Below are 57671 nucleotides of genomic sequence, written 5' to 3' on the forward strand. Positions count from 1 at the left end.
TTGTGGGAATGGCAGGACGCCGCGCCGCCGCAACCCACCGTCAAGGCATTGGGTGAGCGCCTGGCACTGGATTCGGGCACGCTGACGCCGTTGCTCAAGCGCCTGGAGCAGTTGCAGTGGGTGCAGCGCCAGCGTTCGACGCGCGATGAGCGGGAAGTGCACCTGAGCCTGACACCGGCAGGTCAGGCCTTGCGCGAGCAGGTCGGGCCGCTCAAGGCCCGTCTGCTGTGCGACAGCGGTGTGGATCTGGACCGCCTCAATGACTTGCGTAGCGGCCTCGATCACTTGTTGGGCCAGATCAAGGCGCTGGTGTAGTCGGGATCCACTGATCGAGCAATGCCGCCAGTTCTTCGCGGCGGAACGGCTTGGCCAGATAATCGCTCATGCCGGCCGCGCGGCAGCGTTCGCGCTCCTCGGACATCGCGTTGGCGGTCAGGGCGACAATAGGCAGATTCGGCCAGCGCCCACTCTGACGGATCTGCCGGCTGGCTTCGTAGCCGTCCATGACGGGCATGTTGCAGTCCATCAGCACCAGATCGAATTCGTGATACTCCAACTGATCCAGCGCTTCGGCACCGTGGGCGGCGACGATGACCTCGCAGCCCAGTTTGCCCAGCATGCCCTTGGCCACCAGTTGATTGACCGGGTTGTCCTCGACCAGCAACACTCGCCCGCGTCGTATGGCGGGAGATGTTTCGAGCTGCGCATCATTAATGGCGACGACGTCCGGTTGCAGGGTGCGTCGCAGGTTCTGATAGAGCGCATTACGCGCCAACGGTCGCGCCTGTTGCTGCAGAGGCGCGAGCGCGGCGGCTTCTTCGCTGGGCAGGAAACTGCCGTAGGCGGTCACCAGCAAAATCGGCGCAGCGAGCGTCGGGCGCAAGCCGAACAAACACTCCGGACAATCAGTGATCACCACGTCCGGTGTCAGGCCCAGCAGCGAGTCATCGATGGTGCGCTGCTCATACGTCAGTCCCCACACCGGCAGCAGGCTCTGCAACAGTTCCGCCAGACCACTGCTGGCGGCGGTGATGGCGAGGATTTTCCCCTGCAGCGGGGCCGGAGCCAGTGCCCGGGTATGACAGGGCAGAGGCAGCTCGGCACAGAACTGACTGCCGAACCCGGTCTCGGAACTGATGGTCAGGCGCCCCTGCATCGCTTCGCAGAGATTGTAGGTCAGCGCCAGTCCCAGTCCGGTGCCACCGTACTGACGGGTGATCCCGGCGCCCGCCTGAGTGAACGGCTGGAAGATTTTCAGCTGCGCATCCTGGGCGATACCGATGCCGGTGTCGCAGACCTCGATGCGCACACCATCCTTGTGGGTCGACAAGCGCACATCAACGCGGCCGAAGCGGGTAAATTTCAGGGCGTTGGACAGCAGGTTGCTGACGATTTGCCGGACGCGGGTCGGATCGCCCAGCACCAGAGCCGGGAAGTGCGGATCGATCAGGCAGGTCAGCTCGACGCTCGGCGCGGCGTTCTGCGACAGCAGATTGGCGGTGTCTTCGATCAAGGCGCCGAGGTCGAACGGGATGTGCTCAAGCTCCAGTTGCCCGGCGTCGAATTTAGACAGGTCGAGAATATCGTTGAGCAACTCGACCAATACCTTGCCCGAATCGTGGGCGATCGACAGCTGTTGCTGCTGCTCGGCATTCAACGGGCCGTCGAGTGACAGCGCGATCATCCCCAGCAGGCCGTTGAGCGGAGTGCGGATCTCATGGCTCATGTTGGCAAGGAATGCCGAGCGGGCCTCGGCCATTTCCAGCGCGGTGCTGCGGGCGACTTCGAGTTCCTCGTTGGACTGGCTGAGCCGCGCGTTGATCGCCTTGAGTTCGGCGGTGCGTGCCGAAACGATGTTTTCCAGTTGCCCGAGGTAGTCGGTCAGGCGATTTTCGGCATTGCGCCGCTGCTGGATCTCGGTGGCAATGTTCTCGAATTGCTGATTGGCGACTTTGACCAGCACGCCGATTTCATCGTTGCCGTGGCCGGACGGGCACTCCAGCGTGGTCGGCTCGGCGCTGCGCGGGTCGCGCCCGCTGAGTTCGCGGATCACCCGCACCAGCGGTTTGGTCAGCATCACGTAGAACAGCGCCAGGAGGATGCCGGTAAGAATCAGGCTGCGCGCGAAGCCATTGAGCAGGGTCACTTCGGCCCGGCGCAGGAAGCGGCTGCCGTAGGCATAAGTGTCGACCTCAAGGCTCAACACGCCCAGCGATTCATTGGGCAGATGATCCAGATACAGACGGTCTTCGAACTGGCGCTTGGCGCCAAACAGGAAGTCGCTGATCACCCGATAACCGCTTTGCAGTTCCGGACGTTTGACGTTGGCCAGCACCGTATTGTTGTTGTCGACCAGTTGCGCAGAAATGATCGCCGGCGAGCGCAGCAGGCCCAGGGCCAGTTCCTGCGCCAGTTCGGCGTCGATGTTGTAGGCGATCCGTGAAGCCGGGTTATGGCTGATTTCCAGCAAAGACAGGATTTCACGGTTGATGGAGGCGTCTTCGCTGGCATAATCGATGCCGATTTGCAGCAGGCTGAGCAGCGTGCCCAGAATGAACCCGACCAGCACGGTAAGCCTGGCTTGCTTGTAAGACAGCCGGTGGGTGAATTTGATATCCATGGGGTGTTGAACCACTTCCGTTTCCCTTCGCTGCTCAAGCATAGTCGATCATGTATGGATACCGAGGTTCCCGAATCGCCTTGTAACAAGGCTTGGTAGGGTGATTTTTATCTGTGTGTCGTCACAGGATCGCCATCATCACTGTGAATGTGCCCGAGGAGAAGACGTGGATTCCCGATTGAATGCTTTTCTTGAACGCGCCGAGTCGGTTCTGGCGCGGATCGAACCGTTGTTGCCGGCACCACGGCCGGTGATCGACTGGGGCACTTGCCTGGCTGCGCGCTGGCAGCGCGACGGGCGCAGCGGCTATCTGCTGCCGCTGGAAGTCAGCCTCGACATGCGCCTGTCCGACCTGATCGGTGTTGACCGTCAACTCGAACAACTGGGGCGCAACACCCAACAGTTTCTCGATGGCATGCCGGCCAACCATGCGTTGCTCTGGGGCTCGCGCGGTACCGGCAAATCTTCGCTGGTGCGGGCCTTGCTGGCGGAACACGCCGCCGCCGGTCTGCGCCTGATCGAGATCGAGCGCGATCATCTGGCGGATCTGCCACGGGTGGTCGAACAGATCGCTAAGCTGCCGCAACGTTTCGTGCTGTTTTGCGATGACTTGTCCTTCGAATCCGGTGAAGGCGATTATCGCGTCCTCAAAAGCGTCCTCGACGGCTCGCTGGAGCAGGCCCCCGACAACGTCTTGCTGTACGCCACCTCCAACCGCCGCCACCTGGTGCCGGAGAAGGAGAGCGACAACGAGAACTGGAAACGCGTCGACGGCGAACTGCATCCCAGCGAAGCCGTTGAAGACAAGATCGCGCTGTCGGACCGTTTCGGACTGTGGCTGTCGTTCTATCCGTTTACCCAGGAACACTTCCTCAACGTCGTCGAGCACTGGATCGGCCAACTGGCAGCCAAGGCCGGCCTGAGCTGGCAGCGCGACGAAGAGCTGGACATCCTTGCCGTGCGTTGGGCCACCGGCCGCGGTAATCGCAACGGACGTTGCGCGTACCAATTCGCCCGTTATTGGGTGGGACTGAAATTGTTGGAGCACAAGGCATGATTGATTTGCAACAAAGCGGCCAGGGCCTCGAGGGCTATGGCCTGTTGGCCGCACAACTGGAATCGCTGCTGGCGGACGAGCGCGACTTCATCGCCAACGCCGCGCAATTTTCGGCGTTCCTGTTCAACCAGCTCGATGACTTGAACTGGGCAGGTTTTTACCTCAATCGCAACGAAGAGCTGGTGCTCGGCCCGTTCCAGGGGCAAATCGCCTGCGTGCGCATTCCGTTTGGTCGAGGTGTGTGTGGCGCGGCAGCGGCCTCTCTGCAAACCCAGCGCGTTGAAGACGTGCACGCGTTCCCGGGACATATCGCCTGCGACAGCGCTTCGAACAGCGAGCTGGTGGTGCCGTTGGTCAAGGACGGTCGTTTGATCGGTGTACTCGACCTCGACAGCCCGAAACTGGCGCGTTTTAGCGCACAAGATCAGGCCGGTATCGAGCAACTGGCGGCGATCTTCCTGCGTCTGACCGACTGCTGATCACGCGGTCAGGCCAGCCTTGCGCAGCAGGCTGGCCGGATCCACGCTGTCGATCTGCGCAGGATCGAGAAAGCGCTCGGCATACTGCAGGTAAACGCCTTCGTTGATGAACAAGCCAAACAGCGGGGCATCAATGTGTGCTTCGCGGCACATAGTGGCCATGATTCCCAAGGCCTCGCTCAGGGTTTTGGCTTTTTTGTAAGGGCGATCGGCCGCGGTCAGCGCCTCAAAGATATCGGCGATCGCCATCATCCGCGCCGGCAGGCTCATGTCCTCACGCTTCAGGCGTTTCGGGTAACCGGTGCCGTCCATTTTTTCATGATGGCCGCCGGCGATTTCGGCAATGCTGTCGAGGTGGCCGGGGAAGGGCAGGTGACTGAGCATCATGATCGTCTGCACCATGTGGTGATTGATCACGTAACGCTCTTCGCGGGTCAGGGTGCCGCGGCTGATGCTCAGGTTGTAAAGCTCGCCGCGATTGTATTTGTAGCGCGGTACATCCAGCTTGAAGCCCCATGGATTGTCTTCGGGAATCAACTCGTTCGGGTCACGTTCGAGCAAGTGCTCGGGCTTGTCTGCCAGCAGTTTTTCGCTGACCGGCAAACTCGGTGCCGGCGTGCGCGCCTGGCGCCGGTTCTCTTCCCAGGACACACCCAAGCGGTCATCAAGGGTGCGCAACCAGGTGCGTCGGGCCAGATGATCAAGGCGTTGCAGATCCGCTTCGGCCATCGTTTCACTGCCCAGATTGCAGCGCGCCACAAAGGCAAAATCATCGTCCAGCGCGGTCAGCGTGGCGTCGCGCAGTTCGGCCAGTGCTGTCTCGTCGCCGCCCAGGGCGCGCGCCTGCCAATAGCTGATCCAGGCGTCACGCTTGAGCACTTCGAAACGGGTGCGAATTTCATGAATACGGTCGTTGATGGTTTCCAGTTTGGTGGCCTTGTCGACCACGTATTCCGGCGTCGTGACCTTGCCGCAGTCGTGCAGCCACGCCGCGATATGCAAGGCCTCCCATTCATCCTCGCTCGGTTGGTAGGCACTGAACGCCGGCGCCTGACTGGCCGCTGCCGCCTGGGCGAGCATCAGCGTCAGCTCTGGCACGCGCTGACAATGCCCGCCGGTGTACGGACTCTTGGCGTCGATGGCGCCAGCGAGCAATTGAATGAAAGCATCGAGCAACTGTTTCTGCCGGGCTTGCAGGCGCTGGCTCTCGATGCTCACCGCCGCTGCGCCGGAGACGGCCTGCAGGAATGCGATACGATCAGGGCGCAGTTTTTCCAGATCGGCTGCCGTGCCGCTGTCGCTCACCAGCAGAATCAGCAGGCCGATGGTTTCGTCGTGACGGTTGTGCAGGCGGATGCCGATCAGATGGATACGAGGTGATTGCATCGCCAACAGGACTTTCTGCAGATCGCCGGCCTGATCGACGCCGAAGTTGCTCACCACGTTGTTGGCGCTGACCAATTGTTCGAACCAGGCCGGGCCTGCGCTCTGTTGCAGGTCGTGGCCCTGAATATCGAACGCTTCCAACGCCTGAGGCGTGTCATCGATCACCAGTCCGTAAGGCTCCAGGCGGCTGCTGTCGCTTTCGCGCAGATAGATCAGCCCTGCCTGCGCCTGAGCAATCTGCACCGTTTCGAACAGCACCCGTTGCAACAGCGGGGCGAAACGGGTTTCGGCGCCAAGGGTGTCGGTGATCCGGAAAAAGCTCGCCAGTGTGTCTTTCATCCGCGCCATCGACACACTCAACTGGTCGACTTCCAGCACTGGCGAGCGGCGTGCCAGCGGAAAATTGAAATCGAAACTGCGGATCGCGTCGGCTTCCTTGACCAGGGCATGCAGCGGCTTGACCAGCACCCGCGAAATCACCCAGCCCAGCGGCAGGCACAGCAGCAGGGTCGCGAGGGTGATCAGCGCGCCTTGCCAGCGCAAACGGTAGGCATCGACCAATAATTCGTCTTCCGGCACCAGCAGCGCCAACTGCAAGCCTGTTGGGCCGCCTTCCTGAATGCTGCTGCGGGCGACAATCCACTGCCGACCCTCTGCTTCCAGGCGATTACCGGTGTGTGGGCCGGACAGCAGCGCGTGCAAGCCCGGACTCAGGTCCGCCGCTTTGGCCAGGTGCGCGGTGCTGCCGTCGACGATCAGGCGCTGGCTGTCGGGGTAGGCCACGGCATTGCCCTCGGCATCGAACAGGGCAATGTCGGTGGACGGTGTGACGACATGCTTGCTCAACGCCGCCGACAGGGCGACCAGCGTCAAGTCAGCGCCGATCACAGCGTTCTCACCGCTGCGGCGGGCCAGTGTCGTGCCGACATTGTGCGTGGAGAAAAACACGTAGGGCTCGGTGGTGATCTGTTCGTCCTGTTGACGGGCATCGTTGAACCACGCACGGCTGCGCGGATCGTAGTGGTCGTCGGGGATGTCCTGACGGCTGATGAGCGTCAGGGCCTGATCGAAAAACAGTGACTGCGAGTGCACCGCGCCTTGTGCGTCATGCTCGATATTCCAGACCTGGTACGCCGCCGCTTCCGGGGCCTTGAGCAGTGTTTTCAGGGCTGTGCTGCGCAGTGGACGCACCATGAAGAAGTCGCCATTGGCGTACCCGAGGTACAACGAGGCGAGATTGGGATTGTCGCTGAGCGACTGGCTGAACGGTCGGAGCAAGGGCAAGCGTTGTTCAAGGTGTGCGCCCTGAGTGGCGGGGTTGTCCGCCAGCAAACTCAGCAGGTGGCGGATCGGCTGATAGGTCGCGGACATGTCCAGGCGCACGTCCTGTTCGATCCGCTCGAACAGCTTTGCGCTGCTCGAGAGAATGATCTGCGTGGTCTGGTGGTAATTGAACAGCCCGAGCACGATACCGGTGAGCAGCAACAGGAACGTGAACATGACGCTGATATGCACATGCAGCGGAAACCGGCGTTGCTCCGGGCGCAGTGGGCTGGGCATTTCGGGCTCTCCATGATGGTTAACTCACTGCTCAGCGCCAAGCATAGTTAAGGCAAGCTCATTGTGCTTTGATCCGATGCCGCCAATTGATGCTGTAGTGCGTGCTCCAGTTCGAGCATTGCCCGGTTGCTCGCCTCGCAACGGCGGGCGACTTCGTCTGTCGACATGGCCTCGGCGCAAGCCTGCTCGAGGGCTTCGCAACACTCGATCACGCGGGTAGCCTGAGCGATCCGCGCCGCGCCCTTGATCTTGTGCGCGACCACTGCCAATGCGCCGCGATCCTGTTCAGGCGAAAGCGCGAGCAGTTCCTCGCGGTCGAGACGGCTGCTTTTGAGCAATTCAGCCAGCAGGCGGCGAGCCTGTGCCGGGTTGCCGCCGGTCAGCATGTTCATGTTTTGCAGGTTGAAGGCCGGCGCTGCTGCCGTCGGCGTGATGCCATCGACCCACTGGCTGAGCAGGCTCAGGCTCAGGGGCTTGAACAGACAGTCGTTCATGCCGGCCTGCTTGCAGCGCTGGATTTCCTCGGGTTGCGCATTGGCAGTGAAGCCCAGCACGACGCACGGCGGGCAGCGCGACTGCAGTTCCTGCTGACGAATGGCGCGGGTCAGTTCATAGCCATTCATCAACGGCATGTTGCAGTCGACAATCACCAGATCGAAGTGGCCGGCCTTCCACAGTTCCAGGCCGCTGCAGCCGTTCTCGGCAATGCTGAATTGATGGCCGAGAAATTCCAGCTGCTGACACATCAACAAGCGATTGGCCGGATGGTCATCCACCACCAGCACCCGCAAGGGCGTTTGTGATGTCTTGATCGCGGGTTCACTTTTGACCGTGCTGACCTGTATCGGCAGGGTTTCCAGGGCCAGCGAGACGCAGACCTGGGTGCCTATGCCCGGCTGACTGCTCAATTGCAGTTGCCCGCCCATCATTTCGCACAGGTTGCGACTGATCACCAGTCCCAGCCCGGCGCCGCCTCTGCCTTGCTGATTGCTGTTTTCCGCCTGGGCAAACGGCTCGAACAAGCGTTGCTGGTCCTCGGCACTGATGCCGACGCCGCTGTCCTGTACGGTCAGTTGCATCAGGGCGCGGGCGGGCACTTCGGTGTTCATGAGATCGAGGGTGATCCGCACATGCCCTTGCTCGGTGAATTTGATCGCGTTGCTGACCAGATTCGACAACACCTGCTTGAAACGCAGTGGGTCCAGATGCACATCGACCGCCAGATCCGGCGGATTGAAGATGACTTGCAGGGTGAGATTTTTTTGCCGGGCAAGACCGTCGAAGATCCGTGCTACAGACGCCACCGTGTCAACCAGATTGACCCGTTCCGGGCACAGGCTCAGTCGCCCGGACTCGATCCGTGCGATGTCGAGAATGTCGCCGATCAGACCCAGCAAGTCCTTGGCCGAATGGTAGGCGGTGTCAATGGATGGGCGATCCGGATGCTGCAAATCCATGCGTTTGAGTGTCAGTTCGAGCATGCCGATCACGGCGTTCATCGGCGTGCGGATTTCGTGACTCATGGTTGCCAGAAACGTGCTTTTCGCCCGGTTGGCCTCATCCGCCCGTTCTTTGGCAGTACGCAATTCGTCGAACAGCTGACGGCGCTCGCTGATGTCGATCCAGCCGCCGATGATGCCTTGCACATCACCGCTGGAGTCGCGGTACGGCAGTATCCAGTGATAGATCGTCAGGCGTCGGTTGCCGATGTGCAGGGGGCGGTCGACGACCATTGGCGTGCCTTCGGCCACGACGCGCTGGTAATCGGCCTGAAAGGCTTGAGCCTCGAAGGCGTTGCTCAGGGTGCCCTCAATGACGCTTTTGCCGATGACGTCCTCGCGCCGGGCATTGAAAGCTTCGAGATAGCTTTCATTGCAACTTTGCAAAAGGCCCTGGCGGTCGCGGACATAGATTGGATGCGGCGTGCCGTCGACCAGCGAACGCATGAACTCGAACTGATCGTTCAGCGCGCGCTCGGCCGCCTGGCGTTGTTTGATCTGATGGCGCATGTAGGCGTTCCAGGCCAACAGCAGGAGCAATAACAGGCAAGCGCCGATGATCACTTGATAGAACAGGCGTTGGTAGTTGTGCCAGATGTTTTGCGAAACCGTGGAATAGCCGCGCCAGCGCCCATTGATCACCCCCAGTTCGTCGGGGGCGATGCTTAACAACGCCTTGTTGATGATCGACGTCAGTTCGCTGTTGTCCCGAGCGGTAGCCAGTGAAAATGCCGCCTGGCCGGTGCCGATGGTGGTAGTGATCTGCAGCGCCTGGCTGAAGATCCGCGACGAAATGAAGTAGTTGGCAATCACCAGCGAGTTCACCGCCCCGTCGACATGGCCCTCAGCGAGCAGCGACACCGCGCTGAACGTATCCGCCGTTTCGATCAAGTGGATGCGTGGGTAATCTCGACGCAGGTACTCGACCATCGGATTGCCCTGGGCTATCGCCAGTCGCTTGTCTTTGAGCTGGCCCAGGTTGGTCGGGCCATCGGCGCTTTTGCGAGTCAACAGAACGTAGGAGTTTTCCAGGTAAGGACGACTGAAGCTGAGGGTTTTTTCGCGCTCCTCCGTCGGCAGCAACGCGGCGATCAGATCGGCTTGATGGCGGTCGATCTGCTGGATCATTTCCGCGTCGTTGCGACTGCGCCGAATCTCGAAACGCAGGCCGGTGCGCAGGCGGATCAGCTCAAGCAGATCGGCACTGATGCCGCGAAAATTGCCGTCGTTGTCAAAGAATGTCAGGGGCGCGAACGCTTCATTGACCACCACGCTGACGATCGGATGCTGTTTGAGCCACGCTTCTTCGCGCTCGGTCAGTTGCAGTTTCTGGTCGGTGAGCAGCAGATCGCTGCCAGCACTCCAGCGCTTGGCAATATTGTCGCGTTCGCTGGCGGGCACAGCGTTGAGCACGCTGTCGATGATGGTCAGCAGTTGCGGATTGTTGCGGCGCACGGCGAAGCTGAATCCCTGGGCTTCCTGCTTGCCGAAATTGGCCATGCGCACATTGTTCAGGTAACCCTTGTTGATCATGTAGTGGGTTGAAAGAGTGTCGCCGAGGAACACATCGGCCTGATCGAACGCCACGGCGTTGATCGCGTTCTGGTAGGAGGGGTAACAGGTGATGAGCGCTTTGGGGTACAGCGCCTTGACTTCGGGCAACGGCAAATAATGATAAACCATGCTTAGTCGCAGCCCGGCCAGGCCCTCGGTGAGTGACCGGGTTTCGTCTTCGCGGGTGACCAGCACCGGCAGGTCAATGGCATAGGGTGTCGACAAAGCAAGATTGGCGTTGCCCGCCTCGTAGCCGTTCGCCGTACCGAGCAGGTCGATTTGGCCATCGACCAGGGCGCGAACGGCCGCATCCCGAGAGGGGAAGCGCTGCACCCGGATCGGCAGACCGGTCGCCTGGCCGAGGAGTCCGGCGTAGTCGGCGGTGAGACCTTCGTAATCCTTGCCACTGGCCGTCATGTCGAAAGGCGGGTAGTCGGGCGCCGAGGTGCCCAGAACCAGTTCGTCGTGTTCAAGCAGCCACTGCCGCTGGGAGTGGTCGAGCGTGACTGGCACCGGTTCGTTCACCGACCGGCTGAGCAAGGCATAGTCCGGTGAAGTGCCAGGCATGGCGAACACGTTGGCGCTCAGGTAAAGACCCGCACTCAAAGTAATCAGATAGTCCTTTAAACGACTGGGCATGCGGGCTCTCACACGAGTGCGTTTCGTTTGGCCATCTCGATAAGTTCTACAAGGGATCTGGCCTTGAGTTTTTGCATCAGGCGTTTTTTGTAGGTGCTGACGGTTTTATTACTGAGAAACATGCCCTTGGCGATTTCCTTGTTAGTACGACCCTGGGCGAACAATTGCAAGACCATCAACTCGCGATCATTGACGGATTTGAACAGTTCCAGTTCGGCAAAACGAACATCATCACTGCGAACCGGGTTTAATGCCTGGCTGGGGAAATAGTTGTAACCGGAAAGTACCGCTTTAATTGCACTGACCAGCTCACTCAAGTCTTCCTGTTTACAGACATAACCCGATGCGCCGGATTGCATGCAGCGAATGCCGAACAGTGTCGGGCACTGTGCCGTCAGAATCAGGATCTTCAGCGGCGAACCCATGGCATTGAAGCGGGCCAGAACTTCCAGGCCATCCAGCTTGGGGATGCTCACATCGAGAATGACCAGATCGGGCATGCATTCGCGCACCATCTGCATGGCATCGACCCCGTTATCGGTCTCACCGACGACCTTGTAACCTTCATGCTCCAGCAGCATTCGAACGGCGAGACGGATGACGGGGTGATCGTCGACAATAAAAACGGAGTTCATAATCAAGTCCCATGCAAGCACGAATAAAGCGCGCACCTTAGCTCAGATGAATGAGCACTCGCATGAAGTGACATGGCTCCAGCCACCTTATCGGATTATTCCTACAACTAATAAGGAAGTGGACTACGATCAAACTAGGTTTGACGTAAGGAAGTTCAGGATTTGAACGGGCTTATAGTTTGACTTGATTGAATTGCAAGTGCTGGCTGTAAATGGCTTTTTATAAGTGTTTAAAGTTGCCGGTCCGTCAATTGCCATCAGTGGCTTTGCTTGCGCTATCCGACGTTCGCCAAAATCCATGGGTAGACAGTGACCGGATACGGGCGACCCTCGCTGGCCGCCCGCATTCGATGGGCTCAGTGACTCGAGCGGCCGGTCATCTCCAGTGCCATGTCGCTGGCATAGCTATCGGTCATGCCGGCGATGAAATCGATCATGCGCAGAAACGACGAGTGCAGGGAACCTTGCGGATCCGGTGCGTTATTACCCAGCAGATCGAGGATACGTCGGCTCTTGAACGACGGGGTGCGACCGTTGTGTTGTTCCAGCGCCGCACCGCAAAACGAGTTGAGCAGAATTTCGAGCGTCGTATAGGCGCCGATCTCATGCAGGGTTTTGCGTTTGTCCTGAAAAATTTTTTTGCGCGCGATGTCCTTGGCGTTCAGCACGCAACGCTTGGCCGGGCCGTGCATGTGCTCGACCAGGTCGCCGTGCAGGGTGCCGGCAAGCAGCGCGTCCTGTTGCTCGACAAAGGCGCGTGCGGCGGCATTGGTCAAATGCTCGATGGCCTTGCCGCGCAAGATCGCCAGTTTGCGTCGGCGCGAATCCTGCGGGCCGAGCTGACGATAGGTTTCCGGCAGATCATCGCCCACCAGCCCGAGCAGCAGCGATTCGACTTCGGCGTACTCCAGCAGCTCCATTTCCAGGCCGTCTTCGAGATCGATCAGCGCGTAGCAGATGTCGTCTGCCGCTTCCATCAGGTACACCAACGGGTGACGAGCCCAGCGTTGATCTTCGATTTGCGGCAGGCCCAGTTTGTGGGCGATCTGCTCAAGCAGCGGCAACTCGCTCTGATAACAGCCGAATTTGTGCTTCTTGTAGCCCAGGGAATCGGCGTGGCGCGCGGTCCACGGGTATTTCAGGTAGGTGCCGAGGGTGGCGTAGGTCAGCCGTGTGCCGCCGTCGAACTGGTGGTACTCCAGTTGCGTCAATACGCGAAAGCCTTGGGCATTGCCTTCGAAGTTGAGGAAGTCAGCGCGTTCGGCTTCGCTCATGCCGTCGAGCCAGCCACGCCCGGCGGCCTGCTGGAACCAGTGGCGAATGGCATCTTCGCCGGAATGGCCGAACGGCGGATTGCCGATGTCGTGGGCCAGACACGCCGACTGCACCACCATGCCGAGGTCGGCCGGGTCGCACCATTCGGGCAAGGCACTGCGCAGGGTTTCGCCCACTCGCATGCCCAGCGAACGGCCGACGCAACTGACCTCCAGCGAGTGGGTCAGGCGCGTGTGAATATGGTCGTTACTGGTGACCGGGTGCACTTGGGTCTTGCGCCCGAGACGGCGGAAAGCGCCGGAGAAAATGATGCGGTCATGGTCTTTGTGAAAAGGACTGCGGCCAAGTTCTTGCGGGCTGTGCAGCGGCTTGCCGAGGCGTTCGCGGTTGAGCAGGGTGTGCCAATCCAAGGCTGATTCTCTCCGTCAGGTGACTGGGGGCGTTGGCCCCTAGCTTCCCGGTTCGCGCCTGCGCCTGCAAGCGGAACTACAGCCCAGCGGCGTCAATGTCGATCAGCAGCAAACGTTCACCGTGGTCGAAAAACTGCCCGGCGGTCAGGCAGTACTGATTACTGGTGGCATCGCGGTAGGTTGTGGAGAGCGTCAGACGCCGCTCCTCCCAGCCTTCGGCGAGCAAATGGTAGAAGTACGGACGCCATGACCAGTTGTGCCCCAGATAGCGATTGTCGGCGACCCAGCCGTGCTGCCGCCATTCCAGGTTGGGCGTCAGCTGCGTGCCGTGGCGATCGCATTGATAAAACCGCAGCAGCCAGGGGAAGGCATCCAGTTGTGGCAGTGCGCTCAACGGCGCATGGGCCTGAGCCCAGGCTTGCAGGATCGACATCAGTTCAGCGAGTTGCTGGCGCATCTGCATCAGTCGTCCGCGCTCCGCGAGTTTCTGCTGGACATAGCGTTGGCGTAGTTCGGCGAAGCGTTGCACGAACGCGTCGGTGGCAAAGAACGTTTCCTGCGCCCGCGCGAACAGGAATCCCTGCACATAGCGCGATCCGCACTCCAGGGCGAAATTCAGCTGCGCTTCGGTCTCGACACCTTCGGCAATGATCCAGCAGCCGGTCTTCTCGGCCATCTGCGCGAGGGCCTTGACTACATCACTGCTTGGACCGCCCAGTGCGGCGGCCTGAAACAGGCGCATATCGAGTTTGAGAATGTCCGGTTGCAGCGCCAGCACCCGGTCGAGTTGCGAGTAACCGGCGCCAAAATCGTCGATGGCGATTCTCGCGCCGGCCTCGCGATAACGCGCGACCACTTCCGCCAGGCGTTGGCCATTGCCGCCCAGTTCGGTGATCTCGAAGACGATGCGTTGCGGATCGATACCGTAGCGCGCCAATTGTTTGAGGCTGGGCAGGGCTTGATCGGCACGCAGGCGACTGATCCAGCGCGGCGACATATTCAGGCTGAGGAACCAGTCTGCCGGCGCTTCATGCAAGCGGCTCAAAGCGTTATCACGGATCTGCCGGTCGAGGCGGCGCAGGGCAATGGCAGGTGTACGCGGGTCGGCGAATAAAGGCCCGACCGAGTTCAGATGACCGTCGGTCTGGCGCAGGCGCCCCAATGCTTCGACGCCGGCAATGCGTCCCGTGGCGGTATCGATGAAAGGCTGAAAGCAGGCAAGCGGTTGCCCGTCAATCACGGGGCCTCCTTAGTCGTTCTTGTTCTGGTTGAACCCCGCCGACCGGATAGGCGCGCAGGATTGAACCTCCGGATAAAGAGGTTCATCCCGCCGATAGTGCAAGAATGTAGCCAGATGTGGCTGTTTAGCGTTTGGCCGAACTCTGCATGACCAGTTTGATCAGTGGCCCCAGGCTGGTTCCCAGCCGGATCAAGCGGGTCAGCCCACCGACGCCACCGCTTTTCGTGCCCTTGCCGGTGATGAAGCCCAATAGCGTAACGGCGGCCACGCCCCACAATGGCGCGTGTTTGATGCCAAACCCACCTTGCAGGTTTTGCGTCATGCCGCGCACCCGATGCAGGGGCTGCAGCACTTGCCCGGCTTCATGGCGAATTTCCTGGCGATGCATTTCCATGCGCAGGCGGATCAACGCTTTGCGCATTTCCCGACGCGAGCTGTTGTGTGGCAGTTCAGGCAAGCTCATGGCAGCAGGCGCTCCCGGTCGTTGGCCAGCTCTTCGAGCGTGCCGTGGAAAGGCGAGGATTCATCGAAGATCGCAGCCTTGAGACGCAACCCGCAGAAGATCGAGGCCAAGGTATAGAACACACACAGGCCGATGATCGCAGCAAGGCGATAAGTGTCCCAGAATATGATCATCACCAGAGTCGATAAACCCACCAGCAGCAACAGGGCAAAGACCAGTGCCAGTCCGGCGAACAGCAACAGGCTGACGGTACGTGATTTCTGCTCCTGCAGTTCGATGCCGAACAATTCGACATGGCTGTGCAGCAGACCCAGAACAGCGGCGCCCAAGCGTCGCGTGGAAGAGGCGGTGCCCGCAGTCGGGCCGGATTCACCGATCGACATAATCAGCGCCGAGTGGCCAGCAGGCCGATCAGGAAGCCGACACCGGCGGCGATGCCGACGGATTGCCAAGGGTTGGCTGACACGTAATCTTCAGTGGCGGTCACCGCCGCCTGACCGCGATCGCGCAGGGTTTCTTCGGTCAGTTTCAGGGTTTCGCGGGCGCGCAACAGGCTGGAGTGAATCTGCTCGCGCAACTCATCGGCCTGATCGCCGGCCAGGGTGGCGGTGTGCTCGAGCAAGCGCTCGGTGTCGGCGACCAAAGTCTGGAAGTCGTTCATCAGGATGTCTTGAGCAGTTTTTGCCTTGATGCTGGCCATGGTTGGATCTCCGTAAGTGACGTCTGAAGCGTTCGAGTATGAGCCTTGCGCGAAGGTTCAGTACAAATGACTGGTACAACTTTTGCTGTCTTGTGGTGCGTCTTCCGGCGGTTATGCGCTGTTGCCGGGCGTGCGCTGTGAGAAACCTTATCCCAAACAAGCCCGGTTCGTGTCAGGACATCGACCTCGTGCGCCAAAGCAGTTCGCCGGACCTTCGGATCCGTGACGGCGCGGTCGCAACTTGGTGCATGAAATGTGCGCATGAACCGCTTTGGTGCCTTTTTCGCTTTTAGGTCTGCCTGCTCATGGAAAATCTGCAAAGCGCTGTGGACACACTGGTTCACAGCTCCAATACCTTGTTCATTCTGATCGGCGCGGTGATGGTGCTGGCGATGCATGCCGGTTTCGCCTTTCTGGAAGTCGGTACGGTCCGTCAGAAAAACCAGGTCAATGCGCTGTCGAAGATTCTCAGTGACTTCGCCGTCTCGACCCTCGCCTATTTCTTTATAGGCTATTGGATCTCCTACGGCGTGACGTTTATGCAGCCGGCGGCGGTGCTGAGTGCCGATCACGGTTATGGACTGGTGAAGTTTTTCTTCCTGCTGACCTTTGCCGCCGCGATCCCGGCGATCATTTCCGGCGGCATCGCCGAGCGCGCGCGTTTCGTGCCGCAGTTGTGCGCCACGGCATTGATCGTCGCGTTCATCTATCCGTTTTTCGAGGGCATGATCTGGAACGGCAACTACGGTTTGCAAGCGTGGCTGACGGTGAAGTTCGGTGCCGCTTTCCATGATTTTGCCGGCTCGGTAGTGGTGCATGCCATGGGCGGTTGGCTGGCGCTGGCCGCGGTGCTGTTGCTGGGGCCACGTAATGGGCGTTACCGCGACGGTCGTCTGGTGGCGTTCGCACCGTCGAGCATTCCCTTTCTGGCGCTGGGGTCGTGGATTCTGATTGTCGGCTGGTTCGGCTTCAACGTGATGAGCGCGCAGACGTTGCAAGGCGTCAGTGGTCTGGTGGCGGTCAATTCGTTGATGGCGATGGTCGGCGGCACCATGGCGGCGCTGCTCGTGGGGCGCAATGACCCGGGCTTTCTGCATAACGGCCCGTTGGCCGGGTTGGTGGCGATCTGTGCCGGCTCCGATCTGATGCATCCGGTCGGCGCGCTGGTGACTGGCGCGGTCGCCGGTGCACTGTTTGTCTGGTGCTTTACCGCCGCGCAGGTGAAATGGCGTATCGATGATGTGTTGGGTGTCTGGCCATTGCACGGTTTGTGCGGCGTGTGGGGCGGGATTGCCTGCGGGATCTTCGGCCAGACTGCGCTCGGCGGGATCGGCGGCGTCAGCCTGATCAGCCAGTTGATCGGCACCGCGCTGGGGGTTGCGGTAGCGCTGATCGGTGGCTTCGCGGTTTACGGCGTGATCAAGGCGCTGCACGGGCTGCGCCTGAGTCAGGAACAAGAGTATTACGGCGCCGATCTGTCGCTGCACAAGATCGGCGCGGTGAGCCAGGATTAAGTTTCGGCATCGTCGCTGCCCGGATAAAAACCGTGGAGCAGGCGATAGCGGTCGATGCGCACCTGATCGACTTTTTCCTGCACCTGATGCGCCGGCAAGCCGAGCATGATCAAGGCGTGAGAGGCGAGCATCAGGCTCGATTCCAATAGCTCCGGCACCACTTCGGTGGCGCCGGCCGCCTTCAGTTCGGCCCATTGGCTGTCGTCGCGGGTTCGTACCAGGATCGGCACGTGAGCGTTGAGCCGACGCGCTTCCTTGAGGATGTGCAGGGCAATATCACTCTGATCCACGGCCACCACCAACAGCCTGGCGCGCAGCAGGCCAACGGCGGTCAACAGGTCGCCGCGCGACGAGTCGCCGTAATGCACGTCGCTTTCTCCACTGGCGGCTTCCTGTACCCGGACCGGGTCATTGTCCAGCGCGATAAAAGGCTGTTTCGCATTGCGCATGAAACGACCAATGGATTGGCCGACGCGGCCATAGCCACAAATCACCACGTGCTGGTTGAGGTCGGCGTTGAGTGCGCTGATCTCTTCGATCTGCGCTTCTTGATTGGGTTTGCGGTGCAGCACTGCAGCGATGCGTGGTGCGCCGCGCAATAGCAGGGGCGTCAGCAGCATTGAGCAGAACGTCGCCGCGAGCAACAGGTCACCGAGCGCTTCGGGCATCATGCTGTGTTGCTGCATCTGCGCCATCAGCGCAAAGCAGAACTCACCCCCCTGAGCCAGCGCCAGACCGCTGCGCCATGCCGTTTCGCTGTCACTGCCGCGCCATTTCACCAGCAACGCCACGACAACGCCCTTGATCACCATCAATCCGACGGTGAGCCCGACGATCAGCAGGCTGTGACTGACGAACAGTTGCAGGTCGATGAGCATGCCGATGCTGACGAAAAATACCCCGAGCAGGATGTCGCGGAAGGGCCGGATATCCGCCTCGATCTGGTGCCGATAGTGGCTTTCGCCGAGCAACATGCCAGCCAGAAAGGCACCGAGGGCAGGGGACAGACCCAGCAGGTGAGTCAGCCAGGCGGTCAACAGCACAATCACCAGCGCCAGCAGCACGAACAATTCTGCCGAGCGGGATGCGGCCACTTCATGAAACAGCCGCGGCAGTAACCAGCGACTGGCCAGCAGCAGACCGACAAACAGCACCACGGTTTTTGCCAGGGTCAGTGGCAACGCCCAGTACCAGGCCTGCTCGCTGCTCCCGGCAAACACCGGTACCAACGTCAGCAGCAGTACTGCGACGACGTCCTGAAACAGCAAAACGCCGACGGCATTCTGACCATGAGTGCTGAACACCTCGCCGAGGCTGCCCAACTCTTTGGTCACAATCGCTGTTGATGACAGCGACAGACCGGCGCCGAGCAATAGCGCCGGTATCATCGGCATGCCCAACAGCATCAGCAGCAGACCGAGCAGTGCGGTGCTGATCAGCACTTGCTGACTGCCGAGACGGAACACCACCTGGCGCAGGGCGATCATCTTCGACAGGGAGAACTCCAGGCCCAGTGAAAACAACAGAAACACCACGCCCAGCTCGGCGACATCTGGCAAGTGTTCGCTTTCGTTGACCCAGTCGAATGCGCTCGGCCCGACCAGCAGTCCCACGCACAGATAACCCAGAACCGGCGGCAACCGCAGACGACGGAACAGGGCAATCACCACGAGGGACGACGCGAGGATGATCAACAGATTGGCAAACACTGGACACTCCGATGGCAAATTCAGGCTTTTCAAGCGTAGAGGCAAAAAGACCGGGAGGATCGCGTAATCGGTTTTTCTGCGGACTGATTTGCGTCAGGGTTTTGCCTGTGAACCTTTGTTGGGGCGCTGGAACCTTTGGGCGGCGCTGGCTCGACGGGTTTTCAGGGGCGGCCTAGAATAGGCCCACTCATTTTCTGGTTGAGCAATCATGCCTCCTGAATGTCAGCTGTTCGGCACCCTCGGGTGTCATCTTTGTGAAGTCGCCGAGGCCGAGCTGATGCCTCTTGTCGAGCATGGCCTGCTGGTTGAACTGGTCGATATTGCTGAGGATGAGTCTTGGTATGCGGCTTACAGCCTGCGAATTCCGGTCTTGCGCCGCATCGACACCGGGGCTGAGCTGGGCTGGCCGTTCAGCGCTGATGAAGTCGTCGCGTTTCTGCGTTAATCGGCATTTTCCGGTTTATCCCGCCGGTCGCCGCTGCCATCCATTCCTTGGCATTTTGCGCTTTGTTCGGTTACTGTATGTTCATACAGTAAATGCGTCAGAGGGATGAACCGTGGTCAATGTCGAACAGTTGAAGAACAGCGTGAACCGGATGTCGGTTGACGTGGTGCGCGAGGCGGTTATCGAATTGCGCCTGGACGGGCTGGTCACGGAAGGCAAGACACCCTTCAACAAACTGCATTTCAACACCTGCTTCGCCGAGATCGAGGCCTTGTTTCAGCGGGCCGGTTACCACAAGCAATTGGACGTGGTCGGTTATCAGGGGCTGCTCTACGCCTTGTACGATCCGGGCCGCTGGGAGGCCGTCGATGTATTGCGCTGGCTCAAGGAATTCACCGACGCCGCAGCACTGAAAACAATCCCGGCCTGAACATTCTGCGCTAGGTTGGTTTCCTTCAGTGCTGGATAATGCCGCCCTGCATTGAGGGTTCGTTTTCGTATGTCCACATCTACATTTTCTGCTGCTCAGAATCAGGCGAGTACGCTTTACCTGCCGCCCGGTAAATGGGTGACCGTACTCGATTGTCTGTGCGAGCATTTCAGCGCCATTGACCGCGAGCAGTGGCTGGACCGGATTGCGCGGGGGCGGGTGCTGGATGGCCATGGTCAGCCGATCTCGTTGGATCTGGCTTACAAAGAAGGTCTGCGCATTCATTATTTTCGCGAAGTGCCGGACGAGAAGCCGATCCCGGTGGTCGAGTCGATCCTGTACGCAGACGAGCATCTGGTGGTCGCTGACAAACCGCATTTTCTGCCGGTGACGCCCGCCGGCGAATACGTTGAGCAAACCTTGTTGCGCAGGCTGATCCGTCGTCTGGACAACCCCCACCTGGTGCCGCTGCACCGCATCGACCGGCATACGGCCGGACTGGTGATTTTCTCGGCCAATCCGCAAACCCGGTCGGCCTATCAGTCACTGTTCCCCACGCGGCAGATCGACAAGCGATATGAGGCCATCGCCCCGGCACTGCCAAATCTGAATTTCCCTCTGGTGCACAAAAGCCGTCTGGTGGATGGCGAACCGTTTTTCCGCATGCAGGAAGGCGCCGGTGCCAGCAATACCGAAACGGCGGTGGAGGTTCGGGAAAAACATGGCGATCTGTGGCGTTATGGATTGTTTCCGGTGACGGGCAAGAAACATCAATTGCGCGTCCACATGACGGCGCTGGGGGCGAGCATCTGCAACGACCCGTTTTATCCAGATGTACTGAAAGACGTCGAGGACGACTACGCCAATCCGCTGAAGCTGTTGGCCCAAGGGTTACGGTTTATCGACCCGGTCACCGGTGAAGAACGCGAATTCGAGAGCCGGATCACGCTACAGTGGTGACATCGACGTCACTTTTCCAGCGCCCATGAAAAAGCCCGCAATCAATGCGGGCTTTTTTGTATCCGGTGTCGAGCCAGAGCTTACAGCTCTTTAACGGTACGAACCTGATCCTTGTTGATGCGAGTCTCTTTGCCGTCCAGCTGTTGGAACTCGTAGAAACCCGAATCGTCATCGTATTTCGGGGTGTCGACGGCCTGGATTTCGCGACCGTCATTCAAGGTGATCACTGTAGGCGACGAGCAACCGGCGAGGGTGGCAAGGCCCAGTGCGAGCATGAAAGTGGCGAGGGTCCGTTGAGTCATGGTGTGTCTCCGAATGTAAATTCTTTTGGTTACTGAGCTTGAGACGTATGCAAGGCGTGAGAGTTCCTTGATTGGTATCAGTCTGACACAGTGTTGTGCGAATTTAACAGTTCGGGAGTGTTGAGGTTGGCCAGTCGCGGGTCGTTGTCCGGGCATTGCAGGGCAGTGGCACCGAGCTCGCGCATGACCCGCCCGGGGCTGCGCTCACCGGCGTTCCAGGCGTCTTCGAAGGCCGCTAGAAGGACCACCGGAATCACACACAGCAGCGGTTCCCAATGACCGTCATGGCGCAACATTAAAGGTTTTTCAGGATTCAAATTGGCGGTTTCGCGCATGTCTTGCAGCAGCGCTGCGTCAATTCGCGGCACGTCGCAGGGTAAAACCAGCAGATGGCGATGGCGTGCAGCTTTCAGGCCTGCACGAATGCCGGCCAATGGCCCCGGAAAATCGTCTTCGTCATCGACCACCAATTGATCGGCGAACGGCGCGTAACGCTCGCGATTGCGGTTGCAGGAGATGATCAGGTCGTCAGTCAGTGTACGAACCTTGCGCTGCAGATGCGCAATCAACGGCTCGCCCAGCCACTCGACCAAGCCTTTGTCCTGACCGCCCATGCGTTGGCCGCGTCCGCCTGCCAGGAGCAGAATGGAGCAGGGGGGCAATTGCGTATCGAGGCTCATGGCAGCTCTCCAGAGGGGCGGCGAAAAAATGGGGCGCTGTGATATAACACCGGGCTGTTTCTCCTACAACTGGACGAGCCTATGAAAGCCAAGGCTGATGTACCTTTCGTGCCGCTCAATATCGCGGTACTGACAGTCAGTGACACCCGTACGCTGGAAACCGACACCTCAGGCCAGGTCTTCGTCGACCGCTTGACGGCGGCGGGCCACCATCTGGCGGAGCGGATTTTGCTCAAAGATGACCTCTACAAAATTCGCGCGCAAGTCGCCACCTGGATTGCTGACGATGTCGTGCAGGTCGTGCTGATCACCGGCGGTACCGGGTTCACCGGTCGCGACAGCACACCCGAAGCAGTTGCCTGCCTGCTGGACAAGCAGGTCGACGGGTTTGGTGAGTTGTTCCGACAGATTTCTGTAGCCGATATCGGGACCTCAACCGTTCAGTCCCGTGCGCTGGCCGGTCTGGCCAATGGCACGCTGGTGTGCTGCTTGCCGGGCTCGACCAATGCCGTACGCACCGGTTGGGATGGCATTCTCGGCGAGCAGTTGGACGCGCGTCATCGCCCGTGTAACTTCGTGACGCATTTGAAGCAGGCTGCGCCTTGTGAATCCCGTGGGTAAGCCAGGCAAGACCGGGACACTGATGCCGGTCGAGGTGGCGCTGGCACGCCTGCTCGACATGGCCGAGGCTTCGCCGATTGTCGAGCATGAGTATTTGCCGTTGGCTCAGGTTCAGGGCCGTGTACTGAGCGAAGACCTGGTTTCGACCCTGGATCTGCCACCGTGGCCGAACAGCGCCATGGATGGTTATGCGCTTAATCTGGCCGACTGGTCGGGCGATCCGATGCCGGTCAGTCAGAAGATATTTGCCGGGCAATCCCCCGAACCGCTGAAGCCAGGCACCTGTGCGCGGATTTTCACCGGGGCGCCAGTACCTGCGGGCGCTGATTGCGTGGAAATGCAGGAAAACGCCGAGGTTCAAGCCGATGAAAGGGTGCGATTCCTGGCGCCGATGAAAGCCGGGCAGAACATCCGCCCGCAAGGTCAGGAAACCACGGTCGGTGAGCTGATCCTGCCCGCCGGAACCCGGCTGGGTCCGATAGAGCAAGGGCTGGCTGCATCGTTGGGCTGTGCCGGGCTGAAGGTGGTGCGCAAGGTTCGCGTTGCGGTGATTTCCACCGGCGACGAGTTGGTCGAACCGGGCCAGGCACTGGGGCCTGGGCAGATATACAACAGTAACCGGGTGCTGCTGTGCAGTTGGTTGCAACGTCTGGGCTGTGAGGTGATCGACGCCGGTATTCTCCCGGACGATCTGATCACAACCCGTGCGCGTTTGGGCGAATTGCAGAATGTTGATCTGATTCTTTCCACCGGCGGCGTGTCGGTGGGTGAGGCAGATTTTCTCGGTGTCGCCTTGCGCGAAGAAGGCGAGCTTGCCCTCTGGAAACTTGCAATCAAACCCGGAAAACCTCTGACGTTTGGCCATTTTCGCAGCGTGCCGGTCATCGGCTTGCCTGGGAATCCGGCGTCGACATTGGTGACCTTTGCGCTGCTTACTCGACCTTACCTGTTACGCCGTCAGGGCGTGCGGGACGTCGAGCCGCTGAAATTTACCGTGCCGGCGGGTTTTGACTGGCCGGTAGCAGGCAATCGGCGTGAGTACCTGCGCGGACGTCTGGAGCAAGGGCGGGCGGCTGTTTACCGCAATCAGAGCTCAGGCGTGCTGCGTAGCGCCGCTTGGGCAGATGGGTTGGTCGAAGTGCTGGAAGGTCGCACATTGACCGCGGGAGAGTCAGTGGCCTTCATACCGCTAAGTGACCTGCTGGACTGATCGCAGTCCCGCAGATGCAGGCGTCGGCGCACTGGTCGGCGCCTGCAATGACTCATTCAGTTAATTACTGACCAGTGTCACAAGCTGGTCGAACCGGCTGTTGGCCACCCAGCCCAGCAGACCGAGCAGTACTGCTGTTGCACCCGCCGAGTAGGCAAGCCGGTGCTTGATTGTTCTGACATCACAGCGGACTTCGTCCATGTCCCGTCGAAGGTATTTGAGATGGGTTTCCAGCTCGGTAACACGAGGTTCCATATCAACTTCTCCAGTGGTTCTGGCGCTGTTTTTGAAGTCGGCCTTTTGATTCGCGCGACTCTCGACAAGGGGGCCAACCGGGCTCACGGGTATTCTGGCTTCATGACTTGGCATGGAAGCATCCACCGGTTGTTTCAACTGTTCGCTTGCGACCTTTTCCGGCTCTCGAACTGACAAGAGCCCATGGGGTGTATCCACTCATTGCATGCACGTCCTTGTGTGTTGGATTGAAAATTGATAACGCCAGCACACGGTGACCCAATGCTCGAACCGGGTCAATTGAGCCGATTCCGCATGTTTTGTAAGAAAAAATACCGCCGTGTAGGACGTCGAGGTCGCAACGCTGAATTAATTACGGGTCTGACGGCTTTTTTACGTGCGCCAGTGGTCAAGATGTCTCAACCGAACGATTTGGGAGTGATGTGATGAGCGAACGCCGCGCGCTGTTGATTCTGCATGGCAAGCAGGCACTCAACGAGGCGGTACGCACCGCCGTCGAGGACAAGCGCAAGCAAGGCTGGGACCTGGCCGTGCGTCTCACCTGGGAGGCGGGGGATGCGCAGCGCTGGGTGAAGCAAGCCTTGGCGGACGGCTACACGAAAATCATTGCCGGCGGCGGCGATGGTACCTTGCGTGACATCGCCGAAGCGCTCGCCGCGGATCCTGGCAAAGCCAGCCTTGTGCTTTTGCCCTTGGGCACTGCCAACGATTTTTCCCGCGCCGCCGGCGTACCTCTGGAGCCCGCCGAAGCCCTTGAACTGCTCGATGTGCCGCCGCGGGCCATCGATCTGGGCGAAGTGGGCGGACAGATTTTCCTCAATATGGCCACCGGTGGTTTCGGCAGTCAGGTCACGGCCAATACCTCCGAGGACCTGAAGAAAGTCCTTGGGGGCGCCGCCTATCTGTTCACCGGTCTGTCGCGATTCAGCGAGCTGCATGCCGCGTATGGCGAACTTCAGGGACCGGATTTTCACTGGCGTGGCGAGCTGTTGGCGCTGGGCATCGGCAATGGCCGTCAGGCCGGCGGCGGACATGTTTTGTGCCCGGAGGCGCTGGCCGATGATGGGTTGCTGGATATCAGCATTCTGCCTGCACCACAGGAGTTGGTGGGTACCTTGAAGACGCTGCTCAGCGACGGATTCGGGATTGATAACATGTTTGTTCGAACCCGTTTGCCGTGGGTCGAAATCAAAGTGGCCGAAGGGCTGTGTATCAATCTTGATGGCGAACCGCTGGAAGGCGACAGTATGCGATTCGAGGCACGCCCGGCGGCATTGCGTGTGCATTTGCCGGAACATTCTCCACTGTTGAGCAGCGCCGGCCTGGTCAATCGTCCAGACTGATGATCTGCTCGCGCACGGCGAACAGCACCAGGCCCGCCACGTCGTAGATTTGCAGGCGTTTCATGATCTGCGAGCGGTGGGTCTCGACAGTCTTGATGCTCAGGCCCAGGCCATTGGCTATTTCCCGAGTGGATTTTCCGCGCACGATCAAGCGCAGGATTTCCAGTTGGCGCGCAGTCAGATTGTGCGAGTCGGCGGGCTCCGGCGGCTGTTTCTGATTACGCGTCAGGGCCTGATTGATCACGGTATGGGCGATCGCCGGACTCAGGTAGCGCTCGTTGTTGCGCAAGGCCTCCAGTGCATGTTCGAGTTCGGTGGCCGTGGTGTCCTTGAGCAGATAGCCGTGGGCGCCGGATTCCAGTGCCTGCATGATCAGCGCCGGATCGGTGTGCATCGACAGGATCAGCACCTTGCTCTGCGGACGCACGCGTTTGAGCCGTTGCAGGGCTTCCAGGCCACCGGTCTCTTTCATGGAGATATCCAGCAACACGATATCCGGACTCAGTTGCTCGACCATTTCGAGCAACTGCGAACCGTCATTGGCTTCGCCAATCACCGCGTAACCGGGAATATCCAGCACCAGAGCGCGCACGCCGGCCCTGATCAGCGAGTGGTCATCCACCAGAAGTAAGTTGCAAGTCAACGCATAACCTTATTCGTACTGGCCCGCTCGAGTGCGCGTGGCGCCCAGGGGAAGAGTGCTTCGATTTGGGTGCCTTTGCCCGGTTCGCTGATGACGTTCAGGGTGCCACCCAGTTGCTCGATTCGTTCGGCCATCCCGGCCATGCCACGTTGTCCTTCGAGACCCGGATTGGCCGCCGGGGCGAATCCCAGACCGTCATCGCTGATCAGTAACGTCAGGCCTTTGGGCAGACGTTGCACACGTATTACCAGATTTTTCGCCTGTGCGTGACGCAGGATATTGGTAACCGCCTCTTGGGTAATACGAAAGGCGGCGACCGCCATTTCTTCCGGAATACCATTGAGGCGCTGCTGGCAATCGAGGCTCCAGTGCACGTTGGTGTTGGCCAATGTCTTGAGCAAATGCGCGCGCAGACTGGCTTCAAGCCCCAGGCTGGTCAGCTGACGGGGATTGAGAATGGCCGAAACGTCGCGCACCTTGTTGAGGGTTTCTTCGAGGGTGTCGCACAGCGCTGTGCATTGCTCCTGCAAGTCATCCGGCAGGCGTCGCTTGAGCCATTCGCTCTGCAGTTTGGCGGCCGTCAACAGCTGGCCGATATCGTCATGCAGTTCGCGGCTGAGACGATGACGCTCGTTTTCCTGGACTTCCAGCAAACGGTCAGCGAGTTCCTGCGGCTGGAATTTGATCGATTTACGTGACAGCCGATATTGCACCCAGACACACGCAGTGGCGGCAATATCGAGCAGCAGTAATCCCAGGCAAAGTGGTGTTGAAAGAACGTAGGTCAGCAGGCTCCCGAGTGTTGCCGCGACACACAGTATGAGTGTGAACCGGCGAGCATTTTCCCGGGAGGGTGGCCATGTAGTGATTGACTTGAGACTGGCGTACATAACGGATGGAGCCAATGGATGTTCGCTGCGGGCAGACCGGCCGGGGGCTGGCGGGTCTCTGTCTGAAAATGCTGTCAATTATGTTATTGATTTCAACGCGGTTCGGTAAACCTGTTGACCGCCAACTTCAGTGGATAGCTATCTCTGAAATCACTGTGCCATTAATTTGAAAGCAATTAGTGGTCGGCATAATACCACTTAAGATACCGTTGGTCGCGCTTGCTATATATGTCCATCCAGTCAGGAAATACATGACATTGGACGCAAGTTCCATAATGGAAAAAACTCGGTTTATTGCGTTTGTCAGGTTATCGGTGTTGCCTGAAGTTGGGCTTTTTAACACACAGGCAAACCCTGAGTCCGGCGGAAAATACCAGTGGCGGTCAGAGCGGATTATTTAATTCGATTTGTCGTTGGCAGGCATGAACCATTCAATAACGACACTCAACGAGTGCGTCCAGGACAGCTGCGCGAACCGGAGTGCTGATCAGGCCTGTCCCGAAAAGGGCATTTGAGGCAAACGTTTGCCCGCCAGCGGCGGCTTGAGCTGACTCTGGCCGACCTGGAAGGCGAATGCTTCGATCAGTGAAGTCTGCTCGCTTTCATCAAGGCTCAGTTGCCCGGTCTGCTGGTCGACCAGTTCGAGTTGCCAGGCCATTAGCGTGAAGCAATCCTGCAAGGCTTGCAGGGCCTGTTCGTGAAGGTCGACGTGATCCTGATTGAGGTTAAGCAGGCTGTAAATATGCAGGGAGAACTCGGAAATCGCCTCCAGCGCCAGCGCTTCAGCGCGGCGTGCAAGTTTGAGCAGCGTAGCGAGCATGCACTCGATGGCGTCCTTGTCATTGCTGATCAATTGCAGATGGCTGAGGCATTCTTCGGACTTGGCCAGGAGTTGCTCGGCCTCGACAAGGAATTCGGGGAAGCGCTGCACCCACTCTTTGCGGTCCATTGGCATGCTTATCTCCACAACGTCATGTCTGATGAGGGAATGCCGTGTGTGGCGACGATCATGAATCGACGGGAGATCGCGCCCAGAGGTGCAAGTGCACAGACTGAGGGGTTCCAGAGGGGTTGTTTCCACTGAACTGCGATCGCACACAATAGCCTGACTCCGTTCATGCAATGAGAATGGCGTCACATTAATGGCTATTGGATACTGCGAATATCAGGTTAGGCCTGATTGATACTAGGGGAATCCCTTAGGCGCGGGAACCTACAGTGCGAACCGAGGTCGCGCTGCAGAGAATGTAGCAGATGAAATTCACCGGGCCAGTAAAGCATGATGTTAATGTGACATCAATGCCTGTTCGCGGCATTTTTGACGGGGTGGGTATGGCAATCAAGAACTGCCATTTGCCGCCGATAACCTCACATAGTGAATTCATCAGAACAAGCCCAGGAGTCATTGATGGCCGGCATTCTCGACACGGTAGACCAACGCACGCAACTGGTGGGTGAGAATCGCCTGGAAATTCTCATGTTTCGACTGGCCGGGCGCCAGTTGTTCGCGATCAACGTGTTCAAGGTTCAGGAAGTGCTGCAACTGCCGAAACTGACCTTGATGCCGCAGCGCCACCCGTTTGTGTGCGGTGTGGTCAATCTGCGCGGTCAGACTTTACCGGTCATTGACCTGTCGCAGGCGATCGGCATGCGTCCGTTGGTTCCGGGACCGAACAGCACCATCATCGTTACCGAATACAACCGTTCGGTGCAGGCTTTCCTCGTGGGCGGTGTGGATCGCATCGTCAACATGAACTGGGAAGCCATTCTGCCGCCGCCGACCAGCGCCGGGCGTCAGCATTATCTGACCGCAATCAGCAAGGTCGACGATCAACTGGTGGAAATCATCGACGTCGAGAAAGTTCTCGCCGAGATCGTCCCGTACAACGCCAAAGTCTCCCGTGAAAAACTCGATGATCCGGTGCTGGAACGCGCCCGTGGTCGGGAAGTGTTGCTGGTGGACGACTCCAACGTGGCGCTCTCGCAATTGCGCGACACCCTCGGCCAGCTCGGGGTGAAAATGCACATTGCCAGCGATGGCCTGAAGGCTCTGAACATGCTCAAGGCCTGGGCCGATACCGGCGTGAACATGACCGACAAGCTGTTGATGATTTTCACCGATGCGGAAATGCCGGAAATGGACGGTTATCGTCTGACTACCGAAATCCGCAACGATCCGCGTCTGCGAGGGCTGTACGTGGTGCTGCACACTTCGCTGTCCGGCAGTTTCAACGACTCGATGGTGAAGAAGGTCGGCTGCGACAACTTTCTCTCGAAATTCCAGCCGGACAAACTGGTCGACGTCGTTCGTCAGCGCCTGATGCTTGACGAAGTCCCGGCCTGATCACACACCCATTGCAGGAGTGAGCCTGCTCGCGATAGCGATGTATCAGCCCCGAATCATTACCTGACACACCACTATCGCGAGCAGGCTCACTCCTGCACTTATTGCTCTTTGATTCCTGATCAAGCTCGTATAGGGTGGCGTTTTTACCCACCAGGGAGTTGGCCATGCTGCGTCTGAGCGCGCTTTATCGTTACCCGTTGAAATCCGGCAAAGTCGATGTGCTGCAAAATGTTGAACTCGACAAGCTGGGTCTTGATGGCGACCGACGCTGGATGCTCGTGGACGAAGCCAGCGGGCGCTTCCTGACCCAGCGCGCCGAAGCGAAGATGAGTCAATTGTCGGCCCTGTGGAATGCGCAGGGCGGCCTGACCCTCAGTGCGCCACAACAGTCCTCCATCGATATCGCCTTGCCGGGCAACGACGCCGAACTGCGCGGCGTGACGATCTGGCGTGACACCTTGCGCGTGCCGGATGCCGGCGATGAGGCGGCGCGTTGGGTCAGTGATTTCATCGGCAAACCGACCCGTCTGGTGCAGGTGCCGCTGGATCGCGCCCGCACCACCCAGGCAGGCGTTGGCAAGGATGACGATCAGGTCGCGTTCGCCGACGGATTTCCCTTGTTGTTGATCGGCGAGGCCTCGCTGCAGGATCTTTCGCAAAAGGTCGGACGATCATTGGAGATGCTGCGTTTTCGCCCAAACCTGGTGATTGAAGGCAGTGAGGCTTATGCCGAAGACCGTTGGAAGCGCATTCGCATTGGCGATGTCGAATTCCGCGTGGTCAAGCCGTGTTCGCGCTGCATCCTCACCACCATCGACCCGCAAACCGGTGAGCGCAGTGCCGATCGCGAGCCACTGGCCACCTTGCAGAAGTATCGTGCCGAAGCTGATGGCGCGATGTTCGGGCAGAATCTGGTCAACGACAGCAACGGTCGACTCGAAGTCGGCATGCCGGTGGAGATTCTTGAGTAATCCGCCACTGAAACGAAAAATGCCCGCGTCCTTGGACACGGGCATTTTTTTGTCACAGTGAAAACCGTGGGTTCAGCCGCGGTATTCGCACAGGTAAGCAGTGTCGACGGCGACTTTCAGCTGAAACTTGCTGTTGGCCGGAACGTTGAACTGGCTGCCAGCGGCGAAGGTTTCCCAGTCGCTGCTGTCAGGCAGTTTGACCGTCAGTGCGCCGGACACCACGTGCATGATTTCACGCTGAGCGGTGCCGAATTCGTATTCGCCCGGGGCCATGACGCCAATGGTCGCCGGACCTTCAGCGGTGCCAAAGGCGATCGACTTGACGGTGCCGTCGAAGTACTCGTTGACTTTAAACATGGGCGATTCCTCGAAAAGGGTCAGAAATGGGAGGCGGCCAGTATGCACAAGGCTTTTCGCGCCGTCACCTGCCCGGCGCCTGTCCGCTGAGTTCTCGAATCGACCCTAGAGTGGCAAAACCAGTGGCAACAGGCGCGCGGTGTTGCGCGCATCCTCCAGCGCCCTATGTTGCTGACCGCTGAACTGCATGCCGGCCAGTTGCAGCGCGCCGTTGAGGCCCAGCGGCCGCTCCAGGCGTCGGGCCTTGGCGAAGCGTTGTTTGAGGTTCATGTGCGGCACTCGGCTCAAGCCGCTGTCGATGTGCAGGCGCTGCCATTCCTGCAGCAATTGCTTGCGGTCGTAATCACCCCAACTGGCCCAGCCTTCGAGGCGTGTCTGGTGTTGCGCGAGCCAGCGTTCGAATGCCGGCCAGACTTCGTTTAGCGGCTGTGCCGAGTCGATATTGGCCTGGGTGATGTGGGTCAGTTCACGACAGAAAGGCGTAAGCAAAGGCCGTCGCGTCGGTTTGACGAAACGCTGGAAGTGATCCTGCTCGCGCCCGGCGCGATCGACCAGGGTGGCGCCGATCTCGATAATTTCCATTTCGGTGACCGGCCAGCCCCCCTCATCGGTGGTGGCTTCCAGATCTATGACCAGCCAGTGAGGCATCGCAGGGTTCCTGATTTCCGCGTTCTGATAACTCAGAGCGTAGTCAAAACCCGCATGGGTGTGTGGGCGACTACTCGACCTGCAACAGAACCTGACGATTTTTTACCTGATCGCCGACCTTGACCTGCACCCGCTTGAGCACGCCGTCGATGCCGGCCTTGAGCGGGTGCTCCATTTTCATTGCCTCCAGCACCACCAGCAACTGACCTTTGCTGACTGCACTGCCTTCGCTGACCAGTACGTCGACGATGGCACCGTCCATCGGCGCTTTCAAGGTGCCGGAACTGGCGCTGGTCTGACTGCCGATCACGGCATGAGTTCGATCCTCCAGGCACAAACTGCCGGGATGGGTGAACAACCAAAGCTGCCCCACATCGAGTCGATAGGCATGACGCTGGCGCAAACCGTCGATCTCCAGCGTCACTGACTGTGCATCATGGTTGATGAGTTTCAATTCGAGCGTGCGTTCGGCTACCCGCACGTTGAACACGTCTTGCGCTCGCGCGAGCAGTTGCACGGTCCAGGTCTGATCGTCGAGGCCGAGGCGATAATGCAGCGGCACATTGGCGTTGTTGCGCCAGCCGTTAAGTGGCGCACGGTGGCTGCGGGCGCTGGTTTGATAGAAAAGCACCGTTGCGATCGCCAGCTCCTCGGCATCCGGAATGTAGCGGTGCAGGCAAGGGTGATCGCTAAAGTGCTCGGCGATGAAGTTGGTACTGAATTCGCCGCTGATGAACTGCGGATGTTGCAACAGGCAGGCGAGCAGGCGCTGATTGCTGTGCACGCCCAATAACACTGTGTCCTGCACCGCGCGCAACAGGTTGCGTCGGGCCTCTTCGCGCGTGGCGCCAGAGGCGATCAGTTTGCCCAGCATCGGGTCGTAAAACGGGCTGACCGCTTGCCCTTCCAGCAAACCATGATCGATTCGCGCACCTTGCTTGAGTGCCGGCTCCCAGGCCTGAACACGGCCGGTTTGCGGGAGAAAGTCTTGTGCAGGATCCTCGGCGTAAAGCCGCACCTCCATGGCATGTCCGCTGAGCTGGACTTGCTCTTGAGTCAGCGGCAATGGTTGTCCCTCGGCAACGAGCAATTGCCACGCAACCAGATCCAGCCCGGTGATCAATTCAGTCACGGGGTGCTCGACTTGCAGGCGGGTGTTCATCTCCAGAAAGTAGAACTGTCCGCGCGCATCGAGCAGAAATTCCACGGTACCGGCGCCGACATAGTTCACGGCGCGCCCGGCCTGCAAGGCCGCTTCCCCCATGGCTTGCCGCAACTCGGCGGTCATAACCGGGCAAGGCGCTTCCTCGATGACTTTCTGATGGCGACGCTGGATCGAGCAATCGCGTTCGCCGAGGTAGATCAGGTTGCCGTGTTGATCGCCGAACAGCTGCACTTCGACATGCCGAGGTTCGATCAGGGCCTGTTCGAGGATCAACTCGTCACTGCCAAAACCGTTCAATGCTTCGGAACGCGCGGTGCGCAGTTGCGCCGGCAAATCAGCCGCGTTGTGCAACAGACGCATGCCGCGCCCGCCACCGCCGGCGCTGGCCTTAATCATCAGTGGGTAGCCGATGCGCTCGGCTTCCCGCAGCAGGGTCGCATCGTCCTGTTCGGCGCCTTGATAACCAGCGATGCAGGGCACACCCGCTTCGAGCATGGCGATTTTCGAGCGGCGTTTGCTGCCCATCAATTCGATGGCTTCGACGCTGGGGCCGATGAAGATCAGTCCGGCCTGCTCACAGGCGCGGGCGAACTCGGCATTTTCCGAGAGAAAACCGTAGCCGGGATGGATCGCGTCGGCGCCGCTGCGGCGAGCAGCGTCGAGGATCGCAGGGATGTTGAGGTACGACTGCTGCACCGGCGACGGGCCAATGCGAACCGCTTGATCGGCCATTTGCACGTGCAGGGCATCGGCGTCGGCGTCGGAGAAAACGGCGACGGTGCGGTAGCCCAAGGCTTGGGCGGTGCGCTGGATGCGGCAGGCGATTTCACCGCGGTTGGCGATCAGGATTTTGTGGAGGGCGGGCATGGTGATCTTCCTGAGTATTTGGCGGTGGATTGGCTGGCCTCTTCGCGAGCAAGCTCGCTCCCACAGGAATTTGCATCGTTCACAAAACCTGTGGGAGCGAGCCTGCTCGCGAAGCTTTTAGCTGGCCCACCGCGGTTTACGCTTTTGCACGAAAGCCATGGTGCCCTCGATCCCCTCGTCGCCAGTCACTGCTTCGCTGAACCACTGCGCGGCCTCATCGAGCAATTCGCTAGACGGCTGCCCGGCACTGGCCAACAACAATTTCTTGGTCATGGCATTCGCTTCCGGCGCGCAACACAGCACGTGTTGCAACACCTCATCCAAGCGCTCGGCGAGTGCTTGCGCATCCTGCTCGACAAAATGCACCAGCCCCAGGCGCCGTGCCTGATGCCCATCGAAACGCGCCGCCGTGAGCGCCAATCGGCGAGTTTCGGTCAGGCCGATGCGCTGCACCACAAACGGCGCAATCTGCGCCGGCAGCAAGCCGAGACTGGTTTCCGGCAGGCCGAATTGCGCCTGATGGTCGGCAATCGCGATGTCACTGACACACGCCAGCCCGAAACCGCCGCCGAGCACCGCGCCCTGCAACACAGTGATCAGCACTTGCGGCGCGTGCTGTGCTTCTTCCAGCAGGGCGCCGAACGCGCGATTCAGATCGCGATAAGCCTCGGTACCCTGAGCACGGGCACTGGCCATGTCCTTGATGTCGCCACCGGCACAGAAATGCCCGCCGGCACCGCTGAGCACCATGGCCCTAACCGCACGGTCATCACGCACAGCCGCCAGCACCGCGCGCAGTTCACTGACCATCTGCAGGCTCATCGCGTTACGACTGTCCGGCCGATGGAGGGTGACGTGCAGCACGCCACCGTGCAGTTCCAGCAACAGCGTCTGGCATTGCGGCAGGCTGCTCATTTCTTTTTCCCCGGGAGGATGCCCATCAGTTTGCAGATGATCCCCAGCATGATTTCGTCGGCGCCGCCGCCGATCGATACCAGCCGCACATCGCGGTAGGCGCGGGCCACCGGGTTGTCCCACATGAAGCCCATGCCGCCCCAATATTGCAGGCAACTGTCACTGACTTCGCGGCCCAGACGCCCGGCCTTGAGTTTGGCCATCGACGCCAGCCGCGTGACGTCCTGGCCTTTTACATATTGCTCGGTGGCCTGGTAGACCAGCGCGCGCAGGCATTCGATTTCGGTCTGCAATTCGGCGAGACGGAAGTGGATGACCTGATTGTCGATCAGCGCATTGCCGAAGGTTTTGCGCTCCTTGCAGTACTCGATGGTGCTGTCGACGCAATATTCCAGGCCTTTGATCATGTTCGCCGCGCCGAACAGACGTTCTTCCTGAAACTGCAGCATCTGCATCATGAACCCGGCGCCTTCATGGCCAATGCGATTGCGCTGCGGCACGCGGACGTTGTCGAAAAACACCTGGGCGGTTTCCGAGCTGCGCATGCCGAGCTTGTCCAGGTGCGAGCTGAGGCTGATCCCCGGGGTGTTCATCGGCACCATGATCAGCGATTTGTTGATGTGCGGTTTGTCGTCCGAGGTGTTGGCCAGCAGGCAGATGAAATCGGCGCTCGGCGAGTTGGTGATCCACATCTTGCTGCCGTTGATCACATAGTCGTCGCCGTCCTTGCGCGCGGTGGTTTTCAGTCCGGCGACGTCCGAACCGGCGCCGACTTCGGAGACCCCGATGCAGCCGACCTGCTCGCCAGTGATCGCCGGGCGCAGGAATTCTTCGCGCAGTTCATCGGAGCCGAAGCGGGCGAGGGCCGGGGTGCACATATCGGTCTGCACGCCGATCGACATCGGAATGCCGCCGCAATGGATGGTGCCGAACTCTTCGGCAGCGACAATCGAATAGCTGTAGTCGAGGCCCATGCCGCCGAATTTTTCCGGCTTGGAAATCCCCAGCAAACCGAGGTCGCCGGCTTGGCGGAAAATCTCGTGAATGGGAAAGCGCCCGGCCTTTTCCCATTCTTCGACGTGCGGATTGATCTCGTGCTCGACGAATTGGCGGACGGTACGGCGCAGGGCTTCGTGTTCCGGGGTGAAGATCATTGTTATTGTTCTCCGTAGGATCCGTGGCGGTCAGAACCGGCTGACGCCGAAGCTGTTGGGTTGCAGCGTGCGGATGTCGGCCTCGTGGCAGATGTCCAGCAGATAACCGAGCAGAGTGCGCGTGTCGCGGGGGTCGATCAGCCCGTCGTCCCACAGGTTGGCGCTGCCATAGAGCGCGGTGGACTGGCTGTCGAGTTTCTGCGCCGTGACCTGTTCGAGCATGTCGAGCATCTTCGGATCCGGCGTCAGACCGTCCTTGAGTTGCTTGGCTTCGGTGACGATGCGCAGCACTTTGCCGGCCTGGGCGCCGCCCATTACCGCGGTGCGGCTGTTCGGCCAGGCGAAGATGAAGCGTGGATCGAGACCGCGGCCGCACATCGCATAATTGCCGGCGCCGTAGGAACCGCCGACGACCATCGTCAGTTTAGGCACCCGCGCATTGGCCACCGCTTGAATCAGTTTCGAGCCATGTTTGATCACCCCTTGCTGCTCGGATTCGGTGCCGACCATGAAGCCGGTGGTGTTGTGGAAAAACAGCAGCGGCGTCTGGCTCTGGTCGCACAGTTGAATGAATTGCGCGGCTTTGCTCGCACCATTGGGCGTGATCGGGCCGTTGTTGCCGATGAAACCGCAGGCGCGGCCCTGAATCTTCAATTGACCGCAAACAGTCTGCTGATCGAACTCACCCTTGAATTCGACGAAGCAGGATTCGTCGGCAATGCGCGCGATGATTTCGCGTACGTCGTAAGGCTTTTTCGGATCGTCGGGGATCAAGCCGAGCAATTCATCGATGGGGTAGAGCGGTTCTTTGTATTGCGGCTCCGGCAGCCACGGCAGTTGCTCGTTCCACGGCAACATACGCAGGATTTCACGGACCTGACGCACGCCATCGGCATCGTTTTCCGCGAGGTATTCAGCCGTGCCGGCGACCTGTGCGTGCATCTCGGCACCGCCCAGCTCTTCATCGGTGGCGACTTCGCCGGTCGCGGCTTTTAGCAGCGGCGGGCCGGCGAGAAACAGTTTGGCCTTGCCGCGCACCACCACGACGTAATCCGACAGTCCCGGCTGATAAGCGCCGCCCGCCGTGGCCGAGCCGTGCACCACGGTGATCTGCGGCAAACCCATTGCCGACATCCGCGCCTGATTGGCAAAACTGCGTGCGCCTTCGACAAAAATCTCGGCGGCGTAATTGAGGTTGGCGCCGCCGCTTTCGGCCAGGGTGATCACCGGGAGTTTGTTTTCCTGGGCGATCTGTTGCAGGCGCAGGGATTTTTTCAGGCCGGTGGGCGAGATCGTCCCGCCCTTGATCGCGCTGTTGTTGGCGACCACCATAGCGCGGATGCCGCAGACGTATCCGATGCCCGCAATCAAACCGCCACCGGCCGAGCTGCCATCCTTGTCGTCGTGCAATTTGTAGCCGGCGAGGCTGGCCAGTTCGAGAAACGGCGCACCGGGATCGAGCAATAGATTCAACCGCTCACGCGGAAGCAATTGCCCGCGCTTGTCGAATCTGGCTTCGGCTTCGGCGGCTTTGTTCAGCAGGTTCTGTTCCAGTTGCTGGACATGTTCGATGGCCGCGAGCATGGCCGCGCGGTTGCGGGCGAAGTCCTCGCTGTGCGGGTCGAGTTGGGACTGGATCTGCGGCATGGCTTACTCCTTGTCCTTGAGCACGTCGGGTAGATACGCGCGGTGGAAACCGTTGAACGACTCGCTGTGGGTCGCCTTGTGCAACGGCCATGCACGGCTGCCGAGGCTGGCCGCACCGTCGATTTTCAAGGTGCTGCCACTGATAAACGCGGCTGCCGGGCTCAGCAAAAACACAATCGCCGCACTGACTTCCGACTCGGTGCCGATGCGTTTGAGTGGCACGTGTTCGCGCAGGGTGGGGATAACTGCCTTGAACGCGCCTTCGTACGTGTCCATGCCGCTGGAGGCAATCCAGCCTGGCGCCACCGCGTTGACTCGCACGCCGGCATAACCCCATTCGAATGCGGCAGTCTTGGTGAAGTTGTCCATCCCCGAACGCGCCGCGCCGGAGTGCCCCATGCCGGGCATGCCGCCCCACATGTCGGCGAGCATGTTGACGATGCTGCCGCCGTGTTTGCTCATCGACTGGTTGAACACTTCCCGCGCCATCAGAAAACCGCCGACCAGGTTTGTGCGCAGCACGGTTTCGAAGCCTTTCTGATTGATCGAGGCCAAGGGCGACGGGTACTGACCGCCGGCATTGTTGACCAGACCGTGGATCGGTCCGTGTTCAGCAATCAGTTCGCTGACCCGTTGTTTCACCGCTTCTTCATCACGGATATCGCAAGCCATCCAGTGCGCAAGGCCACCGTCCTCGGCGATTTCGGTGGCGACCTTTTGCAGTTTCTCCGGCTTGCGCCCGACCAGCAGCACGTTGGCCCCCAGGGCTGCCAGTTCATGAGCGGTGCAACGCCCGATGCCGCTGCCGCCGCCGGTGACGATGATGGTCTGGCCGCTGAACAGATTGGCCGTGAAAATCGACGCGTAAGCCATGCAAACCATCCTCTAGTCGAGCTGTTCGGCGATGCTTTGTGGCACCGGGATCTGGATTTCCAATAGTTGCTGGGCGAAGGCTTTGCCTTGTGGATCAATGCGCAGACTGGCCACGCCGCCACCACCGAGGGCGTTTTCCAGGAGGAAGTTGAGGCTGTGGGTGCCGGGCAGATACCAGCGTTCGACCCGGCCATGAATCGGGTCGAGCACGTGGCTCATCCAGTCGACGATGACGGCCGGGGTCAGCGCCTCGGCGATCCACGGCAGGTATTCGGGGTTGCGCGGCATCACGCCGATGTTGCTGTGGTTGCCTTTGTCACCGGAGCGCGCGACGGCCAGTTTGACCAGCGGGACACTGGCATCGGCACGGCCCTGGGGTTTGGGCGGCTGATGGGGCAGGGGCAAATCCGCGCTATCGAGTGCGCTGAGCGAGGGCAGGGTACAAGGATAGCGTTCACCGGCCATATCGATCTGCACGGTGCAGGCGTTTTTATCGATCAGGAATGAGAACAGACGAATCAGCGGGTACACCGTTGGCCGCCCGCCGACAATGCCGGTCAGCCCCGGAGCCATGCCGGTGGCGGCCTGGGCGATTTCCCGGGAGAACAGCAGCAGTGCTTGTTTGCTGGGGTGGCGTACGGCGAGTTTGATCACCACTTCACGGCTGTCGGGGCGCTGGCCGTGGGGGCCGTAGGTGGCTTCGCTGCCGAGCAGTTCGATGTTGGTTTCGCTGTAGGGCGCCCAACCGCGCAGGCTGAACATCTCCGAGGTCTTGTCGATGATCGCCTGACTGACCCGGCGCGCCTTGTCCACGGCATCGATGCCGGCGATCAGGCAACTGGCGGTGCACCGAAATCCGTCCGGGTAGGTGGCGCTGACTTTGTATTTGTCGCTCGGCGGCAGGCCTTTGGCGCCGTGGACGTGCACGGCATTCTTGCCTTGTTGCTGAAGTTTGACTTCGGTGAAATCGCAGACCACATCGGGCAACAGATAAGCCTGGGGATCGCCGATTTCATACAGCATCTGTTCGCCGACGGTTAGCGCGGTGACCAGTCCGCCGCTGCCTTCAGGCTTGCTGACGATGAATTGGCTGTCGGCGCTGACTTCAACGATCGGAAAGCCGATGTGCTGGTAATCCGGTACTTCGCGCCAATCGGTGAAATTGCCGCCGGTGCATTGCGCGCCGCATTCGATGATGTGCCCGGCCAGCGCGGCCTGGGCGAGTTTGTCATAGTCGTGCCATGACCAGCCGAATTCATGCACCAGTGCCGCACTGACCACGGCGCTGTCGACGACGCGCCCGGTGATGACAATGTCGGCGCCCAGGCGCAGCGCTTCGACGATTCCCGGCGCGCCGAGGTAGGCGTTGGTCGACAGGCACATCGGCGGCAGCGGGGCGGCGCTGAACATTTCGCTGATGCCGCTGAGTTGTTTGAATTGTGGTTGCAGATCATCGCCGAGCAACACGGCGATTTTCAGCGGCACACCGGCCTGGTCGCACGCGGCTTGCAGGGCGGCGGCGCAGGCTTGCGGATTGACCCCGCCGGCATTGCTGATCACACGGATGTTCTGCGCGGCCAGTTGTGGCAGCAGCGGTGCGAGGATGTCGATGAAGTCATTGGCGAACCCGGCCTGCGGGTCTTTCATGCGAGCACCGGCCATGATCGACATTGTGATCTCGGCGAGGTAGTCAAATACCAGATAGTCCAGCCTGCCGCCTTCCACGAGCTGAGCGGCGGCGGTGGACGTATCTCCCCAGAATGCACTGGCGCATCCGATGCGAACGGTGGTGGGCATTTTTATCTCCGACTCAGCAACCTGCGACAGAAGTGTCTGGAGGCTACCAAGCAAGCGCTTGGTTTGTAAACAGTTGAAACTATCTTCTGCCCAAGCGCTTGCTTGGTTGCCGCTGGCGGCTTAAATTGCGCGCAACCCTGCGGTTTCAGGGGGCAACAGACTGATCGACTGTAGGAGAGAACGGGTGGACGAGCAAAAAGCCCTGAGGGTCATGCGCGATTTGGTCGATCAAGGCCAGTTGACCGACCCCGATAGCGCCCGTGGCAAATTGCTGCAAGTGGCCGCTCACCTGTTCCGCAACAAAGGCTATGAACGCACCACGGTGCGCGATCTGGCCGGTGCCGTCGGCATTCAGTCGGGAAGCATTTTTCATCACTTCAAAAGCAAGGATGAAATCCTGCGCGCGGTGATGGAAGAAACCATCCGCTATAACACCGCGTTGATGCGTGCAGCGCTTGCTGACGCGACCAATGTGCGCGAGCGCGTACTGGCGCTGATTCGCTGCGAATTGCAGTCGATCATGGGCGGCAGTGGCGAGGCCATGGCGGTGCTGGTCTATGAGTGGCGCTCGCTGTCCGAGGACGGTCAGGCCAAGGTGCTGGCATTGCGCGATGTTTACGAAGACATCTGGCTGCAAGTGCTGGGTGAAGCCAAAGACGCGGGGTTTATCCGTGGCGATGTATTTATTACTCGACGTTTCCTCACCGGCGCACTGTCGTGGACGACCACCTGGTTCCGTGCCGGCGGCAGTTTGAGCCTCGATCAGCTGGCCGATGAGGCGTTGATTCTGGTCCTCGAAGCGCGTTGAAGCACTTTCTATCCGGCCGGGAAACTGGCTAACTGGGCGAAACCGCCTAGCTTGAATGCATTGATCGGTATTTTTTCGGGGAGTGGGGTGTTTTGAAGTCTTCGCCAATTCGGACGGCCGCGGGGTTGATACTCGTAGCGCTGGCTGCATTTTGGGTATTGCCCGCTCAGGCAGCGCAATTGGTCCGGGTCGGCGCGGCGCATTTTCCGCCCTACACCGTTCGCCCGGAAAACGGTGCCGACACAGGTCTTCTGCCGCAGTTGGTCGAAGCCCTCAATCGTTTGCAAAGCGACTATCAGTTTGTCCTGGTGCCCACCTCGATTCCGCGGCGCTTCGGTGATTTCAAGCAGGGCCGGATTGACATGGCGATTTTCGAGAACCCCGACTGGGGCTGGAAGGAAATTCCCCACACGGATGTCGACATGGGCCTTGAGGATGCGGAGATTTTCGTCGCACAACGCGAAGAGGGCCGTCAGCAGAACTATTTCGCCGAGCTCACCGGCAAACGCCTGGCACTGTTCAGCGGTTATCACTACGAATTCGCCAACTTCAACGCCGACCCCAAATACCTCGCACAGAATTACAGCGCTTCGCTGACGTATTCTCACGACAGCAACCTGCTGATGGTGCTGCGCGGTCGCGCCGATATTGCCTTGGTGACCCGTTCCTATCTGTTCGATTACCTGTTGCGTAATGAAAAGGTGCGCGACGAGCTGCTGGTGTCTCAGCGCATTGATCAGGTCTATCACCACTACGCCATTCTTCGCCCGACGGCGCCCATCACCGGCGTCGCGTTTGCAAAGCTGCTGCAGGGGCTGCGTGACAACGGTGAAATGCTGAAGATTTTCGAACCCTACAAGATTGCCGTGGTGCCGGTAACCCGGCATTGATGCGGCGATTTCCCATCAGGGCCTAAATTTCCCTGTTCGGCTCACGTCACATCGTTGAACTGTCGACGATTATCGTGAGCCTGCCCCATGTCCTATCTGAATGACCTGACTGCCCTGGCTTTGCCTTCGGGCAGTCAACTGATTGCTGATGCCAGCGAAAGCCGTCTGAGCCTGAGCCTGGACGGACAACCGCTGATTCGCTTGCGTCTTGATCGGGAGGCCAAGGGGCCGATCCAGATCGATGAACGCTTTGCGCTGCCGCCCGGGCAGGCGCTGTGGGCAGCCTGTTACTGGCTGTTTGCGCGGGATCCATCGTGTCAGCAACTCGTCTGGCAACTGGATCAGCCACCGACCGAAGCCTTGCTCAGTGGCTTGCTGGTGAGCACCGATGTGGCTGGCGAATATCGCTGCGAACGCACGCTGTTCTGGCAACTGCCGCAACCCTGGCTCGGCACTTCACTGACCGGCAACTATCCGCAGCAAATGGTCATCAGCCACGGCAAGCGGCATCCGCTGCGGCCGGTCAAACCGCGCGGTGAAGTGTACCGGCGTTTCGATGCGCGCCTTGGCGCGTGGATTTCCCTGCGCACTGTTGAGATCGAAGACGACCTGCCGCGCTTCAACCGCTGGCAGAACAGCCCGCGCGTTGCCAGTTTCTGGCAGGAGGAGGGCAGCCTCGAGAAGCACCGCGAATACCTGAACACGCTGGATGCCGATCCGCACACGCTGACTTTGATTGGCTGTTTCGATGATCAGCCGTTCGCCTATTTCGAAGCGTATTGGGCCAAGGAAGATCGCATCGCGCCGTTTTACGATGCCGACAATTACGATCGCGGTATTCACATGCTGGTGGGCGAGGAAGATCATCGTGGCCCGCACAAAGTGGCGAGCTGGTTATCGGCGCTGGTGCATTACCTGTTTCTCGATGATCCGCGCACTCAGCGGGTGGTCGCCGAGCCCCGGGCCGACAACGCGAAGATGATCGGGCATATGCACAATCAGTGCTTCCACTGCGAGAAAGAGTTCGACTTCCCGCACAAGCGCGCGGCGCTGATGATGCTGGGGCGTGAGCGGTTTTTTGAGCGGTGCAAGTTGGCGTGATGACCTGGCTTCAGGATTTCTGTGATCTTGAGGCCGCCTTCGCGAGCAGGCTCGCTCCCACATGGGTCTTGTGGCACTCACAAATTCCATGTGGGAGCGAGCCTGCTCGCGAATGGCTTGACGCCCAATTCAGAACTTAACGACGACCGACAGCCACTGCCTCCCGACGACTGCCCGATACTTTGCGGCAGTGCACCAGCGCATCACGAATCATGAAGTTGACCAGGGTTGGCGAGACGCCGAGTTCCTTGGCGATGTCCTTTTGCGGCACGCCATGCAGACGGTACATCTCGAACGCATAACGCGTGCGGCTGGGCAGCTCGGTCAGCGCGTCGGCGATGTTTTCCAGGGTCGAGAAGTTGATGTGCGAAGTTTCCGGCGAAGCACCCTGGATGACCACATTCAGCCCTTCCTCTTCAGGGCCGGAGTACTTCAGCTCAAGCGCCTGTTTGCGGTAGTGATCGATGGCGAGGTTGCGCACGATCTGGAACAGATAACTCAGTTGAGCCTTGATCGACGACGTGATCGGTGGCGCCGATTGCAGTCGGAAAAACGCATCCTGCACCACGTCCTCGGCGCGCGAGCGGCAGCCGGTTATACGGGCTGCAATCTTGACCAGAATCAGTCGATTGTCGACGAATGCCTGAAGTAGCGGTGAATCGCACCTGCTTGTGGATACTTGTTCCGTCATGGAAATCACCTTGCTGCCAAATAGGTTAGTGGGACGCCTTGGGGGAGGGGGCCGTCCTACACATCGAGCGACAAATTATGTTGAATGATAATGATTGTCAATTGAGAAGGAGAAGTAATGCGCTACAAAGGTGCGTTCTGAGAACTGCGACACGCCGCCGCACCCCGGCCCCATTGGCGCTCCCCTGCGCCGACTAATTATTTCAAGACGTCATCCGTTCTCATTGGTGAATGGTTCCGGTGCACAACCCCGGCCAGACAGCATTCCGAAGCCTTGCGCGGTCGGCACAGACCGCGTCCTGCATGCCCTTCGAAGGGCGTGACGCCGCAACCCGATTCCATTAGCAAGCCGAATTCAGGCAGGAAACCTCATGACCGACGCGTTCGAACTCCCCAGCACCCTGGTCCAAGCCCTCCAGCGCCGCGCGACCCTGACCCCGGATCGACTGGCCTTGCGTTTTCTCGCGGAAAACCCGGAGCAGGCGGTGGTACTCAGTTATCGCGAGCTGGATCAACGCGCACGCATGATTGCCGCCGCACTGCAGGCTGACGTTGAATTCGGTGATCGCGCGGTGCTGCTGTTCCCAAGCGGTGCGGATTACGTCGCGGCGTTTTTTGGCTGCCTCTACGCAGGGGTGATCGCGGTGCCGGCCTATCCGCCGGAATCCGCGCGCCGTCACCATCAGGAGCGTTTGCTGTCGATCATCGCTGACGCCGAACCGCGTCTGCTGCTGACCAGTGCAGACCTGCGCGATGCCTTGCAGCAGATCGAGGGCGCACCGCCGTTGCTGTGTGTCGACACGCTCGACAAAACACTGGCCGACAACTGGGTTGAACCGAGCCTGCCGCGAGACCATATCGCCTTCCTGCAATACACCTCCGGCTCCACCGCGCTGCCCAAAGGCGTGCAGGTCAGCCATGGCAATCTGGTCGCCAACGAACTGTTGATCCGTCACGGTTTCGGCATCGACGTGAACCCTGATGATGTGATCGTCAGCTGGTTGCCGCTGTATCACGACATGGGTCTGATCGGCGGTCTGCTGCAGCCGATTTTCAGTGGCGTACCGTGCATCCTGATGTCGCCGGCCTACTTCCTCGGTCGGCCATTGCGCTGGCTGGAAGCGATCAGCGAATACGGCGGCACCATCAGCGGCGGGCCGGACTTCGCCTATCGTTTGTGCAGCGAGCGGGTCAGCGAGTCGGCGCTGGAACGTCTCGACTTGAGCCGTTGGCGCGTGGCCTATTCCGGTTCCGAGCCGATCCGTCTCGACACCCTGGAGCGCTTCGCCGAAAAGTTCGCCGCGTGCGGTTTCAGTGAGAGCAGTTTCATGGCCTCGTACGGTCTGGCCGAAGCCACGCTGTTCGTCGCCGGCACCCCGCGCGGCACCGGCATTCCCGCACTGCGCGTGGACGATCAGGCACTGGCACAAAACCGTGCCGAGCCGGGCGCGGGCAGCGCGATCATGAGTTGCGGCATCAGCCAGCCGGAACACGCGGTGCTGATCGTCGAACCCAATTCACTGGAAGAACTCGCCGACAACGCCGTCGGTGAAGTCTGGGCCACAGGCCCAAGCATCGCCCACGGCTACTGGCGCAATCCCGAAGCCAGTGCCAAGACGTTCGTTCAGCACGCCGGCCGTACCTGGCTGCGCACCGGTGATCTGGGCTTTATGCGCGACGGTGAACTGTTCATCACCGGCCGTTTGAAAGACATGCTCATCGTGCGTGGCCACAACCTGTATCCGCAGGACATCGAGAAGACGGTCGAGAACGAAGTGGAAGTGGTGCGCAAGGGCCGCGTCGCTGCATTCGCCGTCACTCAGAATGGCGAAGAGGGCATCGGCATCGCCGCGGAAATCAGCCGCAGCGTGCAGAAAATCCTTCCGCCCGAGGCGTTGATCAAAGCCATTCGCCAAGCTGTGGCTGAGGCATATCAGGAAGCGCCAAGCGTCGTGGTGTTGCTTAATCCGGGCGCGTTGCCAAAAACCTCCAGCGGCAAATTGCAGCGTTCGGCATGCCGCAATCGTCTGGCCGATGGCAGCCTCGACAGCTACGCAGTATTTCCGTCCGCCAGCGATGTCACTGCAAACACAGACGTCAGCGCATCTGAGCTGGAAGCCCTGATCGGCAAGATCTGGGCCGAACAACTCAACCTCAAACAGGTCAATGCCGACGATCACTTCTTCCTGCTCGGCGGCAACTCGATCGCCGCCACGCAAGTGATCGCCCGTGTTCGCGAAGAACTCGCTCTCGAGTTGAACCTGCGTCTGCTCTTCGAGGCGCCGACCCTGTCCGCGTTTGCGGCTGCCGTGGCACAACAGCAACAGGACGGCGGCAGCGCCCAAGGCGCAATCACCGCGCTGTCGCGCAGCGAACCGATGCCGCAATCGCTGGCGCAAAACCGTCTGTGGATCACCTGGCAGCTCGACCCGCAGAGCAGCGCCTACAACATTCCCGGTGCCCTGCGTTTGCGCGGCGAGCTAGACGAAGACGCCTTGCGCACCAGCTTCCAGCAACTGATCGAACGCCACGAATCCCTGCGCACACGTTTCTTCGAGCGCGATGGCGTGGCCCTGCAACAAGTCGCTGCCGCCGCCGAACTCAATCTGCAACTGATCGACATCAACGGCCTGCCAACGGACGAACGTGAAGCTCGCGCCCAACAAATCCGCGAGGACGAAGCGCGTACCCGTTTCGATCTGCAAGCAGGCCCGCTGCTGCGGGTGACGCTGGTGCGCCTCGATGACGAGGATCACCAACTGCTGGTGACCCTGCATCACATCATCGCCGACGGCTGGTCGCTGAACGTGTTGATCGATGAATTCTCGCGCCTGTACGCCGCTGCCTCGCAAGGTGCGACGGCCAGCCTCGCGCCGCTGCCAACCCAATACGCCGACTACGGCAGTTGGCAGCGCCAATGGCTGACGCAAGGCGAGGGCGAGCGACAACTGGCGTACTGGAAAACGCAGTTGGGGGACGAGCATCCGGCCCTGGAGCTCGCCACCGATCACCCCCGCTCGGCGCAAAAAAAACACAACGCCGCGCGCCATACAGTGCGTCTGGACGCGAGCCTTAGCGATGCGATCCGCAATACGGCGCAAGCGCATCAAGCGACGCCGTTCATGCTGCTGCTTTCGGCATTCCAGAGCCTGCTGCATCGCTACAGCGGTCAGCGCGACATTCGCATCGGCGTGCCCAACGCCAACCGTCCGCGCCTGGAAACCCAGGGCCTGATCGGCTTTTTCATCAACACCCAAGTGCTACGTGCAGAGATCGATTCGCGCTTGTCGTTCGTTGAACTATTGGCCCAGACCCGCCAAGCCGCACTCGGTGCCCAGGCGAATCAGGATCTGCCGTTTGAACAACTCCTCGAAGCCATCCCGCAGGCCCGCGAGCAAGGCTTGTTCCAGGTCATGTTCAACCACCAGCAACGCGACTTGAGTGCACTCAAGCGTCTGCCGGGTCTGCTTGCCGAAGAATTGCCTTGGCACAGCCGCGAAGCCAAATTCGACCTGCAACTGCACAGCGAAGAGGACCGCAATGGGCGCCTGACGCTGTCGTTCGACTACGCCAGTGAGCTGTTCGAGGCGGCAACCATCGAGCGTCTGGCCGAGCATTTCAGCCACCTGTTGCGCGAAGTCTGCGAACGCCCGGAGCAAGCCATCGGTGATCTGCAACTGCTGACCACCCGCGAGCACGATCAACAACAAGACTGGGGCGTTGCGCCATGTGCCCCGGCGCGACAATGGCTGCCGGAACGGCTCAACGAACAGGCACGCCTGACGCCAGAACGCACCGCGTTGGTATGGGACGGTGGCAGCCTCGATTTCGCCGAATTGCACACCCACGCCAACCGTCTCGCGCATTACCTGCGCGATAAAGGCGTCGGCCCGGATGTCTGCGTGGCCATCGCCGCCGAGCGCTCGCCGCAACTGTTGATTGGCCTGCTGGCGATCATCAAGGCCGGTGGCGCCTACGTGCCGCTGGACCCGGATTACCCCGCCGATCGTCTGGCCTACATGCTTAGCGACAGCGGCGTCGAATTGCTCCTGACCCAAACCGAATTGCTCGGCCGTTTGCCGGCCAGCGACGGCGTCAGCGTGATCGCCATGGATGCCTTGCACCTGGAAAACTGGCCGAGCCAGGCACCGGGTTTGCACCTGCACGGCGACAACCTCGCTTACGTGATTTACACCTCGGGTTCCACCGGTCAACCGAAAGGCGTCGGCAACACCCATGCAGCACTGGCCGAGCGCCTGCAATGGATGCAGGACACTTACGCGCTCGATGAAACCGATGTGCTGATGCAAAAGGCCCCGATCAGTTTCGACGTGTCGGTGTGGGAATGCTTCTGGCCGCTGATCACTGGCGCACGTCTGTTGATCGCCGGCCCCGGCGAACACCGCGATCCGCATCGCATTGCGCAGCTTGTGCAAGCGTACGGCGTGACCACACTGCACTTCGTGCCACCGCTGCTCTCGCTGTTCATTGATGAACCACTGAGCGCCGAATGCACCAGCTTGCGCCGGCTCTTCTCCGGCGGTGAAGCGCTGCCGGCCGAACTGCGTAACCGCGTGCTGGCGCAATTGCCAGCGGTGCAATTGCACAATCGCTACGGCCCGACTGAAACCGCTATCAACGTCACCCACTGGCATTGCACCACTGCCGATGGTGAGCGCTCGCCGATTGGCCGTCCGCTGGGCAATGTGATTTGCCGCGTGCTCGACGCCGATCTCAATCCGGTGCCGACCGGTGTACCGGGTGAGCTGTGCATCAGCGGTATCGGTCTGGCTCGCGGTTACCTCGGCCGCCCTTCGTTGACTGCCGAACGTTTTGTGGTCGATCCGCTGGGCGAGAAGGGCGCACGGTTGTACCGCACTGGCGACCGCACGCGCTGGACCGCCGATGGCGTGATCGAATACCTCGGCCGTCTCGATCAGCAGGTCAAACTTCGTGGCTTCCGCGTCGAGCCGGAAGAAATCGAAGCACGTCTGCTCGCCCAGGACGGCGTCGCCCAAGCTGTGGTGCTGGTGCGCGAAACCGCTGCCGGCGCGCAACTGATTGGCTACTTCACCGCGAACGATTCCAGTGAAAATCCTGACGAGCAAAACGCTCGCCTGAAAGCGGCTCTGGCCGCCGAGTTGCCGGAATACATGGTCCCGGCGCAACTGATGCGTCTGGACGAAATGCCGCTAAGCCCCAGCGGCAAACTCGACCGCCGCGCCTTGCCCGAGCCGCAATGGCAAGTGCGCGAACACGTCGAACCAGTGACTGCACTGGAAAAACAGATCGCCGCGATCTGGCGCGAAGTATTGGGTATGGCGCAGGTCGGCTTGCACGACGATTTCTTCGCGCTCGGCGGTCACTCGCTGCTGGCCACGCAAATCATCTCGCGCACCCGTCAGGCCTGCGACGTCGAGCTGCCGTTGCGGGCCTTGTTCGAACACAGCGAGCTGGCTGATTTTGCCGAGCAGATCCGCCTGATTCAGGCCAGCGGTCGCACCAACAAGCAGCCGCCAATCGCCAAGGTCGATCGCAGCAAGCCAGTGCCGCTGTCGTACTCGCAACAGCGCATGTGGTTCCTCTGGCAAATGGAGCCGGACAGCCCGGCGTACAACGTCGGCGGCATGGCGCGTCTACGTGGCGTGTTGCACGTCGAGCGTTTCGAGGCCGCGCTACAAGCGCTGATCCTGCGTCACGAAACCCTGCGCACCACGTTCCCGAGTATCGACGGCGTCGCCCGCCAGCAGGTGCATGCCGAGACCGGCGTGCGCATGGGCTGGAAGGATTTCTCACAACTCGCCGCCGATGTGCGTGAGCAAAAGGTGCAGCAACTGGCCGATGAAGAAGCCCATCTGCCGTTCGATCTGGAAACCGGCCCGCTGCTGCGCGCCTGTCTGGTGAAGACCGCCGAGCAAGAACATTACTTCGTCCTGACTTTGCACCACATCGTCACCGAAGGCTGGGCGATGGACATCTTCGCCCGCGAACTCAGCGCCTTGTACGAAGCCTTTGTCGACGATCGCGATTCACCGCTGGAACCGCTGCCTGTGCAGTATCTCGATTACAGCGTCTGGCAGCGCAACTGGCTGGAGTCCGGCGAGCGTCAGCGTCAACTCGACTACTGGACGGCACAACTCGGCCGTGAACATCCGCTGCTGGAATTGCCCGGCGACCGTCCGCGTCCACCGGTGCAAAGCCATCAGGGCGAACTGTTCCGTTTCGATCTGAGCGACGATCTCGCCGCGCGGGTTCGGGCATTCAACGCGCAAAACGGTCTGACCCTGTTCATGACCATGACCGCCGCACTCGCCACACTGCTTTACCGCTACAGCGGCCAGACCGATCTGCGCATCGGCGCGCCGGTGGCCAACCGCATCCGCCCGGAAAGCGAAGGGCTGATCGGTGCGTTCCTCAACACCCAAGTGCTGCGTTGCCAGCTCGACGGCATGATGTCGGTCGGCGAGTTGTTCGAGCAGGTGCGTCATACCGTGATCGAAGGCCAGTCCCATCAGGATCTGCCGTTCGATCATCTGGTTGAAGCCTTGCAGCCACCGCGCAGCGCGGCTTACAACCCGCTGTTCCAGGTGATGTGCAACGTACAGCGATGGGAGTTCCAGCAGAGCCGCATGCTCGCGGGCATGACCGTCGAATATCTGGCTAACGACGCGCGGGCGACCAAGTTCGACCTCAATCTGGAAGTCACCGACCTTGACCATCGTCTCGGTTGCTGCCTGACCTACAGCACCGATTTGTTCGATGAACCGACCATCGCGCGCATGGCCAGGCATTGGCGCAACCTCCTCGAAGCGCTGATCGCTGATCCGCAACAACGTCTCAGCGAATTGCCGCTGCTCGATCAGCCCGAGCAACAGCATCTGCTCGACAGCCTTGGCATCGAGCCGGGCGAGCATCGCCTCGACCAGTGCATTCATCACCTGTTCGCCGAACAAGCGCTGGCGCGCAAAGACGCCCCGGCCCTGACTTTCGCCGGGCAGACCCTGAGCTACGCCGAACTCGATGCCCGCGCCAATCGTCTGGCCTGGGCCCTGCGAGAGCGTGGTGTCGGCCCGCAAGTGCGGGTCGGTCTGGCGCTGGAGCGTTCGCTGGAAATGGTCATCGGCCTGTTGGCGATTCTCAAGGCTGGCGGTGCGTATGTGCCGCTGGACCCGGAATACCCGCTCGACCGTCTGCATTACATGATCGAAGACAGCCGTATCGGTCTGTTGCTCAGTGATCGCGCGATGTTCAAAGCCCTTGGCGATCTGCCGCCGAGCGTGGCGCGCTGGTGCCTGGAAGAGGACAGCGCGGCGCTTGCTGATTACCCGGCCACTGAGCTGCCGTTTATCAGCCTGCCGCAGCATCAGGCGTACCTGATTTACACCTCCGGTTCGACCGGCAAGCCGAAGGGCGTGGTGGTCTCCCACGGCGAAATCGCCATGCACTGCCAAGCCGTGATTGCGCGTTTCGGCATGCGTCCGGACGACTGCGAACTGCACTTTTATTCGATCAACTTCGACGCCGCGACCGAGCGTCTGCTGGTGCCGCTGCTCAGTGGCGCGCAAGTGGTGCTGCGAGCGCAAGGTCAGTGGGACGCGGAAGACATCTGCGGTTTGATCCGTACGCATAAAATCAACGTGCTCGGTTTCACCCCGAGCTATGGCAGCCAGTTGGCGCAGTTCCTGTCGACGCAAAACGAGATCCTGCCGGTGCGGATGATCATCACCGGCGGCGAAGCGCTGACCGGTGAACACCTGCAACGAATTCGCGCGGCGTTCAAACCGACGATGTTCTTCAATGCCTACGGCCCGACGGAAACGGTGGTCATGCCGCTGGCCAGTCTGGCGTCGGAGGTTTTGGAAGAGGGCGCCGGTAGCGTGCCGATCGGCAGCGTCATCGGCGCGCGTGTCGCGTACATTCTCGACGCCGATCTGGCACTGGTGCCGCAAGGCGCGACCGGTGAATTGTTCGTCGGTGGCGCCGGTCTGGCCCAGGCCTATCACGATCGTCCGGGCATCACTGCCGAGCGCTTTGTCGCCGACCCGTTCGCCACGGATGGCGGGCGCATGTACCGCACTGGCGATCTGGTGCGCCAGCGTGCCGATGGCCTCGTGGAATACCTTGGGCGGATCGACCATCAGGTGAAAATCCGGGGTTTCCGTATCGAACTGGGCGAAATCGAAACGCGCCTGCTCGATCACGATTCGATCCGCGAAGCCGTGGTGTTGGCGCTGGATGCGCCGAGTGGCAAGCAATTGGTTGGTTATCTCGTCACCGACGTCGCCGAGCAAAGCGAAGCGCGGCAGGCCGAGCTGCGCGACGCACTGAAAGCGCACCTCAAGGCGCAACTGCCGGATTACATGGTGCCGACGCACCTGATTCTGCTGGCGAGCATGCCGCTGACCGCCAACGGCAAACTCGACCGCCGCGCCTTGCCGGCGCCGGATCCTGAACTCAATCGTCAGGACTACGTCGCGCCGAGCAACGAACTTGAGCAGACTTTGGCGCAGATCTGGTGCGAGGTGCTCAACGTTGAACAGGTTGGCCTCAACGATAACTTCTTTGAACTGGGCGGCGACTCGATTCTGTCGATTCAAGTGGTCAGCCGCGCACGTCAGCAAGGCATTCATTTCAGCCCGCGTGATCTGTTCCAGCATCAGACCGTACAGACATTGGCCGCAGTGGCCAGTCGTACCGAGCAGGTGACGGCCGAGCAAGGATTGGTGGTTGGTGAGTCGCGTCTGACGCCGATTCAGCACTGGTTCTTCGACACTGAAATCCCTCAGCGTCAGCACTGGAACCAGGCGTTGTTGCTGGAGCCGACTGTGGCGCTGCAACCGCATCGCCTTGAGCAGGCGTTGCTGGCGGTGATTGATCAACACGATGCCTTGCGTCTGCGTTTCGCCGAGGTCAATGGCGAATGGCAAGCCACGCATCAACCGGTGCCCGACGTCGCTGTGCTCTGGCAGGTACGCGTCGCGTCGATGGACGAGTGCGAAGCGCTGTGCGCCGATGCCCAACGCAGCCTGGATCTTGCGCAAGGCCCGTTGTTGCGTGCCGTCCTGGTAGACGGCCCTGAAGGTCAGCAACGCCTGTTTATCGCCATCCATCACTTGGTGGTCGACGGCGTGTCGTGGCGCGTATTGCTCGACGATCTGCAAACCGTGTATCGCCAACTCGACGCCGGACAAGCCGTGCAACTGCCGGCGAAAACCAGTGCCTTCAAGGACTGGGCGGCGCGTTTGCAGGCCTACGCCGGCAGCGAATCCCTGCGCGAAGAGCTCGACTGGTGGCAGACCCAATTGGCCGGCCCAAACGCCGATCTGCCTTGCGAAAATCCCCAGGGCGGGCAGCAGAATCGCCATGCGCAAACCGTCAGCGTGCGCCTCGATGCCGAGCACACCAAACAGTTGCTGCAACAGGCTCCAGCCGCCTACCGCACGCAAGTCAATGACTTGCTGCTGACGGCATTGGCCCGCGTACTCTGCCGCTGGAGCGGGCAACCGTCGGCGTTGATTCAACTGGAAGGCCACGGCCGCGAAACCCTGTTCGACGAGATCGACCTGACCCGTACCGTCGGCTGGTTCACCAGTGCCTATCCAGTACGCCTGACCCCGCACAACATCGAAGACGCCGTCGGGCCGGGCGCTTCGATCAAGGCAATCAAGGAGCAACTGCGTGCGGTGCCGCACAAAGGCCTCGGTTATGGCGTACTGCGTTATCTCGCCGATGACCTCAGCCAGCGCAGCATGGCCGCGCTGCCGAACGCACCGGTCACCTTCAACTACCTCGGCCAGTTCGACCAGAGCTTCGCCAGCGATGCGCTGTTCCGTCCGCTCGATGAGCCGGTCGGTGCCGCCCACGATCCGCACGCGCCGCTGCCCAACGAGTTGAGCATCGACAGTCAGGTCTACGGCGGTGAATTGCTCCTGCGCTGGACCTTCAGCGGCGAGCGTTACGAGGCGCAGACTATCAACGATCTAGCCGATGCTTATATCGGTGAACTGCAAATCCTGATCGCCCATTGCCTGCAAGACGAGGCCGGTGGCCTGACGCCCTCGGACTTCCCGTTGGCCAGACTGACTCAGGCACAACTCGATGCCTTGCCGGTGCCCGCCGCGCACATCGAAGACGTCTATCCGCTGACGCCGATGCAGGAAGGCATGTTGCTGCACACTTTGCTCGAACCGGGCACCGGTCTGTACTACATGCAGGATCGCTACCGCATCAACAGCGAACTTGACCCCGAGCGTTTCGCCCAGGCCTGGCAAGTGGTGGTCGCCCGTCACGAAGCGTTGCGTGCCTCGTTCTGCTGGAACGTTGGCGAAGACATGCTGCAAGTGATCCATACGCCGGGCCGTACGCCGATCGAGTATCTGGACTGGAGCGCCATCGCCGAAACCGAGCAGGAACCGAAGCTGCAAACGCTGCTGAAAAACGAGCGCGAGGCCGGTTTCGATCTGCTCAATCAGGCACCGTTCCACCTGCGTCTGATCAAGGTCGGTGCGGCGCGATACTGGTTCATGATGAGCAACCACCACATCCTTATCGATGCCTGGTGCCGCTCGTTGTTGATGAACGACTTCTTCGAAATCTACACCGCCCTCGGTGAAGGTCGCGAAGCGCAGTTGAGCGTGCCGCCGCGTTACCGCGATTACATCGCTTGGCTGCAACGCCAGAGCCTGGCCGAAGCGCGGCAGTGGTGGCAGCAGAATCTGCAGGGCTTCGAACGCACCACGCCGATTCCGAGTGACCGTCCGTTCCTGCGTGAACATGCCGGCGAAAGCGGCGGCATGATCGTCGGCGATTGCTACACCCGCCTCAATGTCGAGGACGGCGCGCGACTGCGGGAACTGGCGCAGGCCCATCAACTGACCATCAACACCTTTGCCCAAGCAGCGTGGGCTTTGGTACTGCGGCGCATGAGTGGCGATCGTGATGTGCTGTTCGGTGTGACCGTGGCCGGGCGCCCGGTGGAAATGCCGGAAATGCAACGCACGGTCGGCCTGTTCATCAACAGCATCGCCCTGCGGGTGAAGATGCCTGAGGACGATCAGCGCAGCAGCGTGCGTCAGTGGCTCAGCAGTTTGCTCGACAGCAACATGCAGCTGCGCGAGTACGAATACCTGCCGCTGGTGAACATTCAGGAACAGAGCGAATTGCCGAAGGGCCAGCCGCTGTTCGACAGCCTGTTCGTCTTCGAAAACGCCCCGGTGGAAGTCTCGGTACTCGATCGCGCGCAGAGCCTGAATGCGACTTCGGACTCCGGCCGTACCCACACCAACTTCCCGCTGACGGCGGTGTGCTACCCGGGCGATGACCTCGGTCTGCACCTGTCGTATGACCAGCGTTACTTCGACGAATCGACCATCGAGCGCATGCTTGGCGAGTTCAAGCGTCTATTGCTGGCGCTGGTCGATGGCTTCCATGGCGACATGGCCGATCTGCCGCTGCTGGGGGCTGAGGAACAGGACTTCCTGTTGCACGGTTGCAACCAGAGTGCCCAGGATTATCCGCTTGAGCAGAGCTACGTGGCGCTGTTCGAGGCGCAGGTCGCCGCGCATCCGCAACGCATCGCCGCCAGTTGCGTTGATCAGCAGCAGAGCTATGCCGAGCTGAACCAGAATGCCAACCGCCTCGGTCATGCACTGGTCGCCGCCGGCGTGCAGATGGATCAACCGGTGGCGTTGCTCGGCGAACGGAATCTGGATCTGCTCGGCATGATCATCGGCAGCTTCAAGGCGGGTGCCGGCTATCTGCCGCTGGATCCGGGCCTGCCCAGTCAGCGTCTGCAACGCATCATCGAGCTGAGCTGCACGCCGGTGCTGGTCTGTAGCGTCGCGTGCCGCGCACAGGCGCAGGCCTTGCTGGATGAATTCAGCTGTGCCAATCGTCCGCGTTTGCTGGTGTGGGAAGAGATTCAAGCCGCGACACTGTCGGCGCAGAATCTGGGCATTTACAGCGCCCCGGACAACCTCGCTTACGTGATCTACACCTCGGGCTCCACCGGCCTGCCGAAAGGCGTGATAGTCGAGCAGCGCGGCATGCTCAACAACCAGTTGAGCAAGCTGCCGTATCTGCAGCTGAGCGAGGCCGACGTGATTGCGCAGACCGCTTCGCAAAGTTTCGATATCTCAGTCTGGCAGTTCCTTGCCGCACCATTGTTCGGTGCACGCGTGGACATCGTGCCGAACACCATCGCTCACGATCCGCAGGGATTGCTGGCGCATGTGCAGGCGCAGGGCATCACCGTGCTGGAGAGTGTGCCTTCGTTGATTCAGGGCATGCTCGCCGCGGATCGCCTGAGCCTTGATGGCTTGCGCTGGATGTTGCCGACCGGTGAAGCAATGCCGCCGGAGCTGGCGCATCAATGGCTGCTGCGTTACCCGGACATTGGTTTGGTCAACGCTTATGGCCCGGCGGAGTGCTCGGACGACGTCGCGTTCTTCCGTGTCGACATGGCGTCGACGCGCGGCAGTTATTTGCCGATCGGCACGCCGACCGACAATAACTTGCTGTACCTGGTCGATGGCGCGCTGGAGTTGGTGCCGTTGGGCGCGGTGGGTGAGTTGTGTGTTGCCGGGACCGGCGTCGGACGCGGTTATGTCGGCGATCCGCTGCGTACTGCGCCAGTGTTTGTGCCGAACCCGTTCGGTGCGCCGGGCGAGCGTCTGTATCGTACCGGTGACCTCGCGCGGCGTCGCAGTGACGGTGTGCTGGAGTACGTTGGCCGGGTCGACCATCAGGTGAAGATTCGCGGTTACCGCATCGAACTCGGTGAAATCGAAGCGCGCCTGCATGAACAACCGGAAGTGCGCGACGGCGCGGTCGGTGTGCAGGAAGGCGTCAACGGTAAACACTTGGTTGGCTATCTCGTCGCCGCCGACTCCGCGCTCAATCCGAGCGAACGTCTGGAGCGGATCAAACAGCGCCTGCGTGCCGAATTGCCGGAATACATGGTGCCGCTGCACTGGTTGTGGCTTGAGCAGATGCCACTGAATGCCAACGGCAAACTCGATCGCAAAGCCTTGCCGGCGCTGGAGATCGGCCAGTTGCAGAGCGAGGATTATCTGGCCCCGCGCAACGAACTGGAGCAGACCCTCGCGCAGGTCTGGGCCGAGGTGTTGAAGGTCGAGAAGGTCGGTGTGCGCGACAACTTCTTCGAGCTGGGCGGGCATTCATTGCTGGCTACGCAGATCGCTTCGCGGGTGCAGAAAACCCTGCAACGTGATGTGCCGCTGCGGGCGATGTTCGAGTGCAGCACGGTGGAGGAGCTGGCCGAGTACATTGATGGACTGGCGGCGAGTGACATCACCGAGGAGAAGGTCGATCGGTTGAATGATCTGATGGCGGCGCTGGAGGGGCTTTGATTCTCTCGTGCCGGCACTGGCCTTATCGCGAGCAGGCTCACTCTACATTTTGGAATGCGTCCCCCTGTAGGAGTGAGCCTGCTCGCGATTGGCGACCGTACATTCACCTACATTTCCAGGGTTGACGACCAGCAACCGGCAGCTCAGTCTGCCGGTTCTCTTTTTTGTCGCGGAGGTGGTCGATGCCTTTTTTCACGGTGGACGGACAAGCGCTGCATTACATTGATCAAGGCACCGGGCCGGCGGTATTGCTGGCTGGCAGTTATTTGTGGGATCAGGCCATGTGGGCGCCGCAGATTGCCGCGCTGTCGCCGCACTATCGGGTGATTGCGCTGGACCTGTGGGGCCATGGTGAATCGGGACGCTTGCCTGAAGGCACGACATCCCTGGACGACATCGCCCGTCAGGCGCAAGCCCTGCTTGATCATCTGGATATCGACCGCGTCACGTTGGTCGGGCTGTCGGTCGGCGGCATGTGGGGCGTACGTCTGGCGTTGTCGGCACCGCAGCGCATCAACGGTCTGGTGCTGATGGACACCTACGTCGGCGTCGAGCCGGAACCCACCCGGCAATACTACTTCTCGCTGTTCAAGCAGATCGAAGGCACCGGCGAAATTTCCGAGCAATTACTGGATATCGTCGTACCGATTTTCTTCCGTCCGGGCATCGATCCACAGTCGGCGCTGTATCAGGGTTTCCGCGCGAAACTGGCGGCGTACTCCTCGGATCGACTGCGCGAAAGCATCGTGCCGATGGGGCGTATCACCTTTGGTCGTGACGACCTGTTGCCACGGCTGGGCGAATTGAACGCAGCGACCACGCTGGTGCTGTGTGGCGATCAGGACAAGCCACGACCACCGTCGGAAGCTAAGGAAATGGCTGAGTTGATCGGTTGCCCGTGGGTGCTGGTGCCAGAGGCGGGACATATCTCCAATCTGGAGAATCCCGAGTTTGTCACCGAGGCGTTGTTGACCTTCCTCGGCGACCGCAACCGTTAGACCGAGTGATCTTCAATCGCGAGCAGGCTCACTCCTACATTTGGAGGGCATTCCCCTGTAGGAGTGAGCCTGCTCGCGATGGGGCCAGTCCAGGCACCGTAAATTATTTAGGCCCGAGAATCTTCGCCAACTTGTCCGGCGAAGGCGCGCCTTGCTGCTGTTGCAGCTCGCCCTTGTCATCCATATAGAAAATCGCCGGCGTCGCCTGCAAATCCAGGTCTTCCATCAACTGCATGTTCGCCGCCAGTTTGCTCTGCACTGCCACCGGAATATCTTTCAGGGCCTTGAGCGAGCTGCCCTTGCCAGCCTTTTCGTGATCTTCCAGGGCCTTGGCCGGATCTTTCGCAGCGAGCAACGCCGCGGATTTGCCCGGGCTGTCCTCGCGGATGATACCGACCATGATGTGGCGCAACTGCACCTTGCCGGCCTTGACCCATGGCCGTGCCTGTTCCCAGAACATATTGCAGTACGGGCAGTTCGGATCGCTGAACAGGTACACCGTGCGCGGTGCATCCTTGTTGCCGTCCTGAATCCAGTTGCTCGCTTCGAACTTG

The 57671-nt window shown here is 60.3% G+C and carries 43 protein-coding genes (2 of these 43 only partly in view); 17 read left to right on the plus strand and 26 right to left on the minus strand.

Annotated elements, in window-relative coordinates:
• Window positions 1-315 carry the 3' portion of a MarR family winged helix-turn-helix transcriptional regulator gene (locus tag ACM6IV_RS23785; protein WP_414871893.1) on the plus strand. It extends 147 nt beyond the left edge of the window, so 315 of the gene's 462 nt are visible here — the last part of the coding sequence; its start codon lies beyond the left edge, outside the window; it ends in the stop codon at window positions 313-315.
• Here the strand turns inward: ACM6IV_RS23785 and ACM6IV_RS23790 are convergent.
• Entirely contained in the window at window positions 299-2662 is a 2364-nt protein-coding gene (locus tag ACM6IV_RS23790) for a response regulator (RefSeq protein ID WP_414871894.1), read from the minus strand. The two genes, ACM6IV_RS23785 and ACM6IV_RS23790, sit on opposite strands and share 17 nt — an antisense overlap.
• A gap of 124 nt (window positions 2663-2786) precedes the next feature.
• Between ACM6IV_RS23790 and ACM6IV_RS23795 the strand changes: the two genes are divergently transcribed.
• Both ACM6IV_RS23795 and ACM6IV_RS23800 read left to right on the plus strand, forming a co-directional pair.
• Entirely contained in the window at window positions 2787-3677 is an 891-nt protein-coding gene (locus ACM6IV_RS23795) for an ATP-binding protein (protein WP_414871895.1), read from the plus strand.
• Window positions 3674-4156, plus strand: a complete 483-nt coding sequence (locus ACM6IV_RS23800) for a GAF domain-containing protein (protein ID WP_414871896.1) — start codon at window positions 3674-3676, stop codon at window positions 4154-4156. The genes ACM6IV_RS23795 and ACM6IV_RS23800 overlap by 4 nt, the downstream gene beginning before the upstream one ends.
• Here the strand turns inward: ACM6IV_RS23800 and ACM6IV_RS23805 are convergent, their stop codons facing one another.
• The 8 genes from ACM6IV_RS23805 to ACM6IV_RS23840 all read right to left on the minus strand — a co-directional run bounded on the left by ACM6IV_RS23805 (window position 4157) and on the right by ACM6IV_RS23840 (window position 15517).
• Window positions 4157-7102, minus strand: a complete 2946-nt coding sequence (locus ACM6IV_RS23805) for an HD domain-containing phosphohydrolase (protein ID WP_414871897.1) — start codon at window positions 7100-7102, stop codon at window positions 4157-4159.
• A 47-nt stretch (window positions 7103-7149) separates the two neighbouring features.
• Complete coding sequence (locus ACM6IV_RS23810; protein ID WP_414871898.1) at window positions 7150-10794, minus strand: transporter substrate-binding domain-containing protein; 3645 nt, start codon at window positions 10792-10794, stop codon at window positions 7150-7152.
• Between the two features lie 8 nt (window positions 10795-10802).
• Complete coding sequence (locus ACM6IV_RS23815; RefSeq protein ID WP_322844307.1) at window positions 10803-11429, minus strand: response regulator transcription factor; 627 nt, start codon at window positions 11427-11429, stop codon at window positions 10803-10805.
• A gap of 356 nt (window positions 11430-11785) precedes the next feature.
• A complete protein-coding gene (locus ACM6IV_RS23820) occupies window positions 11786-13114 on the minus strand; it encodes a deoxyguanosinetriphosphate triphosphohydrolase (protein WP_414871899.1) in 1329 nt (442 codons plus the stop codon).
• A gap of 76 nt (window positions 13115-13190) precedes the next feature.
• Entirely contained in the window at window positions 13191-14354 is a 1164-nt protein-coding gene (locus tag ACM6IV_RS23825; protein ID WP_414871900.1) for an EAL domain-containing protein, read from the minus strand.
• A gap of 124 nt (window positions 14355-14478) precedes the next feature.
• Window positions 14479-14817 (minus strand): hypothetical protein, encoded by a 339-nt coding sequence (locus ACM6IV_RS23830; protein ID WP_414871901.1) that lies wholly within the window; start codon window positions 14815-14817, stop codon window positions 14479-14481.
• Window positions 14814-15200, minus strand: coding sequence for a phage holin family protein (locus ACM6IV_RS23835; protein ID WP_008079909.1), 387 nt, complete (start codon window positions 15198-15200; stop codon window positions 14814-14816). The genes ACM6IV_RS23830 and ACM6IV_RS23835 overlap by 4 nt, the downstream gene beginning before the upstream one ends.
• A gap of 2 nt (window positions 15201-15202) precedes the next feature.
• The gene (locus tag ACM6IV_RS23840) at window positions 15203-15517 is read right to left on the minus strand and encodes a DUF883 family protein (protein WP_414871902.1); all 315 of its coding nucleotides are present in this window, start codon (window positions 15515-15517) and stop codon (window positions 15203-15205) included.
• 305 nt (window positions 15518-15822) lie between these two features.
• On the opposite strand from ACM6IV_RS23840, the gene ACM6IV_RS23845 reads away from it, so the two are divergent.
• Window positions 15823-17031, plus strand: a complete 1209-nt coding sequence (locus ACM6IV_RS23845) for an ammonium transporter (protein WP_414871903.1) — start codon at window positions 15823-15825, stop codon at window positions 17029-17031.
• Here the strand turns inward: ACM6IV_RS23845 and ACM6IV_RS23850 are convergent.
• On the minus strand, window positions 17028-18740 hold the full coding sequence (locus ACM6IV_RS23850; protein WP_414871904.1) for a cation:proton antiporter: 1713 nt from the start codon (window positions 18738-18740) through the stop codon (window positions 17028-17030). The genes ACM6IV_RS23845 and ACM6IV_RS23850 overlap by 4 nt on opposite strands.
• 208 nt (window positions 18741-18948) lie before the next feature.
• On the opposite strand from ACM6IV_RS23850, the gene ACM6IV_RS23855 reads away from it, so the two are divergent.
• From ACM6IV_RS23855 to ACM6IV_RS23865, 3 genes are all read left to right on the plus strand, one after another.
• The gene (locus ACM6IV_RS23855) at window positions 18949-19185 is read left to right on the plus strand and encodes a glutaredoxin family protein (RefSeq protein ID WP_150776326.1); all 237 of its coding nucleotides are present in this window, start codon (window positions 18949-18951) and stop codon (window positions 19183-19185) included.
• A 112-nt stretch (window positions 19186-19297) separates the two neighbouring features.
• The gene (locus ACM6IV_RS23860) at window positions 19298-19615 is read left to right on the plus strand and encodes a transcriptional regulator (RefSeq protein WP_414871905.1); all 318 of its coding nucleotides are present in this window, start codon (window positions 19298-19300) and stop codon (window positions 19613-19615) included.
• Between the two features lie 69 nt (window positions 19616-19684).
• Window positions 19685-20575, plus strand: a complete 891-nt coding sequence (locus tag ACM6IV_RS23865; RefSeq protein ID WP_414871906.1) for a pseudouridine synthase — start codon at window positions 19685-19687, stop codon at window positions 20573-20575.
• Between the two features lie 80 nt (window positions 20576-20655).
• Here ACM6IV_RS23865 and ACM6IV_RS23870 read toward each other — a convergent pair whose 3' ends face one another.
• Together ACM6IV_RS23870 and mobA are read right to left on the minus strand one after the other, a co-directional pair.
• Window positions 20656-20877, minus strand: a complete 222-nt coding sequence (locus ACM6IV_RS23870; RefSeq protein WP_016770600.1) for a YgdI/YgdR family lipoprotein — start codon at window positions 20875-20877, stop codon at window positions 20656-20658.
• 77 nt (window positions 20878-20954) lie between these two features.
• A complete protein-coding gene (gene mobA, locus ACM6IV_RS23875) occupies window positions 20955-21557 on the minus strand; it encodes a molybdenum cofactor guanylyltransferase MobA (protein ID WP_414871907.1) in 603 nt (200 codons plus the stop codon).
• An 81-nt stretch (window positions 21558-21638) separates the two neighbouring features.
• Between mobA and moaB the strand changes: the two genes are divergently transcribed.
• Window positions 21639-22178, plus strand: coding sequence for a molybdenum cofactor biosynthesis protein B (gene moaB / locus ACM6IV_RS23880; protein WP_414871908.1), 540 nt, complete (start codon window positions 21639-21641; stop codon window positions 22176-22178).
• A complete protein-coding gene (glp, locus tag ACM6IV_RS23885) occupies window positions 22162-23388 on the plus strand; it encodes a gephyrin-like molybdotransferase Glp (protein ID WP_414871909.1) in 1227 nt (408 codons plus the stop codon). The genes moaB and glp overlap by 17 nt, the downstream gene beginning before the upstream one ends.
• Window positions 23389-23448: 60 nt before the next feature.
• On the opposite strand, the gene ACM6IV_RS23890 is transcribed toward glp, so the two are convergent.
• Window positions 23449-23757, minus strand: a complete 309-nt coding sequence (locus tag ACM6IV_RS23890) for a hypothetical protein (RefSeq protein ID WP_414871910.1) — start codon at window positions 23755-23757, stop codon at window positions 23449-23451.
• Between the two features lie 311 nt (window positions 23758-24068).
• Between ACM6IV_RS23890 and yegS the strand changes: the two genes are divergently transcribed.
• Entirely contained in the window at window positions 24069-24986 is a 918-nt protein-coding gene (gene yegS / locus ACM6IV_RS23895) for a lipid kinase YegS (RefSeq protein WP_414871911.1), read from the plus strand.
• Here the strand turns inward: yegS and ACM6IV_RS23900 are convergent.
• The 3 genes from ACM6IV_RS23900 to ACM6IV_RS23910 all read right to left on the minus strand — a co-directional run bounded on the left by ACM6IV_RS23900 (window position 24970) and on the right by ACM6IV_RS23910 (window position 27474).
• Complete coding sequence (locus ACM6IV_RS23900; RefSeq protein ID WP_414871912.1) at window positions 24970-25629, minus strand: response regulator; 660 nt, start codon at window positions 25627-25629, stop codon at window positions 24970-24972. The two genes, yegS and ACM6IV_RS23900, sit on opposite strands and share 17 nt — an antisense overlap.
• A complete protein-coding gene (locus ACM6IV_RS23905) occupies window positions 25626-26519 on the minus strand; it encodes a sensor histidine kinase (RefSeq protein WP_414871970.1) in 894 nt (297 codons plus the stop codon). Before ACM6IV_RS23905 ends, ACM6IV_RS23900 begins: the two co-directional genes overlap by 4 nt.
• A gap of 487 nt (window positions 26520-27006) precedes the next feature.
• The gene (locus ACM6IV_RS23910; RefSeq protein ID WP_414871913.1) at window positions 27007-27474 is read right to left on the minus strand and encodes a hypothetical protein; all 468 of its coding nucleotides are present in this window, start codon (window positions 27472-27474) and stop codon (window positions 27007-27009) included.
• 453 nt (window positions 27475-27927) lie between these two features.
• On the opposite strand from ACM6IV_RS23910, the gene ACM6IV_RS23915 reads away from it, so the two are divergent.
• Window positions 27928-28863, plus strand: coding sequence for a chemotaxis protein CheV (locus ACM6IV_RS23915; RefSeq protein WP_064391361.1), 936 nt, complete (start codon window positions 27928-27930; stop codon window positions 28861-28863).
• A gap of 167 nt (window positions 28864-29030) precedes the next feature.
• On the plus strand, window positions 29031-29837 hold the full coding sequence (locus ACM6IV_RS23920) for an MOSC domain-containing protein (protein ID WP_414871914.1): 807 nt from the start codon (window positions 29031-29033) through the stop codon (window positions 29835-29837).
• 72 nt (window positions 29838-29909) lie between these two features.
• Here ACM6IV_RS23920 and ACM6IV_RS23925 read toward each other — a convergent pair whose 3' ends face one another.
• The 8 genes from ACM6IV_RS23925 to ACM6IV_RS23960 form a co-directional block, all read right to left on the minus strand.
• The gene (locus ACM6IV_RS23925; RefSeq protein ID WP_003226701.1) at window positions 29910-30194 is read right to left on the minus strand and encodes a pyrimidine/purine nucleoside phosphorylase; all 285 of its coding nucleotides are present in this window, start codon (window positions 30192-30194) and stop codon (window positions 29910-29912) included.
• Window positions 30195-30299: 105 nt separating this feature from the next.
• The gene (locus ACM6IV_RS23930; RefSeq protein WP_414871915.1) at window positions 30300-30842 is read right to left on the minus strand and encodes an exonuclease domain-containing protein; all 543 of its coding nucleotides are present in this window, start codon (window positions 30840-30842) and stop codon (window positions 30300-30302) included.
• Between the two features lie 70 nt (window positions 30843-30912).
• Window positions 30913-32874, minus strand: a complete 1962-nt coding sequence (locus ACM6IV_RS23935) for an acetyl/propionyl/methylcrotonyl-CoA carboxylase subunit alpha (RefSeq protein WP_414871916.1) — start codon at window positions 32872-32874, stop codon at window positions 30913-30915.
• Between the two features lie 117 nt (window positions 32875-32991).
• Window positions 32992-33789: an enoyl-CoA hydratase/isomerase family protein gene (locus ACM6IV_RS23940; RefSeq protein ID WP_414871917.1), complete on the minus strand. Its 798-nt coding sequence runs from the start codon at window positions 33787-33789 to the stop codon at window positions 32992-32994.
• Complete coding sequence (gene atuD, locus ACM6IV_RS23945; RefSeq protein ID WP_414871918.1) at window positions 33786-34943, minus strand: citronellyl-CoA dehydrogenase; 1158 nt, start codon at window positions 34941-34943, stop codon at window positions 33786-33788. The genes ACM6IV_RS23940 and atuD overlap by 4 nt, the downstream gene beginning before the upstream one ends.
• Before the next feature lie 30 nt (window positions 34944-34973).
• Complete coding sequence (atuC, locus tag ACM6IV_RS23950) at window positions 34974-36590, minus strand: geranyl-CoA carboxylase subunit beta (RefSeq protein ID WP_414871919.1); 1617 nt, start codon at window positions 36588-36590, stop codon at window positions 34974-34976.
• Window positions 36591-36593: 3 nt separating this feature from the next.
• Window positions 36594-37463 carry an SDR family oxidoreductase gene (locus ACM6IV_RS23955; RefSeq protein WP_414871920.1) on the minus strand — a complete coding sequence of 290 codons (870 nt, stop codon included), beginning with the start codon at window positions 37461-37463 and terminating at the stop codon, window positions 36594-36596.
• Window positions 37464-37475: 12 nt separating this feature from the next.
• A complete protein-coding gene (locus tag ACM6IV_RS23960) occupies window positions 37476-39260 on the minus strand; it encodes an acyclic terpene utilization AtuA family protein (protein ID WP_414871921.1) in 1785 nt (594 codons plus the stop codon).
• Between the two features lie 184 nt (window positions 39261-39444).
• Here ACM6IV_RS23960 and ACM6IV_RS23965 point away from each other — a divergent pair, with 184 nt between their 5' ends.
• From ACM6IV_RS23965 to ACM6IV_RS23975, 3 genes are all read left to right on the plus strand, one after another.
• Window positions 39445-40068, plus strand: coding sequence for a TetR/AcrR family transcriptional regulator (locus ACM6IV_RS23965; RefSeq protein ID WP_414871922.1), 624 nt, complete (start codon window positions 39445-39447; stop codon window positions 40066-40068).
• Window positions 40069-40160: 92 nt separating this feature from the next.
• On the plus strand, window positions 40161-40958 hold the full coding sequence (locus tag ACM6IV_RS23970; RefSeq protein WP_414871923.1) for a substrate-binding periplasmic protein: 798 nt from the start codon (window positions 40161-40163) through the stop codon (window positions 40956-40958).
• A gap of 87 nt (window positions 40959-41045) precedes the next feature.
• The gene (locus ACM6IV_RS23975) at window positions 41046-42059 is read left to right on the plus strand and encodes a GNAT family N-acetyltransferase (RefSeq protein ID WP_414871924.1); all 1014 of its coding nucleotides are present in this window, start codon (window positions 41046-41048) and stop codon (window positions 42057-42059) included.
• A 136-nt stretch (window positions 42060-42195) separates the two neighbouring features.
• On the opposite strand, the gene ACM6IV_RS23980 is transcribed toward ACM6IV_RS23975, so the two are convergent.
• Window positions 42196-42750, minus strand: a complete 555-nt coding sequence (locus ACM6IV_RS23980) for an RNA polymerase factor sigma-70 (protein WP_414871925.1) — start codon at window positions 42748-42750, stop codon at window positions 42196-42198.
• A gap of 370 nt (window positions 42751-43120) precedes the next feature.
• Here ACM6IV_RS23980 and ACM6IV_RS23985 point away from each other — a divergent pair, with 370 nt between their 5' ends.
• Window positions 43121-56119: a non-ribosomal peptide synthetase gene (locus ACM6IV_RS23985; RefSeq protein ID WP_414871926.1), complete on the plus strand. Its 12999-nt coding sequence runs from the start codon at window positions 43121-43123 to the stop codon at window positions 56117-56119.
• 182 nt (window positions 56120-56301) lie between these two features.
• Window positions 56302-57117, plus strand: coding sequence for an alpha/beta fold hydrolase (locus tag ACM6IV_RS23990; RefSeq protein ID WP_414871927.1), 816 nt, complete (start codon window positions 56302-56304; stop codon window positions 57115-57117).
• Between the two features lie 103 nt (window positions 57118-57220).
• Here ACM6IV_RS23990 and dsbG read toward each other — a convergent pair whose 3' ends face one another.
• Window positions 57221-57671, minus strand: partial view of a thiol:disulfide interchange protein DsbG gene (gene dsbG / locus ACM6IV_RS23995; RefSeq protein WP_414871928.1) — the 3' portion only. The gene runs 320 nt beyond the window's last position; 451 of the gene's 771 nt are visible here — the last part of the coding sequence; the start codon falls outside the window, past its right edge; the stop codon is at window positions 57221-57223.

Source organism: Pseudomonas sp. IT-347P (assembly GCF_949768005.1).
GTDB lineage: Bacteria > Pseudomonadota > Gammaproteobacteria > Pseudomonadales > Pseudomonadaceae > Aquipseudomonas.

Bases quoted from the DNA above. Each gene is read 5' to 3' on its own strand.
- ACM6IV_RS23790 (WP_414871894.1), bottom strand. From the start codon at position 2,662: ATGCTTGAGCAGCGAAGGGAAACGGAAGTGGTTCAACACCCCATGGAT.
- ACM6IV_RS23800 (WP_414871896.1), top strand. From the start codon at position 3,674: ATGATTGATTTGCAACAAAGCGGCCAGGGCCTCGAGGGCTATGGCCTG.
- ACM6IV_RS23805 (WP_414871897.1), bottom strand. From the start codon at position 7,102: ATGCCCAGCCCACTGCGCCCGGAGCAACGCCGGTTTCCGCTGCATGTG.
- ACM6IV_RS23810 (WP_414871898.1), bottom strand. From the start codon at position 10,794: ATGCCCAGTCGTTTAAAGGACTATCTGATTACTTTGAGTGCGGGTCTT.
- ACM6IV_RS23815 (WP_322844307.1), bottom strand. From the start codon at position 11,429: ATGAACTCCGTTTTTATTGTCGACGATCACCCCGTCATCCGTCTCGCC.
- ACM6IV_RS23830 (WP_414871901.1), bottom strand. From the start codon at position 14,817: ATGAGCTTGCCTGAACTGCCACACAACAGCTCGCGTCGGGAAATGCGC.
- ACM6IV_RS23835 (WP_008079909.1), bottom strand. From the start codon at position 15,200: ATGTCGATCGGTGAATCCGGCCCGACTGCGGGCACCGCCTCTTCCACG.
- ACM6IV_RS23840 (WP_414871902.1), bottom strand. From the start codon at position 15,517: ATGGCCAGCATCAAGGCAAAAACTGCTCAAGACATCCTGATGAACGAC.
- ACM6IV_RS23845 (WP_414871903.1), top strand. From the start codon at position 15,823: ATGGAAAATCTGCAAAGCGCTGTGGACACACTGGTTCACAGCTCCAAT.
- ACM6IV_RS23855 (WP_150776326.1), top strand. From the start codon at position 18,949: ATGCCTCCTGAATGTCAGCTGTTCGGCACCCTCGGGTGTCATCTTTGT.
- ACM6IV_RS23865 (WP_414871906.1), top strand. From the start codon at position 19,685: ATGTCCACATCTACATTTTCTGCTGCTCAGAATCAGGCGAGTACGCTT.
- ACM6IV_RS23870 (WP_016770600.1), bottom strand. From the start codon at position 20,877: ATGACTCAACGGACCCTCGCCACTTTCATGCTCGCACTGGGCCTTGCC.
- mobA (WP_414871907.1), bottom strand. From the start codon at position 21,557: ATGAGCCTCGATACGCAATTGCCCCCCTGCTCCATTCTGCTCCTGGCA.
- moaB (WP_414871908.1), top strand. From the start codon at position 21,639: ATGAAAGCCAAGGCTGATGTACCTTTCGTGCCGCTCAATATCGCGGTA.
- ACM6IV_RS23890 (WP_414871910.1), bottom strand. From the start codon at position 23,757: ATGCCAAGTCATGAAGCCAGAATACCCGTGAGCCCGGTTGGCCCCCTT.
- yegS (WP_414871911.1), top strand. From the start codon at position 24,069: ATGAGCGAACGCCGCGCGCTGTTGATTCTGCATGGCAAGCAGGCACTC.
- ACM6IV_RS23905 (WP_414871970.1), bottom strand. From the start codon at position 26,519: ATGTACGCCAGTCTCAAGTCAATCACTACATGGCCACCCTCCCGGGAA.
- ACM6IV_RS23910 (WP_414871913.1), bottom strand. From the start codon at position 27,474: ATGCCAATGGACCGCAAAGAGTGGGTGCAGCGCTTCCCCGAATTCCTT.
- ACM6IV_RS23915 (WP_064391361.1), top strand. From the start codon at position 27,928: ATGGCCGGCATTCTCGACACGGTAGACCAACGCACGCAACTGGTGGGT.
- ACM6IV_RS23920 (WP_414871914.1), top strand. From the start codon at position 29,031: ATGCTGCGTCTGAGCGCGCTTTATCGTTACCCGTTGAAATCCGGCAAA.
- ACM6IV_RS23925 (WP_003226701.1), bottom strand. From the start codon at position 30,194: ATGTTTAAAGTCAACGAGTACTTCGACGGCACCGTCAAGTCGATCGCC.
- ACM6IV_RS23930 (WP_414871915.1), bottom strand. From the start codon at position 30,842: ATGCCTCACTGGCTGGTCATAGATCTGGAAGCCACCACCGATGAGGGG.
- ACM6IV_RS23935 (WP_414871916.1), bottom strand. From the start codon at position 32,874: ATGCCCGCCCTCCACAAAATCCTGATCGCCAACCGCGGTGAAATCGCC.
- ACM6IV_RS23940 (WP_414871917.1), bottom strand. From the start codon at position 33,789: ATGAGCAGCCTGCCGCAATGCCAGACGCTGTTGCTGGAACTGCACGGT.
- atuD (WP_414871918.1), bottom strand. From the start codon at position 34,943: ATGATCTTCACCCCGGAACACGAAGCCCTGCGCCGTACCGTCCGCCAA.
- atuC (WP_414871919.1), bottom strand. From the start codon at position 36,590: ATGCCGCAGATCCAGTCCCAACTCGACCCGCACAGCGAGGACTTCGCC.
- ACM6IV_RS23955 (WP_414871920.1), bottom strand. From the start codon at position 37,463: ATGGCTTACGCGTCGATTTTCACGGCCAATCTGTTCAGCGGCCAGACC.
- ACM6IV_RS23960 (WP_414871921.1), bottom strand. From the start codon at position 39,260: ATGCCCACCACCGTTCGCATCGGATGCGCCAGTGCATTCTGGGGAGAT.
- ACM6IV_RS23975 (WP_414871924.1), top strand. From the start codon at position 41,046: ATGTCCTATCTGAATGACCTGACTGCCCTGGCTTTGCCTTCGGGCAGT.
- ACM6IV_RS23980 (WP_414871925.1), bottom strand. From the start codon at position 42,750: ATGACGGAACAAGTATCCACAAGCAGGTGCGATTCACCGCTACTTCAG.
- ACM6IV_RS23985 (WP_414871926.1), top strand. From the start codon at position 43,121: ATGACCGACGCGTTCGAACTCCCCAGCACCCTGGTCCAAGCCCTCCAG.
- ACM6IV_RS23990 (WP_414871927.1), top strand. From the start codon at position 56,302: ATGCCTTTTTTCACGGTGGACGGACAAGCGCTGCATTACATTGATCAA.